General features: G+C 70.1%; 43 protein-coding genes, 1 tRNA gene and 2 pseudogenes. 29 read left to right on the top strand and 17 right to left on the bottom strand.

Going from position 1 to position 48758, the window contains the following annotated elements:
- Positions 1 to 262 (top strand): annotated as a pseudogene (locus D466_RS0114745) (IS3 family transposase); the annotation flags it as partial.
- Between the two features lie 42 nt (positions 263 to 304).
- On the opposite strand, the pseudogene D466_RS23430 reads toward D466_RS0114745, so the two are convergent.
- The 8 genes and pseudogenes from D466_RS23430 to D466_RS0114710 form a co-directional block, all read right to left on the bottom strand.
- Positions 305 to 552, bottom strand: a pseudogene (locus D466_RS23430) (transposase); the annotation flags it as partial.
- A 311-nt stretch (positions 553 to 863) separates the two neighbouring features.
- A complete protein-coding gene (locus D466_RS0114740; RefSeq protein ID WP_026285318.1) occupies positions 864 to 1364 on the bottom strand; it encodes a GNAT family N-acetyltransferase in 501 nt (166 codons plus the stop codon).
- Entirely contained in the window at positions 1361 to 1654 is a 294-nt protein-coding gene (locus D466_RS0114735; protein WP_026285317.1) for a DUF1778 domain-containing protein, read from the bottom strand. Before D466_RS0114735 ends, D466_RS0114740 begins: the two co-directional genes overlap by 4 nt.
- Positions 1655 to 1931: 277 nt before the next feature.
- A tRNA-Ala gene (locus tag D466_RS0114730) sits at positions 1932 to 2007 on the bottom strand.
- Positions 2008 to 2068: 61 nt separating this feature from the next.
- The gene (gene yaaA, locus D466_RS0114725; RefSeq protein WP_018914476.1) at positions 2069 to 2839 is read right to left on the bottom strand and encodes a peroxide stress protein YaaA; all 771 of its coding nucleotides are present in this window, start codon (positions 2837 to 2839) and stop codon (positions 2069 to 2071) included.
- 22 nt (positions 2840 to 2861) lie between these two features.
- Positions 2862 to 3446 carry a DUF3501 family protein gene (locus D466_RS21915; protein ID WP_018914475.1) on the bottom strand — a complete coding sequence of 195 codons (585 nt, stop codon included), beginning with the start codon at positions 3444 to 3446 and terminating at the stop codon, positions 2862 to 2864.
- 13 nt (positions 3447 to 3459) lie between these two features.
- On the bottom strand, positions 3460 to 4809 hold the full coding sequence (locus tag D466_RS0114715) for a (Fe-S)-binding protein (protein WP_018914474.1): 1350 nt from the start codon (positions 4807 to 4809) through the stop codon (positions 3460 to 3462).
- A 179-nt stretch (positions 4810 to 4988) separates the two neighbouring features.
- Positions 4989 to 5411: a rubrerythrin family protein gene (locus tag D466_RS0114710; protein ID WP_018914473.1), complete on the bottom strand. Its 423-nt coding sequence runs from the start codon at positions 5409 to 5411 to the stop codon at positions 4989 to 4991.
- Positions 5412 to 5602: 191 nt separating this feature from the next.
- Between D466_RS0114710 and D466_RS0114705 the strand changes: the two genes are divergently transcribed.
- A complete protein-coding gene (locus tag D466_RS0114705) occupies positions 5603 to 6532 on the top strand; it encodes an NAD(P)-dependent oxidoreductase (protein WP_018914472.1) in 930 nt (309 codons plus the stop codon).
- A gap of 43 nt (positions 6533 to 6575) precedes the next feature.
- Here D466_RS0114705 and acnA read toward each other — a convergent pair whose 3' ends face one another.
- From acnA to D466_RS0114690, 3 genes are all read right to left on the bottom strand, one after another.
- The gene (gene acnA / locus D466_RS0114700; RefSeq protein ID WP_018914471.1) at positions 6576 to 9317 is read right to left on the bottom strand and encodes an aconitate hydratase AcnA; all 2742 of its coding nucleotides are present in this window, start codon (positions 9315 to 9317) and stop codon (positions 6576 to 6578) included.
- A 201-nt stretch (positions 9318 to 9518) separates the two neighbouring features.
- On the bottom strand, positions 9519 to 9989 hold the full coding sequence (locus D466_RS22915) for a hypothetical protein (protein ID WP_156004338.1): 471 nt from the start codon (positions 9987 to 9989) through the stop codon (positions 9519 to 9521).
- Between the two features lie 223 nt (positions 9990 to 10212).
- Positions 10213 to 11199 (bottom strand): malate dehydrogenase, encoded by a 987-nt coding sequence (locus D466_RS0114690; RefSeq protein WP_018914469.1) that lies wholly within the window; start codon positions 11197 to 11199, stop codon positions 10213 to 10215.
- A 226-nt stretch (positions 11200 to 11425) separates the two neighbouring features.
- On the opposite strand from D466_RS0114690, the gene D466_RS0114685 reads away from it, so the two are divergent.
- From D466_RS0114685 to D466_RS0114570, 24 genes are all read left to right on the top strand, one after another.
- The gene (locus D466_RS0114685; protein WP_026285315.1) at positions 11426 to 12208 is read left to right on the top strand and encodes a GntR family transcriptional regulator; all 783 of its coding nucleotides are present in this window, start codon (positions 11426 to 11428) and stop codon (positions 12206 to 12208) included.
- Between the two features lie 86 nt (positions 12209 to 12294).
- On the top strand, positions 12295 to 12708 hold the full coding sequence (gene sdhC, locus D466_RS0114680; protein WP_026285314.1) for a succinate dehydrogenase, cytochrome b556 subunit: 414 nt from the start codon (positions 12295 to 12297) through the stop codon (positions 12706 to 12708).
- A gap of 1 nt (position 12709) precedes the next feature.
- Positions 12710 to 13075 (top strand): succinate dehydrogenase, hydrophobic membrane anchor protein, encoded by a 366-nt coding sequence (gene sdhD, locus D466_RS0114675; RefSeq protein WP_026285313.1) that lies wholly within the window; start codon positions 12710 to 12712, stop codon positions 13073 to 13075.
- 3 nt (positions 13076 to 13078) lie between these two features.
- A complete protein-coding gene (sdhA, locus tag D466_RS0114670) occupies positions 13079 to 14842 on the top strand; it encodes a succinate dehydrogenase flavoprotein subunit (RefSeq protein WP_018914465.1) in 1764 nt (587 codons plus the stop codon).
- Positions 14843 to 14859: 17 nt separating this feature from the next.
- Positions 14860 to 15576 (top strand): succinate dehydrogenase iron-sulfur subunit, encoded by a 717-nt coding sequence (locus D466_RS0114665; RefSeq protein WP_156004342.1) that lies wholly within the window; start codon positions 14860 to 14862, stop codon positions 15574 to 15576.
- 7 nt (positions 15577 to 15583) lie between these two features.
- Positions 15584 to 15868 (top strand): succinate dehydrogenase assembly factor 2, encoded by a 285-nt coding sequence (locus D466_RS0114660; protein WP_018914463.1) that lies wholly within the window; start codon positions 15584 to 15586, stop codon positions 15866 to 15868.
- Between the two features lie 50 nt (positions 15869 to 15918).
- Positions 15919 to 17232 carry a citrate synthase gene (gltA, locus tag D466_RS0114655; RefSeq protein WP_018914462.1) on the top strand — a complete coding sequence of 438 codons (1314 nt, stop codon included), beginning with the start codon at positions 15919 to 15921 and terminating at the stop codon, positions 17230 to 17232.
- A gap of 134 nt (positions 17233 to 17366) precedes the next feature.
- Positions 17367 to 18767 carry a 3-isopropylmalate dehydratase large subunit gene (leuC, locus tag D466_RS0114650; RefSeq protein ID WP_018914461.1) on the top strand — a complete coding sequence of 467 codons (1401 nt, stop codon included), beginning with the start codon at positions 17367 to 17369 and terminating at the stop codon, positions 18765 to 18767.
- Between the two features lie 43 nt (positions 18768 to 18810).
- On the top strand, positions 18811 to 19458 hold the full coding sequence (gene leuD / locus D466_RS0114645; RefSeq protein ID WP_018914460.1) for a 3-isopropylmalate dehydratase small subunit: 648 nt from the start codon (positions 18811 to 18813) through the stop codon (positions 19456 to 19458).
- 34 nt (positions 19459 to 19492) lie between these two features.
- Positions 19493 to 20587: a 3-isopropylmalate dehydrogenase gene (leuB, locus tag D466_RS0114640; protein WP_018914459.1), complete on the top strand. Its 1095-nt coding sequence runs from the start codon at positions 19493 to 19495 to the stop codon at positions 20585 to 20587.
- 59 nt (positions 20588 to 20646) lie between these two features.
- Positions 20647 to 21753 carry an aspartate-semialdehyde dehydrogenase gene (gene asd / locus D466_RS0114635; RefSeq protein WP_018914458.1) on the top strand — a complete coding sequence of 369 codons (1107 nt, stop codon included), beginning with the start codon at positions 20647 to 20649 and terminating at the stop codon, positions 21751 to 21753.
- A 256-nt stretch (positions 21754 to 22009) separates the two neighbouring features.
- Positions 22010 to 24388 (top strand): FimV/HubP family polar landmark protein, encoded by a 2379-nt coding sequence (locus D466_RS21905; RefSeq protein ID WP_018914457.1) that lies wholly within the window; start codon positions 22010 to 22012, stop codon positions 24386 to 24388.
- Between the two features lie 28 nt (positions 24389 to 24416).
- Entirely contained in the window at positions 24417 to 25208 is a 792-nt protein-coding gene (gene truA, locus D466_RS0114625) for a tRNA pseudouridine(38-40) synthase TruA (protein WP_018914456.1), read from the top strand.
- A 5-nt stretch (positions 25209 to 25213) separates the two neighbouring features.
- The gene (locus D466_RS0114620; protein WP_018914455.1) at positions 25214 to 25876 is read left to right on the top strand and encodes a phosphoribosylanthranilate isomerase; all 663 of its coding nucleotides are present in this window, start codon (positions 25214 to 25216) and stop codon (positions 25874 to 25876) included.
- Positions 25877 to 25933: 57 nt separating this feature from the next.
- Positions 25934 to 27163, top strand: a complete 1230-nt coding sequence (gene trpB, locus D466_RS0114615; RefSeq protein WP_026285311.1) for a tryptophan synthase subunit beta — start codon at positions 25934 to 25936, stop codon at positions 27161 to 27163.
- Positions 27160 to 28005: a tryptophan synthase subunit alpha gene (gene trpA / locus D466_RS0114610; protein WP_018914453.1), complete on the top strand. Its 846-nt coding sequence runs from the start codon at positions 27160 to 27162 to the stop codon at positions 28003 to 28005. Before trpB ends, trpA begins: the two co-directional genes overlap by 4 nt.
- Entirely contained in the window at positions 28002 to 28877 is an 876-nt protein-coding gene (accD, locus tag D466_RS0114605) for an acetyl-CoA carboxylase, carboxyltransferase subunit beta (protein WP_018914452.1), read from the top strand. Before trpA ends, accD begins: the two co-directional genes overlap by 4 nt.
- Positions 28878 to 28917: 40 nt before the next feature.
- Positions 28918 to 30201 carry a bifunctional tetrahydrofolate synthase/dihydrofolate synthase gene (gene folC, locus D466_RS0114600; RefSeq protein WP_038166398.1) on the top strand — a complete coding sequence of 428 codons (1284 nt, stop codon included), beginning with the start codon at positions 28918 to 28920 and terminating at the stop codon, positions 30199 to 30201.
- Between the two features lie 62 nt (positions 30202 to 30263).
- Positions 30264 to 31109, top strand: a complete 846-nt coding sequence (locus D466_RS0114595) for an SPOR domain-containing protein (RefSeq protein WP_018914450.1) — start codon at positions 30264 to 30266, stop codon at positions 31107 to 31109.
- Positions 31106 to 31693 carry a CvpA family protein gene (locus D466_RS21900; protein WP_018914449.1) on the top strand — a complete coding sequence of 196 codons (588 nt, stop codon included), beginning with the start codon at positions 31106 to 31108 and terminating at the stop codon, positions 31691 to 31693. The genes D466_RS0114595 and D466_RS21900 overlap by 4 nt, the downstream gene beginning before the upstream one ends.
- 45 nt (positions 31694 to 31738) lie before the next feature.
- A complete protein-coding gene (gene purF / locus D466_RS0114585; RefSeq protein WP_018914448.1) occupies positions 31739 to 33241 on the top strand; it encodes an amidophosphoribosyltransferase in 1503 nt (500 codons plus the stop codon).
- The gene (locus D466_RS0114580; RefSeq protein ID WP_026285309.1) at positions 33238 to 34479 is read left to right on the top strand and encodes an O-succinylhomoserine sulfhydrylase; all 1242 of its coding nucleotides are present in this window, start codon (positions 33238 to 33240) and stop codon (positions 34477 to 34479) included. Before purF ends, D466_RS0114580 begins: the two co-directional genes overlap by 4 nt.
- Before the next feature lie 34 nt (positions 34480 to 34513).
- Positions 34514 to 35932, top strand: coding sequence for a glutamate--tRNA ligase (gltX, locus tag D466_RS0114575; RefSeq protein ID WP_018914446.1), 1419 nt, complete (start codon positions 34514 to 34516; stop codon positions 35930 to 35932).
- 425 nt (positions 35933 to 36357) lie between these two features.
- Positions 36358 to 36588 (top strand): hypothetical protein, encoded by a 231-nt coding sequence (locus D466_RS0114570; protein ID WP_018914445.1) that lies wholly within the window; start codon positions 36358 to 36360, stop codon positions 36586 to 36588.
- A 58-nt stretch (positions 36589 to 36646) separates the two neighbouring features.
- Here the strand turns inward: D466_RS0114570 and D466_RS0114565 are convergent, their stop codons facing one another.
- Positions 36647 to 37675, bottom strand: coding sequence for a quinone-dependent dihydroorotate dehydrogenase (locus D466_RS0114565; protein WP_018914444.1), 1029 nt, complete (start codon positions 37673 to 37675; stop codon positions 36647 to 36649).
- Between the two features lie 119 nt (positions 37676 to 37794).
- Between D466_RS0114565 and rpiA the strand changes: the two genes are divergently transcribed.
- On the top strand, positions 37795 to 38457 hold the full coding sequence (rpiA, locus tag D466_RS0114560) for a ribose-5-phosphate isomerase RpiA (RefSeq protein WP_018914443.1): 663 nt from the start codon (positions 37795 to 37797) through the stop codon (positions 38455 to 38457).
- Between the two features lie 66 nt (positions 38458 to 38523).
- Here rpiA and D466_RS21895 read toward each other — a convergent pair whose 3' ends face one another.
- The 5 genes from D466_RS21895 to D466_RS0114535 form a co-directional block, all read right to left on the bottom strand.
- The gene (locus tag D466_RS21895) at positions 38524 to 39186 is read right to left on the bottom strand and encodes a glutaredoxin family protein (protein ID WP_018914442.1); all 663 of its coding nucleotides are present in this window, start codon (positions 39184 to 39186) and stop codon (positions 38524 to 38526) included.
- Positions 39187 to 39308: 122 nt separating this feature from the next.
- Positions 39309 to 41390 carry a M3 family metallopeptidase gene (locus D466_RS0114550; RefSeq protein WP_018914441.1) on the bottom strand — a complete coding sequence of 694 codons (2082 nt, stop codon included), beginning with the start codon at positions 41388 to 41390 and terminating at the stop codon, positions 39309 to 39311.
- 51 nt (positions 41391 to 41441) lie between these two features.
- The gene (gene folD / locus D466_RS0114545; protein ID WP_018914440.1) at positions 41442 to 42293 is read right to left on the bottom strand and encodes a bifunctional methylenetetrahydrofolate dehydrogenase/methenyltetrahydrofolate cyclohydrolase FolD; all 852 of its coding nucleotides are present in this window, start codon (positions 42291 to 42293) and stop codon (positions 41442 to 41444) included.
- Between the two features lie 10 nt (positions 42294 to 42303).
- Positions 42304 to 42924, bottom strand: a complete 621-nt coding sequence (locus tag D466_RS0114540) for a response regulator transcription factor (protein ID WP_018914439.1) — start codon at positions 42922 to 42924, stop codon at positions 42304 to 42306.
- The gene (locus tag D466_RS0114535) at positions 42921 to 45440 is read right to left on the bottom strand and encodes a PAS domain S-box protein (protein ID WP_018914438.1); all 2520 of its coding nucleotides are present in this window, start codon (positions 45438 to 45440) and stop codon (positions 42921 to 42923) included. The genes D466_RS0114540 and D466_RS0114535 overlap by 4 nt, the downstream gene beginning before the upstream one ends.
- A gap of 238 nt (positions 45441 to 45678) precedes the next feature.
- Here D466_RS0114535 and aceE point away from each other — a divergent pair, with 238 nt between their 5' ends.
- Together aceE and D466_RS21890 are read left to right on the top strand one after the other, a co-directional pair.
- Positions 45679 to 48393 carry a pyruvate dehydrogenase (acetyl-transferring), homodimeric type gene (gene aceE / locus D466_RS0114530; RefSeq protein WP_018914437.1) on the top strand — a complete coding sequence of 905 codons (2715 nt, stop codon included), beginning with the start codon at positions 45679 to 45681 and terminating at the stop codon, positions 48391 to 48393.
- 42 nt (positions 48394 to 48435) lie between these two features.
- On the top strand, positions 48436 to 48758 hold a 323-nt coding region (locus D466_RS21890), incomplete at its 3' end, for a biotin/lipoyl-containing protein (RefSeq protein WP_038166389.1).

The following is a 48758-nucleotide window of genomic DNA, read 5'->3' as shown; positions in this document are numbered from 1 at the left end:
CTTCGTGCATTGGTACAACCACGACCACCGCCACAGCGGCATCCGCTACGTCAGCCCGGCGCAGCGCCATGCTGGCGAGGATCAGACCATCCTGGCCGCGCGCCACAACCTCTACCTCGAGGCTCGGCGGCGTCACCCTGCGCGCTGGTCGACCACCACCCGAAACTGGGCGCCCGTCGGCCCCGTCACGCTCAACCCCGAGCGCGACACCGTGGTCAACCAGGCCGTCGCGGATCAGCATACTCAGAACCAAGCTGCATAACCGAGGCGACAACTACCTTGACGCGCGCCGGTACGCAGCGGCCTTTTTTAGGATATCGCGCTCCTCCGTCACGCGTCGCAGTTCGGCCTGCGGGCGCCGAATCTCGGCCGATTGCTCCTGCGCCTCCTGGCGCTCGCCAGCCGGACGGCTGTACTCCTTAGTCCAACGGTGCAGGCTCCACGCCGAACCCCCAGACGCGCCGCCGCCTCCGCCACCGCATAACCGCGCTCGGTCACCTGCTTGACCGCCTCGACCTTGAACTCCTCCGTGTACCGCTTGCCACTGGTCATGATGCCTCCTGACGTTCATCGTAGAAGGCTCGCATGTGTCTACGGAATCAGGGTCGATTCACCGGCGCCGTGGGAGCTGACGATGCGCCCGCCAGCAGCAGACTGCGCAACTGCAAGCGGTCCTGATCGCGGCGGATCCGTTCGCGCAGGTACTCGCTGCTGGTGCCGGTGAACTTGGTGATGGTCGTTTCGTGACGACACTGGCCGCACCAGACCTTGGACAGCAGCCGCTGGCGGATGTCGGCGGGGATGGATTCCCAGCGCTGACGGGCTGGCTTGGTGAAAGTGGGCAGTGATTCGGTGCTGATGGTTCAACGTACCCAGCGACGGGCGTCCTTCACAAGCAGCAGCAGTTGCTGCTCACGCAGCGGTGACGCGATGAACCCGAAACGGGTGTAGAACCGCGCCGCGTCATCATCGATGGGATGGGTCAACATTGCCCGGATGCCAGCCTGCTCGGCAATCAGCATCGTCCGCCGGATGGCATCCTGTAGCAGACCGAAGCCAATGCCCCGCCCTTGATCTTGCCGCGACACGGCCAGCCTTGCCAGGATCACCACCGGCACCGGGTATTGGCCCATCCCTTTTCGGATGCGCTCAGGCGCTTCCAGGGTGTCGACCTGGCCGACGGTCAAGCTGAAATAGCCCACCACACGGCCATCATCCTCTGCAACCACGAAGGTCTTGGCCGAGCCGCTGCCTTGGGCTTGCCGAGCGTGGCGCAGCAGCCAGTCGGTGAGCGCGGGCTTCCCGCAATCAAAGCCTTCCAGCCGATGCCGCGCAGCCAGTGGCTCCGGCGCGCGCAACGTCACTTCGTGTCCCAGGGCGCCCTGCGGGCAAACAGATCACGCAAACCCTCGTTGGCCTGTTCGGGGCGATCCAGCAGATCCATCAAAGCCTGGTACTGACTGCCGGCGACCATGAACAGGCGCTGATCCAGCAGAGTTTGCTCGGCGGCCAGGCAGGCGCTGTCGAGGATGAAGTCGGTCAGTGACTTGTGAGCGACCTCGGCGGCGCGACGCAACACCACCTCCTGTTCGGGGGTGGCGCGCAACCCGAGGCGGGCGGACCTTGCGGAGGGCGACGATGCAACAGCAGTCATGGCAGCACCTGTTTGTTAGATCAATTGCCGCAATGTTAGTACAATGGACGAACGGCATCCAGTTGCGCCAAGCGACTGCACCCACGCTCCAAGCGATTCAGGACATGGAGGCGCTGTTCTTTCAATGAACAGCGATCGCCGGCGTGCCCCAAAGAAAAACAGCCCCTGACGGGGCTGTTGAACGTAAGGCTTGCACCTGTGCAATGAACTTGAGGATTGCACACAGTGCAATCCAATGCTTCAAGTGACAGGCACGAGGCCTGGCTTTGCAGATCGGTGGTGGAGAGGAGGAGGATCGAACTCCCGACCTTCGCATTGCGAACGCGACGCTCTCCCAGCTGAGCTACCCCCCCGCAGAAGCGAGATCATACAACAAGCCCGGCGAGGCGCGAAAGCCCCCGCCGGCAGGCGCGCTCAGCGCCGGCGCCGGAACACCCGGCGCGTCTCGCTGGAGGCCTCGGGCGCGTAGGCGTAGCCCTCGGTGTCGAAGCCGGTGATGGCCTCGGGGCGGTCGGCGTGGTGCTCGATGATCCAGCGGGTCATGAGGCCGCGCGCGCGCTTGGCGTGCACGCCGATCACGCGCCAGCCCGCGGCGTCGCCTTCCTGGAACACCACGTCGACCACGGGGTAGCCCAGCGCGGCGGTGTCGACGGCGCGGAAGTACTCCGCGGAGGCCAGGTTCAGCAGCACCTTGCTGCGGTGCGAGGCCAGTTGTTCGTGCAGCGCCTGCGCGATGCGCGCGCCCCAGAAGGCGTACAGGTCGCGCCCCGCCGGGTTGGCCAGGCGCGTGCCCATTTCCAGCCGGTAGGCCTGCATCAGGTCCAGCGGGCGCAGCACGCCGTACAGGCCGCTGAGCATGACCACATGGTCTTGCGCCCAGCGCAGCTGCGCGGGTTTCAGGTGGGGGGCGTCGAGCCCGGCGTAGACGTCGCCGGCGAAGGCGAGGATGGCGGGGCGGCTGTTGTCCCCGTCGAAGCGCTCCGACCAGGCGGCGTAGCGCTGGGCGTTGAGCACGGCCAGTTTGTCGGAGATGCCCATCAGCGAGCCCAGCTGCGCCGGCGACAGCTCGCGCAGGATGGCGATCAGGCGCGCCGAATCGGGGATGAAGCGGGGCAGGGTGGTGGGCAGCGGCGGCGTCGCGCTGTCCATGTCCAGGGTCTTGGCCGGTGACAGGGCCAGCAGCATCGAGAGGACCTCGGGTGGCGGATCAGTGGAGGGCGAAGTCGCGCAGCAGCGCCTCGCGGGTGGGGCCGCTCAGGGCCTGGCGGGCAGTGTAGTGGGGATGGTCGCAGCCCACGTGCACGGGGGCGCCCGCGCGCATGGCCTCGATGGCCTCGGGGCTGAACTCGAAACGCAGGAAGTGCACCGAGGAGGTCTTGTCGGCGGTGGCGCGCTCCAGGTCCTCGTCGGCCACGGCCGGCGTGCGCGCGCAGCCCTGCACGTCGACGTACAGGTGCTGCTCGATGCCCACCAGCCGTGCCAGTTCGCGCCTGCGCTGCGCGGGCTCGGGATATTCCAGCAGCATCGTGGCTTTCCAGTTGGCGCCGTCGGGGATCAGCGGCGCGTAGGCGTCGATCTCGTCCTGGATGCCCTGGGGCTCGAAGATCTTCTCGATGCGCAGCATCTCCTGGATCTGGTAGCGGATGGTGCGCTCGTCCTCGAACTGCAGGTTCAGGTGCTCGCCCAGCCGAAGCGAGCGGATCTTGCGGTGGGGAATGATCTCGGCGCGCAGCCGGGTGCGCTCGCGCGCGTAGGCCTCCAGGCCGAGCAGGCTCTCGGGGGTGGGTTTCATCGGGGTTTCCTGGTCAGAGTCCGTAGGCCATGCGCAGCAGGGTCAGCGGGTGCGCCAGCCGGGGTTGCGCGTCGCCGCCGAGTTCGGCCACCCCCTGGGCGATGTGGTGCCCGCCCAGCGGGCAGTCCGAGCCGATGTAGTCGGGCTGCGCGGCGGCCATGGCCTTGAACACGGGCTTGCCGATCTTCATGGCGTCGGCGTGGTGGGCCTTTTTCACGCCGTAGGTGCCGGCGTGCCCGGAGCAGCGCTCGATGGTGGTGAATTCCAGCTGGGTGCTCTTGCCCACCAGGCGGAACATCTCCTCGGTCTTGCGCCCGATCTTCTGCACCCGCCCGTGGCAGGGGATCTGGTAGGCCACGCGCCCCAGCGAATGCTGGAAATCGGTCTTCAGCAGGCCGTCGCGGTGGCGCGCCATCAGGTATTCGAAGGGGTCCCACATGGCGTCGCGCACGGCCAGCACCTCGGCGTCGTCGGGGAACATCAGCGGCAGTTCCTGCTTGAACATCAGGGTGCACGAGGGCACGCCGGCGAGGATGGCCCATCCTTCGCGAGCGTAGCGCAGCAACTGGGGGATGTTGGCGTGCATGGCCCGCTCCACGCCCTGCAGGTCGCCCAGTTCGAGCTGGGGCATGCCGCAGCAGCGGTCCTTGCGCACCAGTTCGTAGGCGATGCCGTTGTGCTCCAGCACCTTGAGCAGGTCCAGCCCGATGCCCGGCTCGTTGTAGTTGATGTAGCAGGTGGAGAACAGCGCCACGCGCCCGGGGGCGCGCTCTCCGTCCACCGGATGTTCCACGCCGGAGGGCGGCGCGCTGCGGCGCAGCGTGCGCTCGGCCAGTTCGGGCAGCCAGGCATTGCGGTCCACGCCCAGGGTCTTTTCCAGCACCGCGCGCGCGGCGGGCTGCCGGTTCACGGCGTTGACCGTCTGCACGACGATGGGAATGCCGGCCAGCTTGCCGTGCATGTCGGTGGCGGCGAGCGCGCGGCTGGCCAGCGGCACCTTGCCCTGCCGGAACTGGATCGCCTTGGCGCGCAGCATGGTGTGCGGGAAATCCACGTTCCACGGGTGGGGCGGCACGTAGGGGCACTTGGTCATGTAGCACAGGTCGCAGATGTAGCACTGGTCGACGACCTTCCAGTAATCGGCCTTGTCCACGGCGTCCAGCTCGCCGGTGCCGCCCTCGTCGATCAGGTCGAACAAGGTCGGAAAGGATTGGCACAGCGACACGCAGCGGCGGCAGCCGTGGCAGATCTCGAACACCCGCTCGAGTTCGCTCAGGCACTTGGCCTCGTCGTGGAATTCCTCGCTGCGCCAGTCCAGCGGATGGCGGGTGGGGGCCTCGAGATTGCCTTCGCGCGTGCTCATGGTGCCTGCCTCGCTGGCGCGAGCCGCCGGCCGCGGCGCGCGCGATGCAAATCGGGGGCAGGGCGCGCGCCGTGCACGAAGCCCGCGCACGCCGGGCCGGCCAGGCCCTGCTGCGCGGCACCGCGGCGCCCCCGGTCCACGGGACCGGGCGGGGCCCCGCGGGATTCGCTCACGCCTTCTCAGTCGGCCAGGACGTCCAGGGCCTTCTGGTAGCGGTTGGCGTGGGAACGCTCGGCCTTGGCCAGCGTGGAGAACCAGTCGGCGATCTCGTCGAAGCCCTCGTCGCGCGCGGTCTTGGCCATGCCGGGGTACATGTCGGTGTACTCGTGGGTCTCGCCGGCCACCGCGGCCTTCAGGTTGTCGCGCGTGGCTCCGATGGGCAGGCCGGTGGCGGGATCGCCCACGGCCTCGAGGAACTCGAGGTGGCCGTGGGCATGGCCGGTCTCCCCCTCGGCGGTGGAGCGGAACAGCGCGGCGACGTCGTTCTGTCCCTCGATGTCGGCCTTGTTCGCGAAGTACAGATAGCGCCGGTTGGCCATCGATTCGCCCGCGAAGGCGTCCTTCAGGTTCTGCTCGGTCTTCGAGCCTTTGAGCGCAGTCATCGCCGTCTCCTGGTGTCGTGGGAAAGGGGTCGCGTCCCGCGGGGCACCGCCCGGCAGGGCTCGGCCAACTGTAGGCCGGGCTGCGTCGCGGTGTCTAATGCAGCCTGTCAATGCCGCCCATAGCCTGAATCTATGCGTGCGCGCCGTCCGGGCGGCCGCCGCCGCACGCCCCGCACGCGAGCACCGCCACCATGCAAGACAGTCCGCAATCCCCCCAGGGCGCCGGGGCTTCGCTGCGCATCGGCTTCATCGGCCTGGGCGCCATGGGCTGGCCGATGGCCCTGCGCCTGCGCGAGGCCGGCCACGAACTGGCCGCGTGGGCGCGCGGCGCCGAGACCGCCAGGCGCGCCGGGCAGGCCGGCATCGCGCTGGCGGGCAGCCCCGCGGAACTGGCCGCCGGTGCGCAGGTGCTGGTGAGCAACGTGACCTCCACCGAGGACGTGGAGCAGGTGCTGCTGGGCGCGCAGGGCGCCGTGCACGGTGCGCGGCCGGGGCTGCTGTGCATCGACCACAGCACCATCGCGCCCCAGGGGGCGCGGCGCATCGCGGCGCAACTGGCCTCGCGCGCAGTGGGTTTCGTGGACGCGCCGGTGTCGGGCGGCGAGCGCGGGGCGCGCGAGGGCACTCTGTCGATCATGGCCGGCGGCACGCCGCCGGACTTCGAGCGGGCGCTGCCCCTGCTGCGCCTGCATGGACCCACGGTCACCTACATCGGTCCGCCGGGCAGCGGGCAGGTGGCCAAGCTGTGCAACCAGCTGGTGCAGGTGGTGAATATCCAGGGCATCGCCGAGGCCATGCGCCTGGCCGCCGCCGAGGGGGCCCCGCTGGAGCGGGTGCTGCAGGCGCTGGGGGCGGGCTTCGCCGGCAGCCGCATGCTGGATCTGATGGGCCCGAAGATGGCCGCGCGGGATTTCGCCGCCGGCATCCAGGCGCGGCTGCACGAGAAGGATTTCGGCCTGCTGGAGCAGGCGGCCGACGACGCCGGGCTCGAACTGCCTGCGCTGCGCCTGGTGCACGCCCAGTTGCGGGCGCTGGTGCGGGCGGGCTGGGGGCGCGACGACACCAGTTCCCTGCTGCGGGTGCTGGAGAGCGGCGAGGCGCCGCACGGCGCCTCGGACTGAAACCCGCGGCCGCCCGGCGCCCGGGCGGCCGCGGTGCCGGGGCTCAGGCCGCCAGCAGTTCGCGCAGCACGAAGGGCAGGATGCCCCCGTGGCGGTAGTAGTCCACCTCGATCGGGGTGTCGATGCGCAGGCGCAGCTTGACCTTCTGGTCGGGCTGGCCGGCACGGCGGATCACCAGCACCGCGTCCTGCTGGGGCTTGATGTCCTCGCCCACCAGCACCTCGAAGCTCTCGTCGCCGCGGATGCCCAGGCTCTGCCAGGAGTCGTCGCCGAGGAACTGCAGCGGCAGCACGCCCATGCCGATCAGGTTGGAGCGGTGGATGCGCTCGAAGCTGCGCGCCACCACGGCCTTCACGCCCAGCAGCTGCGTGCCCTTGGCGGCCCAGTCGCGGCTGGAGCCGGTGCCGTATTCCTCGCCGGCGAAGATCACCAGCGGCGTGCCTTCGGCCATGTAGCGCATGGCCGCGTCGTAGATGAACATCTTCTCGCCGGAGGGCTGGAACACGGTCACGCCGCCTTCCTCGCGCGAACCGTCCGCCTTGGCCGGGATCATCAGGTTCTTGATGCGCACGTTGGCGAAGGTGCCCCGCATCATGACCTCGTGGTTGCCGCGGCGCGAGCCGTAGGAGTTGAAATCGGCCTTGGCCACGCCGTTGTCCAGCAGCCACTTGCCCGCGGGCGAGTTCTCCTTGATGGAGCCGGCCGGGGAGATGTGGTCGGTGGTGATCGAGTCGCCGAACAGCGCCAGCGCGCGCGCGCCGCGCACCGCGGAGGCGCCGCCCTGAGGCGTCATCGCGAAGTCGTCGAAGAAGGGCGGGCGCGCGATGTAGGTGCTCTGCGGCCAGTCGTAGACCTGGCCCTTGGCGCCGTCCACTCGCTGCCACAGCTTGCCGGGCTTGGCGGCCACCTGCTCGTAGTTGGCCTTGTAGGCCTTCGGGTCCAGCGCCACCTTGAGCAGGGCCTGCACTTCCTCGGTGCTCGGCCAGATGTCGCCCAGGTACACGGGCTTGCCGCCCTTGCCGTAGCCCACCGGCTCGGTCATCAGGTCGCGCTGCACGTTGCCGGCGATCGCATAGGCGACCACCAGCGGCGGCGAGGCCAGGAAGTTGGCCTTGAGGTTCGGGTGGATGCGGGCCTCGAAGTTGCGGTTGCCCGACAGCACCGCGGCGCACACCAGGTCGTTGGAGGTGATGGCGGCCTCGATGTCGGGGGCCAGCGGGCCGGCGTTGCCGATGCAGGTGGTGCAGCCGTAGCCGGACACGTAGAAGCCCAGCTTCTCCAGGTCGGGCAGCAGCTTGGCGCGCTCGAGGTACTCGGTGACCACGCGCGATCCCGGGGCCAGCGAGGTCTTCACGTGTTTCTTCACCTTCAGCCCGGCGGCCACGGCCTTCTTGGCCAGCAGGCCGGCGGCCAGCAGCACGCTGGGGTTGGAGGTGTTGGTGCAGGAGGTGATGGCGGCGATCAGCACGTCGCCGTCGTGCAGCTCGATGCCCTCGGAGGTGGTGAAGCTGCGCTTCAGGCGCTCGGCCGGCTGGCTGAAGCCGCCCTGGTCCATGCTGGTCGAGAACAGATCGCCGAAGCGCTGCTTCACCTGGCCCAGCTCGATGCGGTCCTGCGGACGGCGCGGGCCGGCCAGCGAGGGCGCCACGGTGGACAGGTCCAGGCTCAGCGTGGCCGAGTAGTCGATGTCGCCGCTGCGGGGCACGCCGTACAGCTTCTGCGCCTTGAAGTAGGCCTGCAGGGCCTCGATCTCGGACTTGCTGCGCCCGGTGCCGCGGAAGTAGTCGATGGTCTTGTCGTCCACCGGGAAGAAGCCCATCGTGGCGCCGTATTCCGGGGCCATGTTGGCGATGGTGGCGCGGTCGGGAACGCTCAGGGACGCGGTGCCTTCGCCGAAGAACTCGACGAACTTGCCCACCACCTTGGCCTTGCGCAGCATCTCGGTGACGGTGAGCACCAGGTCGGTGGCGGTGACGCCGCCGCGCAGCTGGCCCTTGAGTTCCACGCCCACCACGTCCGGGGTGAGGAAGTACACCGGCTGGCCCAGCATGCCGGCCTCGGCCTCGATGCCGCCCACGCCCCAGCCGACCACGCCGACGCCGTTGATCATCGTGGTGTGGCTGTCGGTGCCCACCAGGGTGTCCGGGTAGTACACGCCGTCCCTGGACTTGTGCACGCCGCGCGCCAGGTACTCGAGGTTGATCTGGTGCACGATGCCGAAGCCGGGGGGCACGACGCCGAAGGTGTCGAAGGCCTGCATGCCCCACTTCATGAACTGGTAGCGCTCCTGGTTGCGCTGGAATTCCAGCTGCATGTTCAGGTCCAGCGCCTTCTTGTTGCCGTAGTTGTCGATCATCACCGAGTGGTCGACCACCAGGTCCACCGGTACCAGCGGCTCGATGGCCTTGGGGTTGCGCCCCATCTGGCCGGCCACCGTGCGCATCGCGGCCAGGTCGGCCAGCAGCGGCACGCCGGTGAAGTCCTGCAGCACTACGCGGGCCAGCACGAAGGGGATCTCGGCGGTGCGCGCCTCGTTGGGCTTCCACGAAGCCAGTTGCTGCACGTGAGAGGCCTCGACGCGCTTGCCGTCGCAGTTGCGCAGCACCGACTCGAGCACGATGCGGATGGACACCGGCAGGCGCGACAGGTCGATGCCGAGCTGCTTGCCCAGCGCGGGCAGGGAGTAGTACTTGCCGGTTTTTCCGCTTGCCGTGCTGAAGCTCTTGCAAGTGGACGCGAAGGGGTGGGCGGCGGCGCTCTTGGAGGAACGTTTCGCATTGGCCATGGCAGGCTCCGTGAGGGGGGTCAGGGGGGGGTGTTCGCAAAAGGGGCCGGGCGCGGCGCGCGCGCCTCGGCCGGGGGCTGCGCCGCGCGCGCACGGGCGCAGCCCACCCGGATCGGCAGGCATGCTGGCAGGGGTGAAGCGGCGGCGGTCATCGGTCGGTACATCGGACAGGCAACCGCCGCGAGACGCGGACGGCGGCCCTTACTGGGCGGCCACGACCTTCGTGGCGATGGGGTTGCAGTCGTCGGCCAGGCGCATCATGTCCTTCTTGTCGAACAACATGCTTTTCGCCGGGATCTGGATCATCACCAGGCCCGCCTTCTGGTCGTCGAAGTGGTAGGCGCCGGTGGTCGTGGGTTTGCGCAGCAGCAGGTAGTGGCGGCCCTTCCAGGTCAGGTCGATGGCGTGGTCGTTCCTGCCCTCGACGTGCACGTCCATGCGCAGGCGGTCGCCGCAGATCATGCGGCCTTCCTTCATCTTGTAGCTGGGCAGCGGGTCGCCCACCGGAACCGGCGGGGACGGCGGGGTGACGGTGGCGGCGATCGCGGCCGGCGCCTTCGTGGCGACAGGCGGCGCGGCATGCGCGGCCGACAGGCCGAAGGCGGCGCACAGGCCGATGCAGGCCGGCCCCAGCAGGCGGGCCGGACGACACAGGGATGGGGACGGGTTCATGATCAACGGGCTCCGCAGCGATGGGCGCCGCCGGCCGTCGATGCATGCATCACCGCGTAGGCCAGGGCGGCAGGGACCTTGAGGGGTGCCGGCGAGTGTATACCCCGCCCGGCGTCGCCTCGTACCCTCGCGCGCAAGTCGTGAGGATTTTGCGCCACGACTTGGCGCCGGAGCAACGATTCCGTCATGGTCCCGCGTCGATGCGCTTGCGCTGGTGCCGGGCTCAGAGCAGGTGCTTGACCCCGTCCTTCTCGTCCTGCAGCTCCGCCAGGGTCTTGTCCAGGCAGCTTTGCGAGAAGGCGTCGATGGGCAGGCCCTGCACGCGCTGGTACTGGCCGCCCTCGCAGATCACCGGCACGCCGAACATGGTCTCCTCGGGGATGCCGTAGGAGCCGTCCGAGGGAATGCCCATGGTCACCCAGCGCCCGTTGCTGCCCAGCACCCAGTCGTGCATGTGGTCGATGGCCGCGTTGGCCGCCGAGGCCGCCGAGCTCAGGCCGCGCGCCTCGATGACGGCCGCGCCGCGCTTGCCCACGGTGGGCAGGAAGGCGTTGCGGTTCCAGTCCTCGTCGCCGATGATGTCCTTCACCGGCTTGCCGTCGACGGTGGCGAAGCGCCAGTCGGCGTACATGGTCGGCGAGTGGTTGCCCCAGACGCAGAATTTCTCGATCGACGACACCGGCTTGCCCATCTTGGTGGCCAGCTGGGACAGGCCGCGGTTGTGGTCCAGGCGCAGCATGGCGGTGAAGTTGCCCTTGGGCAGATCCGGGGCCGACTTCATCGCGATGTAGGCATTGGTGTTGGCCGGATTGCCGACCACCAGCACGCGCACGTCGCGCCTGGCCACCGCGTTGAGGGCCTTGCCCTGCGCGGTGAAGATCTGCGCATTGGCCGACAGCAGGTCGCGGCGCTCCATGCCGGGGCCGCGGGGACGCGCGCCGACCAGCAGCGCGCAGTCGATGTCCTTGAATGCGGTGTTCGGGTCGGAATGCCCGGTCATGCCGGCGAGCAGCGGGAACGCGCAGTCATCCAGCTCCATCATCACGCCTTTGAGCGCCTTCTGGGCCTTTTCGTCGGGAATCTCCAGGAGCTGCAGAATCACCGGCTGATCCTTGCCGAGCATTTCGCCGGAGGCGATGCGGAACAGCAGGGCGTAGCCGATCTGGCCGGCGGCGCCGGTTACGGCTACGCGCATGGGGGCTTTGGACATGGGGAACTCCGAATGAGGCCGTTGGGAAGCCGAGCCGGCCCGAGGGTGCGCGGGCCGGAGCCGGAACTGAGTTCGGAGCCGGCGCGCGGATCGAACGCGCGCGGGGCCCCGATGGTGCATTGCAGGGCGCAGTGTAGGCGTCGGCAAGGGCCCGCGTCAACGCACTTATGTCTTATATAAGACATCTATTAGGACATACTGGACAGTTCGGCCCCGCTGTGCTGCAATGCAGCGCATGGCTACGTCCGTCCCAGCTCCGTCCAGCGCGCCCGGTGCCGCCTCGGCGGCGCCGGTGTTCAGCCCGCTGTACCAGCAGATCAAGGCGCTGATCACCCGCGCGCTGCAGGAGGGGGAATGGAAGCCGGGGGACCTGATCCCCAGCGAGGCCGAGCTGGCCGCGCGCTTCGGGGTCAGCCAGGGCACGGTGCGCAAGGCCATCGACGAGCTCGCCGCGGAGAACCTGCTGATCCGCCGCCAGGGGCGCGGCACCTTCGTGTCCACGCACCACGAGGCACAGGTGAAGTTCCGCTTCCTGCGCCTGGTGCCCGATACCGAGACCGCGCAGGGCCTGCGCATGGAGCGCGAGTTCCTGGAGTGCCACCGCGTACGCGCTCCGTCCGACGTGGTGCGCGCGCTGGGAATCCGCGCCGGCGACATGGTGCTGGAGGTCCGGCGCATCCTGCGCATCGCCGGCGAGCCGGTGGTGTACGAGGACATCTACCTGCCCGCCGGCACCTTCCGCGGGCTCACCGCCGAGCGCCTGGAGCGCAACCGCGGTCCCCTGTACGCCATGTTCGAATCCGAGTTCGGCACGCGGATGGTGCGCGCCGAGGAGAAGATCCGGGCCGTCAACGCCTCGGCGCAGGAAGCCGAGCTGTTGCGCGTGCCGGTGGGCCAGGCCCTGCTGTCGGTGGAGCGCCTGGCTTTCAGCTACGGTGATCAGCCGGTCGAGCTGCGCCGCGGCCTGTATGCCACCACGCACCACTATTACCGCAACGAACTGAGCTGAGCGAAGGCGCCGGTGCCATCGCGCGCGCTGCCGATGTCGCATTCAAGCCATAAACTCGCGTCATAACCCGAAGCGAGGCCGAGACCATGCCAACCGTTCCCAAGACCACAAGACCCGAGTTCCGCAACATCGGACTCGGCGACCTCCTCCGATACCGCATGCCGCTCGCGGCCATCGTGTCGATCCTGCACCGCATCAGCGGCGCGCTGATGTTCCTGCTGCTGCCCGTGGTGCTGTGGGCCTTCGGCCTGAGCCTGCGTTCGCCGCAGGGTTTCGCCGAGGTCGCCTCGGTGCTCGGCTCCTGGCCCATGAAGCTGGTGGCCGTGGTGCTGTTCTGGGGCCTGGCCCATCACTTCTGCGCCGGCATCCGCCACCTCGGCTCGGACATCTGCCCGCGCATGCTGAGCAAGCAGGCCGGACGCCGCAGCGCCGTGAGCGTGCTGGTGGTCTCGCTGCTGGCCACGCTGCTGTTCGCCATCCACGTCTTCTCGGGAGCCTGACATGGCCGCAACCGATTACGGATCCCATCGCCTGGTAGTGGGCGCTCACTACGGCATGCGCGACTGGCTGGCCCAGCGCGTCACCGCCGTGGTCATGGCGCTGTACACCGTGTTCATGCTGGTGGTCGTGTTCTGGCCGGGCCAGCTCGACTACGCCCGCTGGCAGGCCTTGTTCGCCAACCAGGCGACCAAGCTGTTCACGCTGGTGGCCCTGCTCGCGGTGCTCTACCACGTGTGGGTGGGCATGCGCGACATCTGGATGGATTACGTCAAGCCCGTCGGGTTGCGCCTGAGCCTGCAGGTGCTGACCATCATGTGGCTGCTCGCCTGCGTCGGTGGCGCCGTGCAGGTTCTGTGGAGGGTTTGAGCCGTGCAACTGAACCAACGCAAATTCGACGTCGTCGTGGTCGGTGCCGGGGGCTCCGGGCTGCGCTGCGCGCTGCAGCTGGCGCGCGCCGGGCTGGACGTGGCCGTGCTGTCCAAGGTGTTCCCGACGCGTTCGCACACCGTGGCCGCGCAAGGCGGCATTTCCGCCTCGCTGGGCAACATGAGCGAGGACAACTGGTACTGGCACATGTTCGACACCGTCAAGGGTTCGGACTACCTGGGTGACCAGGACGCCATCGAGTTCATGTGCCGCGAGGCGCCCAGCGCCGTGTACGAGCTGGAACACATGGGCATGCCCTTCGACCGCAACCCGGACGGCACCATCTACCAGCGCCCCTTCGGCGGCCACACCGCCAACCTGGGCGAGAAGGCCGTGCAGCGCGCCTGCGCCGCCGCCGACCGCACCGGGCACGCGCTGCTGCACACGCTGTACCAGCAGAACGTCGCCGCGCGCACCCACTTCTTCGTCGAGTGGATGGCGCTGGACCTGATCCGCGACGCCGACGGCGAGGTGCTGGGCGTGGTGGCCATGGAAATGGAAACCGGCGAGGTCAGCGTGCTGCGCGCCAAGTCCACGGTGCTGGCCACCGGCGGGGCCGGGCGAATCTTCGCCGCGTCCACCAATGCCTACATCAACACCGGCGACGGCATCGGCATGGCCGCGCGCGCGGGCATCCCGCTGCAGGACATGGAGTTCTGGCAGTTCCACCCCACCGGGGTGGCCGGCGCCGGGGTGCTGATCACCGAGGGCGTGCGCGGCGAGGGCGGCATCCTGCTCAACGCCAACGGCGAGCGCTTCATGGAGCGCTACGCGCCCACCTACAAGGACCTGGCGCCGCGCGACTTCGTCTCGCGCTCGATGGACCAGGAGATCAAGGAAGGCCGCGGCGCGGGCCCGCACAAGGACTACGTGCTGCTCAAGCTCGACCACCTTGGCGCCGAGACCATCCACAAGCGCCTGCCCTCGATCGCCGAGATCGCGCGCAAGTTCGCCAACGTGGACTGCACCAAGGAGCCGATCCCCGTGGTGCCCACCATCCACTATCAGATGGGCGGCATCCCGACCAACATCCACAGCCAGGTGCTCACGGTGGGCGCCGACGGCAGCGAGCAGGTGGTGCAGGGCCTGTACGCCATCGGCGAGTGCTCCTGCGTCAGCGTGCACGGCGCCAACCGCCTGGGCACCAACTCGCTGCTCGACCTGGTGGTGTTCGGCCGTTCCGCCGGACGCTACATCGTCGACAGCGAGCGCGTGCGCGGCTCGCACAAGGATCTGCCGGCCGATTGCGCCGAGCAGCCGCTTTCGCGCCTGGCGCGCCTGGAGTCCTCGAGCGACGGCGAGCCCATCCAGGACGTGGCCAACTCGATCCGCGCCAGCATGCAGAAGCACTGCGGCGTGTTCCGCACGTCCGACCTGCTCAAGGAGGGCGTGGAACAGATCGCGCAGATCGAGCAGCGCGTGCAGCGCATCCACCTGAAGGACAAGTCGAAGGTGTTCAACACCGCGCGCGTCGAGGCGCTGGAGGTGGAGAACCTGATCGAGACGGCCAAGGCCACCATCGTGTCCGCCGAGGCGCGCAAGGAAAGCCGCGGTGCGCATTCCCACCGCGACTTCCAGGAGCGCGACGACGCCAACTGGCTCAAGCACACGCTGTGGTTCCGCGACGCCAACCGCCTGGCCTACCGCGAGGTGCAGTTGAAGCCGTTGACCGTGGAAACCTTCAAGCCCAAGGCACGCACGTTCTGACGCTCGCGCACACGGAGATCCCGATGACCCGCAAGATGAAGTTTTCGATCTACCGCTACGACCCGGACCGCGATGCCCGGCCGTACATGCAGGACTACGAGGTCGAGCTGCAGCACAACGACAAGATGCTGCTCGACGCGCTGATGCGCATCAAGGCCGACGTCGACGAGACCCTGGCCTTCCGTCGCTCCTGCCGCGAAGGGGTGTGCGGATCCGACGGCATGAACATCAACGGCAAGAACGGCCTGACCTGCACCACCAACCTGCTCACGCTGAAGGAGCCGGTGGTGCTCAAGCCGCTGCCCGGGCTGCCGGTGATCCGCGACCTGATCGTCGACATGACCCAGTTCTTCAAGCAGTACCACTCGGTCAAGCCGTACCTGATCAACGACACGCCGGCGCCCGAGAAGGAGCGCCTGCAAAGCCCCGAGCAGCGCGAGGTGCTCGACGGGCTGTACGAGTGCATCCTGTGCGCCAGCTGCTCCACTTCCTGCCCGAGCTTCTGGTGGAACCCGGACAAGTTCGTCGGCCCGGCCGGGCTGCTGCAGGCCTACCGCTTCATCGCCGACAGCCGCGACGAGGCCACCGGGGCGCGCCTGGACGATCTCGAGGATCCGTACCGCCTGTTCCGCTGCCACACCATCATGAACTGCGTCGACGTGTGCCCGAAGGAGCTCAACCCGACACGGGCCATCGGCAACATCAAGGACATGCTGCTGCGGCGCGCGGTCTGAGTCCGACATGACCGAACCCTCCGGCAGCCCGGGAATTCCCGAGGAGCACGCCGCCGCGCTGCGCAGGCTGCGCTGGCGCGCGCGCCGCGGGCTGCTGGAGAACGATCTGCTGTTCACGCGTTTTTTCGCCCGTCACGGCGAGTCGCTGGACCCCGCGCAGACAGCGGCGCTGGGTGAGTTGCTCGATCTTGACGACAACACGCTGCTGGCGCTGCTGCTCGGGCACATCGAGCCGCCGGCGCAGGCGCAGGCGGCGCAGCGCCTGGGCCTGCTCGACATGCTGCGCGACTGAGCCGCGTCGCGACGAAGCGCGGCCGTCATCCCCAACCTCCGGAGCCCCCCATGAAGCCTTCCGACGTCAAAGCCACGCTGTCCTTCTCCGACGGCGCGCCCAGCATCGAGCTGCCGATCTACAAGGGCTCGGTCGGTCCGGACGTGATCGACATCCGCAAGCTGTACGGCCAGACCGGCAAGTTCACCTACGACCCCGGCTTCCTGTCGACCGCCTCGTGCAATTCCGCCATCACCTACATCGACGGCGACAAGGGCGAGCTGCTGTACCGCGGCTACCCGATCGAGCAGCTGGCGGTCCAGTGCGACCACATGGAGACCTGCTACCTGATCCTGTACGGCGAGCTGCCCGACGCCCAGCAGAAGACCGACTTCGTGCGCCGCGTGACGCAGCACACGATGGTCAACGAGCAGATGCAGTTCTTCCTGCGCGGCTTCCGCCGCGACGCGCATCCGATGGCCGTGCTGACCGGGCTGGTGGGCGCCATGTCGGCCTTCTACCCCGACTCGATCAACCTGCACGACGAGGCGCAGCGCGACATCTCGGCGATCCGACTGATCGCCAAGATGCCCACGCTGGTGGCCATGGCCTACAAGTACAACATGGGCCAGCCTTACATGTACCCGCAGAACAACCTGAGCTACGCGGGAAACTTCATGCGCATGATGTGGGCCACGCCTTGCGAGGACTACGTGCCCAACCCGGTGATCGAGCGCGCGCTGGACCGCATCTTCATCCTGCACGCCGACCACGAGCAGAACGCCTCCACCTCGACCGTGCGCCTGTGCGCTTCCAGCGGCACCAACCCCTTCGCGGCGATCGCGGCCGGCGTGGCCTGCCTGTGGGGCCCGGCGCACGGCGGCGCCAACGAGGCCTGCCTGAACATGCTCTACGACATCCAGGCCAACGGCGGGGTGGCGAAGATCGGCGAGTTCATCGAGAAGGTCAAGGACAAGAACTCCTCGGTGCGCCTGATGGGTTTCGGCCATCGCGTCTACAAGAACTACGACCCGCGCGCCAAGCTGATGCGCGAGACCTGCCACGAGGTGCTGGACGCGCTGGGCCTGCACGACGACCCGCTGTTCAAGCTCGCCATGACCCTGGAGAAGATCGCCCTCGAGGACGACTACTTCATCCAGCGCAAGCTCTACCCGAACGTGGATTTCTACTCGGGCATCGTGCAGAAGGCCATCGGCGTGCCGGTGTCGCTGTTCACCGCGATCTTCGCGCTGGCGCGCACCGTGGGCTGGATCGCGCAGCTCAACGAGATGATCTCCGATCCGGAGTACAAGATCGGGCGTCCGCGCCAGTTGTTCACCGGCTCCGAGGCTCGCACGGTGCTGCCGCTGGCGCAGCGCGGGTAATCGAGGCCCCGCGCCGCCGCGCCGGCTCGGCCCTGGCACGGCGGCAACCCCGCTAAAATCGAGGGTCCTGCCCGCGCAACGCAGCGCGGCGGACCCTTTTCGTTTCTCCTGCGCCGCAAGCCGGCCCGACCGCGATGGCACGCACGCTTTACGACAAACTCTGGGACGAGCACGTGGTGGACGTCGATTCCGACGGCACCGCGCTGCTCTACATCGACCGCCACCTGGTGCACGAGGTGACCAGCCCGCAGGCCTTCGAGGGCCTGGAGCTGGCCGGGCGCAAGGTGTGGCGCATCAGCGCCAACCTGGCCGTGTCGGACCACAACGTGCCCACCACCCACCGCGCCGAGGGCATCGCCGATCCGGTGTCGCGCCTGCAGGTCGACACCCTCGACCGCAATTGCGACGCGCAGGGCATCACCCAGTTCAAGATGAACGACCGGCGCCAGGGCATCGTGCACGTGATCGGCCCCGAGCAGGGCGCGACCCTGCCGGGCATGACCGTGGTGTGCGGCGACTCGCACACCAGCACCCACGGCGCCTTCGGCGCGCTGGCCTTCGGCATCGGCACCAGCGAGGTCGAGCATGTGCTGGCCACGCAGACCCTGCTGGCGCGCAAGATGAAGAACATGCTGGTCTGGGTCGACGGCAGACTGGGGGCGGGTTGCACCGCGAAGGACCTGGCGCTGGCCGTGATCGGGCGCATCGGTACCGCCGGCGGCACCGGCTGCACCATCGAGTTCGCGGGCCCGGCCGTGCGCGCGCTGAGCATGGAAGGACGCATGACCCTGTGCAACATGGCCATCGAGGCCGGCGCGCGCGCCGGCCTCGTGGCCGTGGACGAGACCACGCTGCGCTACATCCAGGGCCGGCCCTTCGCGCCCGACGGCGTCGAGTGGGAACAGGCGGTGCGCTACTGGCGCGGCCTGCACTCGGACCCGGATGCCCGCTTCGACCTGCGCGTGGACCTGGACGCCTCCGCGCTGCGCCCGCAGGTCACCTGGGGCACCTCGCCGGAGATGGTCGTGGCCATCGACGAGCGCGTGCCGGATCCGGAAAAGCAGCCCGATCCGGTCAAGCGCGCGGCGATGGAGCGCGCGCTGGAATACATGAAGCTGCAACCCGGCAAGCCGATCGCCGACATCCGCATCGACAAGGTGTTCATCGGCTCGTGCACCAACTCGCGCATCGAGGACCTGCGCGAGGCGGCCAAGGTGCTGGCCGGCAAGCGCATCGCGCCGAACGTGCGCCTGGCGCTGGCGGTGCCCGGCTCCGGCCTGGTCAAGGCGCAGGCCGAGCGCGAGGGGCTGGACAAGATCTTCACGGCCGCCGGCTTCGAATGGCGCGAACCGGGCTGTTCCATGTGCCTGGCGATGAACGCCGACCGGCTGGAGCCGGGCGAGCGCTGCGCGTCCACCTCGAACCGCAATTTCGAGGGGCGCCAGGGGCAGGGCGGACGCACGCACCTGCTCAGCCCGGCGATGGCCGCGGCTGCCGCGGTGGCCGGCCATTTCGTCGACGTGCGAGGGGCCTGAGCCGCGCTGCCCGGGCCAATAGCCAACCAGGAAGCCGATTTCCATGCAAGCCTTCACCGTGCACCAGGGCGTGGTCGTGCCCATCGACCGCGAGAACGTCGACACCGACGCGATCATCCCCAAGCAGTTCCTCAAGTCCATCCGGCGCACCGGCTTCGGCCCCAACCTGTTCGACGAGTGGCGCTATCTGGACCACGGCGAGCCGGGCCAGGATCCCGCCTCGCGCAGGCCGAACCCCGATTTCGTGCTCAACCAGCCCCGCTACCAGGGCGCCAGCATCATGCTGGCACGCAAGAATTTCGGCTGCGGTTCCTCGCGCGAGCACGCGCCCTGGGCGATCGAGCAGTGGGGCGTGCGCGCGCTGATCGGCTCGTCCTTCGCGGACATCTTCTTCAACAACTGCTACAAGACCGGACTGCTTCCCATCGTGCTGCCCGAGCACGAGGTGGCCCGCATGTTCGACGAGGTGGCGGCCTTCCCCGGCTATGCCCTGACCGTCGACCTGCCGCGCCAGCGCGTGGTCAAGCCCGACGGCAGCGAACTGCCCTTCGAGATCACCGAATTCCGCAAGCACTGCCTGGTGGGCGGCCTCGACGAGATCGGGCTGACCCTGCGCAAGGCCGACAAGGTGCGCGCCTTCGAGGCCGAGCGCATCGCGCGCATGCCCTGGCTGGCGCACCGCATTCTCTGAATCCCGCAGCCCTTCCTCCCGAAAGTCGAATCGCATGAACATCGCAGTCCTGCCGGGTGACGGCATCGGCCCCGAAATCGTCGCGCAGGCGATGCGCGTGCTGCAGCGCCTGCGCGACGACGGCCTGAAGCTGGAGTTCGAGTTCGCCGACGTGGGCGGCACCGCCTACGAGCGCCACGGGCACCCGCTGCCGCCGGCCACGCTGGCGCTGGCGCAAGGCGCCGACGCGGTGCTGTTCGGCGCCGTCGGCGACCCGCGCTTCGACCGCCTCGAGCGCGCGCTGCGTCCGGAGCAGGCCATCCTGGGGCTGCGCAAGAAGCTGGGCCTATTCGCCAACCTGCGCCCGGCCATCCTCTATCCCGAACTCGCGCAGGCCTCGTCGCTCAAGCCCGAGGTCGTGTCGGGGCTGGACATCCTCATCGTGCGCGAACTCACCGGCGACATCTATTTCGGCCAGCCGCGCGGCAGGCGCGACGCCCCCGACGGCGCCTTCGCAGGCCAGCCCGAGGCCTTCGACACCATGCGCTACAGCCGCCCGGAGATCGAGCGCATCGCCCACGTCGCCTTCCAGGCCGCGCGCACCCGCAAGGCGGCCGGGCATGCCGGACGCGTGACCAGCGTGGACAAGGCCAACGTGCTGGAGACCTTCCAGTTCTGGAAGGACGTGGTCACCGAGGTGCACGCGCAATACCCGGACATCGAGCTGGAGCACATGTACGTGGACAACGCGGCCATGCAACTGGTGCGCGCGCCCAAGAAGTTCGACGTGGTGGTCACCGGCAACATGTTCGGCGACATCCTGTCCGACGAGGCGGCGATGCTCACCGGCTCCATCGGCATGCTGCCGTCGGCTTCGCTGAACGAGCAGGGACGCGGCCTGTACGAACCCTCGCACGGCTCGGCGCCCGACATCGCCGGGCGCGGCCTGGCCAACCCGCTGGCCACCATCCTCAGCGCGGCGATGATGCTGCGCTACTCCCTCGGCCAGCCCGAGGCCGCGCAGCGCGTGGAAAAGGCGGTGCGCGACGTGCTGCGCCAGGGCCTTCGCACGGCCGACATCGCCGAGCCCGGCCAGCCCAGCGTGGGCACCGAGGCCATGGGCGACGCGGTGGTGGCGGCGCTGGGCTGAGCCGCGGGCGGGCCGGCGCGACGAATCCCTATCCCCTGGAATCCAAGGACATCACGAACATGGCGAAGCAGCGGGTCGGCCTGGTGGGCTGGCGAGGCATGGTGGGGTCGGTGCTCATGCAGCGCATGCGCGCCGAGGGCGATTTCGAGCTGATCGAGGCGGTGTACTTCTCGACCAGCAACGCCGGCGGCAAGGCCCCCGACGGCTCGGCGCTGCACGACGCCTCCGACCTGGAGGCGCTGCGCGCCTGCGACATCGTGCTGACCGCGCAGGGCGGCGACTACACCAGCGCGGTGTTCGAGCCGCTGCGCGCCAGCGGCTGGAAGGGACACTGGATCGACGCCGCCTCCACCTTGCGCATGCGCGACGACGCGGTGATCGTGCTGGACCCGGTGAACCGGCCGGTGATCGACGCCGCGCTGGCGCGCGGCGGGCGCAACTGGATCGGCGGCAACTGCACGGTCAGCTGCATGCTCATGGGCGTGGGCGCGCTGTTCAAGGCCGGCCTGGTCGAGTGGATGAGCTCGATGACCTACCAGGCCGCCTCCGGCGGCGGCGCACAGCACATGCGCGAACTGCTCACCCAGTTCGGCACCCTGAACGCGGCGGTACGCCCGCTGCTGGACGACCCGGCCTCGGCGATCCTGGACATCGACCGCGGGGTGATCGAGGCCCAGCGCGCGCTGCCGGCGGCCGACACGCGCCATTTCGAGGTGCCGCTGGGCGGCAGCCTGATCCCCTGGATCGACAAGGATCTGGGCAACGGCATGTCGCGCGAGGAATGGAAGGGCGGCGCCGAGACCAACAAGATCCTGGGCCACGCCCATCCGGTGCCGGTGGACGGCCTGTGCGTGCGCGTAGGCGCCATGCGCTGCCACAGCCAGGCGCTGAGCTTCAAGTTGCGCCGCGACGTGCCGTTGACCGAGATCGAGGCGATGATCGCCGCGGACAACGACTGGGTGAAGGTGGTTCCGAATACCCGCGAAGCCAGCATGCGCGAGCTCACCCCGGTTGCGGTTACCGGCACGCTGGGAATCCCGGTCGGGCGCCTGCGCAAGATGGCCATGGGCCCGGAGTACCTGAGCGCCTTCACCGTGGGCGACCAGTTGTTGTGGGGGGCAGCGGAACCATTGCGGCGCATGTTGCGCATTCTTTTGCAGGCTTGAGCAGCATGGCTGCGGCGGTCCCCGGAGGCCGCCGGTTTGCGCGCGCGCCACGCCGAGCCGGGGCGGAATGCTGAATCCTGCCGGTTTCCGGGGGACGATTGGTTACTATCGCATGCGAAACCCCTGCAACGCAGTTTGCAATCAAGGGGATGGGGGCGTGCATTGAAGCGATGGATGAGCCTGCGGGCGGATTCGCACGCGTAGCCGGGCAACCATGCAGATCAGGGGAAGCAACGTGGCCAAATGGCGTCAAGCAATGGGTGTGGCTTGTCTGGCGGCACTGCCGGGAGCCGTACCGCTGGCCGGGGCCTTCGGGCTCGGCCACGTGGTGGTGCTGTCCACGCTCGGCCAGCCGCTGAGCGCGAACATCGAAATCACCCAGATCACCCCCGACGAGGCGCAGTCGCTGCGGGTCGGGGTCGCGCCGGATTCCCTGTACGAGGCGCAGCACCTGAGCTACAGCGACGCGCTGCAGGGTGCCACCGTGCTGCTGCGGCAGGACGCGTCCGGGCATTCCTACCTGCATCTCAGCGGCACGCGTCCGGTGCACGAGCCCTTCGTCGACCTGCTGCTGCGCGCCGACTGGGCCCATGGCCAGCTCACCCGCAACTACACCCTGCTGCTGGATCCCCCGGGCTTCCGCGAGCCCGGCGTGGCGCCCATCGTGCCGCAGGCCGCGGCCCCGCTGGCACGCGCCGTGCAGCGCACGCTGCCGGCGGCGCCCCCGCCCGCGGGTTCGCGTTCGGGCTACACCGTGCAGCGCGGCGATACCCTGTTCGCCATCGCGCGGTCCTACGCCGGCGGCGAGGTCTCGCTGGACCAGATGCTGGCGGCGATGTACAGCGCCAACCAGGGCGCCTTCATCGACGGCGACATCAACCGGCTTCGCGCCGGGGCCGTGCTCAAGGTGCCGTCGGCCGGCCAGGCCCAGGCCCTCAGCAGCAGCCAGGCCCACCAGATCATCGTGGCGCACAGCGGCGACTTCGGGGCCTACCGCAGGCGTCTGGCCGGGCTCAGCCCGACCCGCTCCGGCGACAACGCGCGCAGCATGCACGGCACGGTGCAGGCGCGGGTGCAGGAGCCAGGCAGCGGCGCATCGGGCCCGCAATCGCAACTGCGCCTGAGTCAGGCCGGCGTGGCCGCGCCCGGGCAGACCGCGGAGGCGAACTGGATCGCCGCGCAAAAGCAGGCCGAGGCCCTGGCCGCGAAACTGGCGGCAGCGAAGGCCGACGTGGCCGCGCTGGCCAAGCTGGCGGCCAGCGCCAGCGCGGCCGCGCGCGCCATGCAGCCGGGAGCCGCCGCGGCCTCGACACCGCAGGCCGCGCCGCACGCGTCGGCCGCTGCCGCGGCCGCCTCGGCGCCGTCCCACGCGGGCGCTTCCGCGCCGCTTGCCGCCGCGGCTTCCGGCGCGGCGCGTGCCGGCGCCTCGGCACCGGCGGCGGCGTCGGCCGCGGCCAGCGCGCCGCTGCACACCGCGTCGGCGCCGCCCAAGCCGGCGCCGGCCAAGCCCGAGGCGAAGCCGGCGGCCAAGCCGCACGAGGCGCCCGCCGCCTCGCACGGCCCGGGCCTGTTCGGCGGCCTGCTGGCCAATCCGCTGCTGGCCCCGGCGGGTCTGCTGCTGGGGGTGCTGCTCGCCGGATGGGCGGTGCTGCGGCGCCGCCGCGGCTCGGCAGGCGGCCAGGCCTCCGTGTTCGACAGCCACATGGGCGGCACCGACAGTTTCTTCGGTGCCAGCGGCGGCGAGCGCGTGGACACCAACAACAGCACCCTGGGCTCGTCGATGCAGTACTCGCCCAGCCAGGTCGAGAGCGTGGACGTCGATCCGGTGGCCGAGGCCGACGTGTACCTGGCCTACGGGCGCGACCTGCAGGCCGAGGAAATCCTGAAGGAGGCGCTGAAGAACCATCCGGACCGCAACGCCGCCCGGCTCAAGCTGCTGGAGATCTACGCCAAGCGCAAGGACGCGCGCTCCTTCGAACTGACCGCGGCCGAGCTGTTCACGCGCACCGACGGCCAGGGCGAGGAATGGAAGAAGGTGCAGGAACTGGGGCGCAACCTGGACGCCGCCAACCCGCTGTACCACAACACGCAGCCGCCGGCGATGGGCTCGGCGATGACCACCATCACCGGCGGGGACTTCGACGCCAGCCAGCCCGTGACGACCGAGCCGGCGCCCACGATGCCCCCGACCGAACTGCTGGCGGGCCTGCCCTCGCTGTCCGCGCTCCAGGAGACGGCCGGTGCCGGTTCCGCGCTGGACCTGGCGCTCGACCTGGGCGGCGCGGGCGCGCCGCCCGCCGCCGCGCCGGCCGAGCCGGCGGAGCAGGACATGGGCCTGGACTTCGACCTGTCGGCGCTGACCCTGCCACCCGCCGCCGAGGCCGCCGCCCCGGCGCCCGCGGCCACGGCCGCGCCGGAGCCCGCGCCGCTGGAATTCGACCTCGGGCTGCCCCCGGTGAGCGAGCATGCGCCGGCCGAGCCGGCCCAGGCTCTGGACACGCGCCTGGCGCTGGTCGAGGAAAGCCGGGCGATGGGCGACCTGGACACGGCGCGCCACCTGCTGCACGAAATCATCGCCGAGAGCGACGGCGAGACGCGCGCGGCGGCCGAGAAGCTGCTCGCGCAGCTGGGTTGAAGGCCGTGCACGGGAGCGCCGCGCGGGCATGCGCATCGCGCTTGGGCTGAGCTACCGCGGCTGCGCCTACCAGGGCTGGCAGAGTCAGCCCGGCGGCGCCACCGTGCAGGACCGCCTGGAGCACGCGCTGCGCGAGTTCACCGGCGCGCCGGTGCGCGTGATGTGCGCCGGCCGCACCGACGCCGGCGTGCATGCGCTGCAGCAGGTGGTGCACTTCGACTCGCCGGTACGGCGCGCGGCCCAATCCTGGGTGCGCGGGCTCAATACCTTCCTGCCCGCGGACATCAGCGTGCTGTGGTCGCGCGAGCCAGGGGAGGATTTCCACGCCCAGAAGAGCGCGCAGTCGCGGCGCTACCGCTACCTGCTGGTGCAGCACCCGGTGCGCCCGGCGCTGCTGCACGGCCTGGTGGGCTGGACCCACCACGCGCTGGACGCGCAAGCCATGCGCGAGGCCGCCGCGCAGCTGCTGGGCAGCCACGACTTCAGTGCCTTCCGCGCCAGTTCCTGCCAGGCGCGCAGCCCCTGCAAGACGGTGCACGCGATCGACATCGAACTGGCCCCGGACGGGCGCACCTGGAGTTTCGACTTCCACGCCAACGCCTTCCTGCACCACATGGTGCGCAACATCATGGGCTGCCTGGTCGCGGTGGGCAGCGCGGGCCGCGATCCGCAGTGGATCGGGCAGGTGCTGCGGGCCCGGCAGCGCAGCCTGGCGGCGCCGACCTTCATGCCCGACGGGCTGTATTTCGCCGGGCCCGCCTATGCGGCACAATGGCAGATTCCCGAGTCCCCGCGCGAGCTGCCCCGGCTGCTGGCCTGACGAGCATGCACCGAACCCGCATCAAGATCTGCGGCATCACCCGCCCCGGCGACGCGGTGGAGGCGGCGCGGGCCGGGGCCGATGCCATCGGCCTGGTGTTCTACCCGCCGAGCCCGCGCGCCGTCGGCCTGCGCCAGGCGCTGGACATCGTGCGCGAACTGCCCCCGCTGGTCGGCGTGGTGGCGCTGTTCGTGCGCGCCGAGCCGCAGCGGGTGCGTGAGGTGATCGACGCGCTGCGCCCTTCGCTGCTGCAATTCCACGGCGACGAGAGCGCCGAGGACTGCGAGGCCTTCGCTCACCCCTACCTGCGTGCCGTGCGCATGCGCGCGGGGGTGGATTTGCTAGACTTGAAGGTCCGGCACGCGCATGCGCGTGGCTTGCTGCTCGATGCCTTCGTGGAAGGTTTCGGCGGGGGTGGAGAGGTCTTCGATTGGTCACTCATTCCAACAAACGTCGGCAGTCCCATCGTTTTGTCTGGTGGGTTGCGTGCCGCAAATGTGGCGCAGGCGATCCTGCGGGTGCGCCCCTGGGCGGTTGACGTCTCCTCGGGCGTCGAATCCGCCAAGGGTGTGAAGGATGCCGCGGCGATGCGAGAATTCGTCGCCGCGGTGCGCGCGGCCGATGCCGCGGCGCAGCAAGCCGACAAGGCCCCCCCGGCGGGGCGCTGAGGCTGGCGGCGCCGGGCAGGCGGCCGAATCCCTTTGTCCAGCATCGCCGATTCCATCATGCTTCAGTACGACCTTCCGGATGCGCAGGGCCATTTCGGCCCCTACGGCGGCAGTTTTGTCGCCGAGACCCTGTTCAAGGCCCTCGACGAGCTCAAGGAGGCCTATGCGCGCTATCGCGCCGACCCCGAGTTCCAGGCCGAATACCGCAACGAGCTCAAGCATTTCGTCGGGCGTCCGAGCCCGATCTACCACGCCGCACGCCTGAGCCGCGAACTCGGTGGCGCGCAGGTCTACCTCAAGCGCGAGGACCTGAACCACACCGGAGCGCACAAGATCAACAACACCATCGGCCAGGCGATGCTGGCGCAGCGCATGGGCAAGCGCCGGGTGATCGCCGAGACCGGCGCCGGCCAGCACGGCGTGGCCAGCGCCACCGTGGCGGCGCGCTACGGCATGCAGTGCGTGGTCTACATGGGCGCCGAGGACATCAAGCGCCAGTCGCCCAACGTCTACCGCATGCACCTGCTGGGCGCCGAGGTGGTGCCGGTGCACAGCGGCTCGAAGACCCTGAAGGACGCGCTCAACGAAGCGCTGCGCGACTGGGTCACCCATGTGGAGGACACCTTCTACATCATCGGCACCGTGGCCGGCCCGCATCCCTACCCGATGATGGTGCGCGATTTCCAGCGCGTCATCGGCGACGAATGCCTGGTGCAGATGCCGGAGATGGTCGGGCGCCAGCCCGACGCCGTGCTGGCCTGCGTGGGCGGCGGCAGCAACGCGATGGGCATCTTCTACCCCTACATCGAGCATGCGCAGGTGCGCCTGATCGGCGTGGAGGCGGGCGGCGAGGGCCTGGCCAGCGGACGCCACGCGGCCTCGCTGGGCGCGGGGGTGCCCGGCGTGCTGCACGGCAACCGCACCTACGTGCTGCAGGACGAGGCCGGCCAGATCGCCGAGACCCACTCGGTGTCGGCCGGCCTGGACTACCCCGGCGTGGGCCCCGAGCATGCGTGGCTGAAGGACAGCGGGCGCGCCGAATACGTGGCGGTGACCGACTCCGAGGCGCTGGAGGCCTTCCATCGCCTGTGCCGCACCGAGGGCATCATCCCGGCGCTGGAATCCAGCCACGCGCTGGCCCAGGCCATCAAGATGGCGCCGGGCATGCGCTCCGACCAGATCCTGCTGGTGAACCTGTCGGGCCGCGGGGACAAGGACATCGGCAACATCGCCGACCTCAGCCGCGCCGAGTTCTTCTGCCGGCCTTCCTGCAAGGGGCGTTCATGAGCCGCATCGCACCGAGCTTCGCGCGCCTGGCCGCGCAGGGGCGCAAGGCCCTGATCCCCTACGTCACGGCCGGTGACCCGGCGCCCGAGACCACGGTGCCGCTGCTGCACGCGCTGGTGGCGGCGGGCGCCGACATGCTCGAACTCGGCGTGCCCTTCTCCGACCCGATGGCCGACGGCCCGGTGATCCAGCGCGCCAACGAGCGCGCGCTGGCGCGCGGTGTCAGCCTGCGCCAGGTGCTGCAGTGGGCGCGCGAGTTCCGCGCCGCTGACGCCGACACGCCGCTGGTGCTGATGGGCTACGCCAACCCCATCGAGCGCTTCGGCGTCGAGGCCTTCGTCGCGGCCTGCGCGGACAGCGGGGTCGACGGCGTGCTGGTGGTCGACTACCCGCCGGAGGAATCCGCCGAGTTCGCCGCGCGCCTGCGCGCCGCCGGCATCGACCCGATCTTCCTGCTCGCGCCCACGTCCACCGAATCGCGCATGGCGCAGGTCGGCGGGCTGGCCGCCGGCTACGTGTACTACGTCTCGCTCAAGGGCGTGACGGGTGCCGCGCACCTGGACGTGGCGCAGGTGGCGCAGCGTGTGCAGGAAGTGCGCCGCCACGTGCGCCTGCCGCTGGCCGTGGGCTTCGGCATCCGCGACGCGGCCGGTGCCGCCGCGGTGGCCGGCTGCGCCGACGCGGTGATCATCGGCTCGCGCATCATCGAGCTGATGGAGTCATGCGGCGGGAGCGGCGAGGCGATCGCCGCCGCCTCCGATTTCCTGCGCGGCGTGCGCGCCGCCGTCGACCGCGCGGCGGCCTCCGCCGGCAACCCGGCATTCGAGGAGATATCCCCATGAGTTGGCTCGAGAAACTGCTGCCCCCGAAGATCCAGCCCTCCGAGGCCGGCAGCCGGCGCCAGATGCCCGAAGGGCTGTGGCTCAAGTGCCCTTCCTGCGAGACGGTGCTGTACAAGACCGACCTGGAGCAGAACCAGTACGTGTGCCCGAAGTGCGCGCACCACATGCGCATCGGCGCGCGCCAGCGCCTGGACGCGCTGCTCGACGGTGAAGGCCGCTACGAGATCGGCCAGGAAGTGCTGCCCATCGACGCGCTGAAGTTCAAGGACAGCCGCAAGTACCCCGAGCGCCTGCGCGAGGCGCTGGAGACCACGCAGGAGACCGACGCGCTGATCGTGGTCGGCGGGGCCATCCAGAGCGTGCCGGTGGTCGTCGCCTGCTTCGAGTTCGAGTTCATGGGCGGCTCCATGGGCTCGGTGGTGGGCGAGCGCTTCGTGCGCGGCGTCGACACCGCGCTGGAGCAGAAGGTGCCGTTCCTGTGCTTCACCGCCACCGGCGGCGCGCGCATGCAGGAAGGCCTGCTCAGCCTGATGCAGATGGCCAAGACCAACGCCGCGCTGGCGCGCCTGGCCAAGGCGCGCATCCCCTACGTGAGCGTGCTCACCGACCCGACCATGGGGGGCGTGTCGGCCTCCTTCGCCTTCGTCGGCGACATCGTGCTGGCCGAGCCCAAGGCCCTGATCGGATTCGCCGGCCCGCGGGTGATCGAGAACACGGTGCGCGAAAAGCTTCCCGAGGGCTTCCAGCGCTCGGAATTCCTGCAGCAGAAGGGGGCGGTCGACCGCATCGTCGACCGCCGCGAGCTGCGCGGCGAACTGGCCCACCTGCTCGCCATGCTGCAGCGCCAACCCGCCGATGCCGTCGTCGGCTGAGCGCGGCGCCGTGGCGCCGCCGGTGGCCCCCGGCGCGCCGATGGAGCAGTGGAGCCTGCAGGACTGGCTGGATCATGCGCAGCGCCTGCACGCGCAGGCCATCGAACTGGGGCTGGAGCGCGTGCAGCGGGTGCGCGAGGCCATGGGCCTGCGCCTGGACTGCACCGTGTTCACGGTCGGCGGCACCAACGGCAAGGGCTCCACCTGCGCCTTCGTCGAACAGGTGCTGCTGGCCGCGGGCTACCGCGTGGGCGTGTATTCCTCGCCCCACCTGGTGCATTTCGAGGAACGCTGCCGCGTCGGCGGCGCCCCGGTGGACGCGGCGGCGCTGCCCGCGCACATGCTGGCCGTGGAGCGCGCTCGCGCCGGCCTGCAGCCGCCGGTGCCGCTGACCTATTTCGAATTCACCACCCTGGCCATTCTCGACCTGCTCGCCGCGTCGCGCCTGGATGCGGCCGTGCTGGAGGTCGGCATGGGCGGGCGCCTGGACGCGGTCAACGTGGTCGACGCCGACTGCGCGGTGGTCACCGGCGTGGCGCTGGACCACATGGAATTCCTCGGCCCCGACCGCGAGGCCATCGGCTTCGAGAAGGCGGGCATCTTCCGCGCCGGCCGCACGGCCGTGGTCGCCGACCCCGATCCGCCGCGCAGCCTGCTCGCACATGCCGAGGCGCTGGGAGTGCGCCTGTGGTGCGTGGGGCGGGATTTCGGCTGGAGCAGCGCCGACCGGCAGCAATGGGACTACCGCGGCCCCACGCGCAAGGTGCCCGGGCTGGCCTACCCGGCCATGCGCGGCGTGCGCCAGCTGCGCAACGCCAGCGCCGCGCTGGCGGCGCTGGAGGCCGTGCGCGAGCGCCTGCCCGTGAGCGCGCAGGACCTGCGCATGGGCCTGGCGCAGGCGGAACTGCCCGGGCGCTTCCAGGTGCTGCCGGGGCAACCGGCCGTGGTGCTCGACGTCGCGCACAACCCGGAGGCTGCCGGGGTGCTCGCCGAGAGCCTGGATGCCATGGGCTATTTCCCGAATACCCATGCAGTTTTTGGGGCTATGGCGGACAAGGACCTCGCCGGCATCGTGGCGGCGCTGGCGCCGCTGGTGCGGGCCTGGCATCTGTGCGAACTGCCCACGCCGCGCGCGGCCTCCGCGCAGCACTTGCGCGGGCTGCTGCCGCCCGGCGCGCGCGCGAGCTGCCACGAGTCGCCGCGGGCCGCGTTGGCCGACGCGCTGTCGCAGGTCCAGCCCACCGATAGAATCGTGGTTTTCGGCTCCTTCTTCACGGTCGGCGACGTGCTCGCGCAACGCGCGCAGCGCCCGCGCGCCGCCTGAAGCCGCCCGGTCGACGGGCGGGGGTGGGCCGAAGCCGCCTGCCTGCCGAATCGACCCTATCCATGAAATTGCCCGGAAAGCGCGCCAAGGAAAGCTCCCGCGGCGGCGAATCGGTCGCGCGCCAGGCGCAGAGCGAGGAAGTCTTGCGCCTGCGCGCCCGCCGCCGCCTGATCGGCGCGGTGGCCCTGGTGCTGACCGGCGTGGTGGTGTTTCCGCTGATTTTCGAGACCCAGCCCCGCCCGGTGGCCTCCAACATCGCGCTGATCGTGCCCCCGCAGAACCAGGCCAGCGCAGTGGCGCCGCCCGCGCCGGCGGCCTCGCGCGTCGCGGCTCCAGGCCAGGCCGCGCTGCCCGGCGGCAGTTCGGCCGCGGGCCCGGCCCCGCGCAGCCAGCCGGTGCAGGCGCAGCCGCAGGCGGCGCAGGTCCAGCCGCAGCCGCAGCCGCAGCCGCAGCCTCAGGCGCGTCCGCAGCCCCCGGCGCAGCCGCGGCCCGAGGCGAAGGCCCAGGCCCGGCCCGCGCAGCCGGCCGAGCCGGCGGCGCAGCGCGCGCCGGCCGCCCAGGTCGCGCAGGCACGCCAGGCGCTGGCCGCGCTGGAGGACAAGGCCCCGTCGCAGATCCCCGCCGCGCAGGCCGAGCGCGCCGCCAAGCGCGAGTCCGAAGCCGCCTCGGCCTCGGCGGGCCAGCGTTTCGTGGTGCAGGCGGGCGCCTATGCCGACGCGGCCACCGCGCGCCAGGTGCGCCACCGCATCGACGCCGCCGGGCTGCACAGCTACACCCAGGTGGTCGACACCCCCGCCGGCAAGCGCGTGCGCGTGCGGGTGGGGCCCTTCGCGTCGCGCAGCCAGGCCGAGCACGCATTGCAGCGCATCCGGTCGCTGGGTATTTCCGCCGCCGTGCTGAGCCTGTGAACATCCTGGACTGGCTGTTGCTCGCGGGGCTGCTGCTGTCGGCCCTGGTCGGGCTATTGCGCGGCGCCGCCTACGAGCTGATCGCGCTGGGCGGCTGGTTCGCCGCCTTCGTGCTGGCCCACCTGTACGCGGCCTGGCTGGGCGCCTACCTGCTGGGCGACCTGGTGCGCCAGCCGGGGCTGCGCACGGCCCTGGCCTTCGTCGCCTGCTTCGTGCTCGTGCTGCTGGCCGCCGGCGTGCTGGCCACGCTGGCGCGCCTGCTGCTGCGCTCGACCGGGCTGGGCATGCTCGACCGCAGCCTGGGCGCCCTGTTCGGCGTGCTGCGCGGCGCGCTGGTCATCGTGCTGCTGGCGCTCGCGGCCGGCTACACCCAACTGCCTTCCAGCGACGTGTGGAAGGGCTCGCTGCTGGCGCCGCTGGCGTCGGCGGGGGCCGCGCGCGTCGCTCCCTTGCTGCCCCTCGAGACCGTGCAGGCACGCCCGTGGTGGACCCAGGCCCCGTGGGCCTCGGACCCGGGCAGGCCCGGCCCCGAGGCCACCCTTCCCGCGGCGGGCGCCAGCCTGCCCGCGGCCCGGGCACGCTGATCCCCGCGCGCCCATTCGTCTGCCTGACCCTGGAGTACCCGAATCATGTGCGGAATCGTCGGCGTGGTTTCGAAGCAGCCCGTGAACCAGATGATCTACGACGCGCTGCTGCTGTTGCAGCATCGCGGCCAGGACGCGGCCGGAATCGTCACCGGCCAGGGCGGCAAGCTGTACATGCAGAAGGCGCGCGGGATGGTGCGCGACGTGTTCCGCACGCGGACCATGCGCGCGCTGCCCGGCGACTACGGCCTGGGCCAGGTGCGCTATCCCACCGCCGGCAGCGCCGACAGCGAGGAGGAGGCGCAGCCCTTCTACGTCAACGCGCCCTTCGGGCTGGCACTGGCCCACAACGGCAACCTGATCAACACCGACACGCTGCGCGGTGAACTCAGCGGCGCCGACCACCGGCACATCAACACCGGGTCCGACTCGGAGGTGCTGCTCAACGTGCTGGCCCGCGAACTCGACCTGGTCTCCGACGGGCTGCCGCTCAAGCCCGAGGACCTGTTCCGCGCGGTGCGCGGGGTGCACCGGCGGGTGCGCGGCTCCTACGCCGTGGTGGCGCTGATCGCCGGGCACGGCTTGCTGGCCTTCCGCGACCCCTTCGGCATCCGGCCGCTGTGCGTGGGCACCAGCGAGACCGACGGGGTGATGGTGGCCAGCGAATCCGTGGCGCTGGAGGGCAACGGCTTTCGCCTGCTGCGCGACATCGCGCCGGGCGAGGCGCTGTACGTGGACCTGCAGGCCAACATGCGCTTCGAGCAGTGCGCCGAGGCGCCGCGCCTGAATCCCTGCATTTTCGAATTCGTCTACCTGGCCCGCCCCGACTCGGTGCTGGACGGCATCTCGGTGTACCAGGCGCGCCTGAACATGGGCGAGACCCTGGCGCAGCGCGTGATCTCGGTGATGCCGCCCAGCGAGATCGACGTGGTCATCCCGGTGCCCGAATCCAGCCGTCCGTCGGCCATGCAACTGGCCTGGAAACTGGGGCGCCCGTACCGCGAGGGTTTCGTGAAGAACCGCTACGTGGGGCGCACCTTCATCATGCCCGGGCAGGCGGTGCGCAAGCGTTCGGTGCGCCAGAAACTCAACGCCATCACCCAGGAATTCGAAGGGCGCAACGTGCTGCTGGTGGATGACTCCATCGTGCGCGGAACCACGTCGCGCGAGATCGTGCAGATGGCGCGCGAGGCCGGCGCTCGCAAGGTGTACCTGGCCTCGGCGGCGCCGCCGGTACGCTATCCCAACGTCTACGGCATCGACATGCCCACCGCGGCCGAACTGGTCGCGCACGGCCGCGACGTGGAGGAGATCCGCCGGCTGATCGGCGCCGACGCGCTGATCTACCAGGACCTGGAGGCGATGAAGCGCGCCGTGCGCCGCGTACGTTCCGACATCGAGACCTTCGAGGCCTCCTGCTTCGACGGCTGCTACATCACCGGCGACGTGGACGCCGCGCTGCGCGGGGAGCGCGGCGCGGGCGGCGACACTCCCGGCGGTGGCATGCTCGCGCTGCAGGGCCAGAGCCAGGAGGAGGCGCAGCCGTGAGCCGACACGCAGACGAGCCCCCGGAGGGCGGGGCCCCGCCGTCCTGGCATCCCGACACCGTGGCGGTGCGCGCCTCGGTGCCGCGCACGCCCTACGGCGAGCACAGCGAGGCGCTGTTCCTGAGCAGCAGCTTCGTGCAGCACGATGCGCGCAGCGCCGCCGCGCGCTTCGCCGGCGACGAGGATGGCTTCATCTATTCGCGCTTTTCCAACCCCAGCGTGGCGGCGATGGAAACCCGCCTGGCCGCGCTGGAAGGCGCGCAGGCGGCGCTGGCCACGGCCAGCGGCATGGGCGCCATCACGCTGCTCATGCTGGGCCTGCTGCAGGCCGGCGATCATGTGGTGTGTTCGCGTTCGGTGTTCGGCTCCACCATCAAGCTGCTCGGTGACATCTTCGGCAAGTTCGGCGTCGAGACCAGTTTCGTGTCGCAGACCGACGTGCGGGAATGGAAGGCGGCGATGCGTCCGGGGCGCACGCGCCTGCTGTTCGCGGAGACTCCGAGCAACCCGCTGACCGAGGTCTGCGACATCGCCGCGCTGGCCGCGCTGGCCCACGACGGCGGGGCGCTGCTGGTCGTGGACAACTGCTTCTGCTCGCCCGCGTTGCAACGCCCGCTGGACTTCGGCGCGGACATCGTCATGCACTCGGGCACCAAGTTCCTCGACGGCCAGGGGCGCACGCTGGCCGGCGCGCTGTGCGGCACGCGCGAACTCATCGAAGGCAAGCTGCTGCCGGTGCAGCGCAGCGCGGGCATCAGCCTGTCGCCCTTCAATGCCTGGGTGGTGCACAAGGGCATGGAGACCCTGGCGCTGCGCGTGCGCGAGCAAAGCGCGCGCGCGCTGGAGCTGGCGCTGTGGCTGGAGCAGCAGCCCGCGGTTGCGCGGGTGTACTACCCCGGCCTGGTGTCGCACCCGCAGCATGCGCTGGCCATGGCGCAGCAGTCGGGGCAGGGCGGCGCCGTGCTGTCCTTCGATCTGGGCGCCGACGGGCCGGAGCAGGCGCGCGAGCGCGCCTTCGCGCTGATCGACGCCACGCGCCTGTGCTCGATCACGGCGAACTTCGGCGACACCCGCACCACCATCACCCACCCGGCCAGCACCTCCCACGGACGTCTGAGCGAGGCGCAGCGCCAGGCCGCCGGAATCGGACAGGGGCTGATCCGCATCGGCGTCGGCCTGGAGCATCCTTCGGACCTGCAGGCCGACCTGGCGCCCGGCCTGCGCGCCGCCGGGGCCTGACCCACGCTTTCGGACTTCATCGCTCGCGCAGCCCATGACCTCGACTTCGGTACGTACCCGCTTCGCACCCAGCCCGACCGGCTTCATCCATCTCGGCAACATCCGCTCGGCCCTGTATCCCTGGGCCTTCGCCCGGCATCACGGCGGGCAGTTCGTGCTGCGCATCGAGGACACCGACACCGAGCGCTCGACCCAGGCCGCGGTGGACGTGATCCTCGAGTCCATGCAGTGGATGGGCCTGCACTACGACGAGGGCCCGATCTACCAGATGCAGCGCATGCAGCGCTACCGCGAGGTGCTGGCCCAACTTCTCGAGGCCGGGCACGCCTACCCCTGCTACATGAGCACCGCCGAGCTCGACGCGCTGCGCGAGCGCCAGATGGCCGCGGGGCTCAAGCCGCGCTACGACGGGACCTGGCGCCCCGAGCCGGGCAAGACCCTGCCCGCCGTGCCGCCGGGCGTGCAGCCGGTGCTGCGCTTCCGCACGCCCGCGCACGGCAGCGTGAGCTGGCCGGACCGCGTCAAGGGCCAGGTGAGTTTCGACAACGCCGAGCTCGACGACCTGGTGATCGCGCGCCCGGACGGTACGCCGACCTACAACTTCTGCGTGGTGGTGGACGACATCGACATGCGCATCACCCACGTGATCCGCGGCGACGACCACGTCAACAACACGCCGCGCCAGATCCACATCTTCCGCGCGCTGGGCAGCGAAGCGCCGGTGTACGCGCACCTGCCGACGGTGCTCAACGAGCAGGGCGACAAGCTGTCCAAGCGCAGCGGCGCGAAGAGCGTGCTGCAGTATCGCGACGAAGGCTACGTGGCCGACGCGATGGTCAACTACCTCGCGCGCCTGGGCTGGTCCCACGGGGACGAGGAGCTGTTCAGCCGCGAGCAGTTCGTGCAGTGGTTCGACCTCGAGCACCTGGGCCGTTCGGCGGCCCAATTCGACGGCGAGAAGCTCAAGTGGGTCAACGCCCAGTACCTGCGCGCGATGGAGCCGCAGCGCCTGGCGCAGTTGCTGCGCCCCTTCCTCGAGCGCCTGGGGCTGCGCGAGCAGGGCGTGAGCCTGGAGGCGGCAGCGGTGCTGCTGCGCGAGCGCGCGTCGACCCTGCTGGAAATCGCCGAGCTGTGCGCGATGTTCTACGCCGAGCCGGCACCCGATGCGCAGGCGCTGGAGCCCTTGCTGAGTGCGCCGGTGCGCGAGGCGCTGCGCGCGCTGGCGGCGGCGCTGGAGGGCCTGCCGGCCTGGGACGCCGCGTCGGTGGGCGCGGCGCTCAAGCAGGTGCTGGGCGAGCACAAGCTGAAGATGCCGCAGCTGGCGATGCCCCTGCGCCATCTGGTCACGGGGCGCGCGCAGACTCCGTCGGTGGACGCGGTGCTGGTGCTGTTCGCACGCGAGACGGTGCTGCAGCGCGTACGTGCGGGAATCGGCGCACAGGGAAGTGCCTGAGCTGCCCTGTGGCGCTGACGCGACGTTTCGGGTTACAATTACTGAGTGCGCCCGAGGGGAGGCAGCTCGCAGGAATGCGGGTTCCGAGCCGCGGGTCTGGTGCCGGCATGGGCCCGCTTGGGGGCGGTTTCGAGCAAAAAGCTCGAAATCCCGTTCCTGGCCGAGGATGATTCGCCTGCGATTCCTTCTGGTTTCGCAAAGTGAAAACCATCTCGCGGCGGGTCAGTGTACCTGGATGCCTCGGGTTGTCCATACCCGACGCGAGGGAGGGGTTGCATCCCCGGGCATCGGATCCGGCTTCCACCCCCGTGGTGCTGGCAGGTCCGCGCCTCGTATCGCGCGGGGTCGGGCCGAGGATGGTGTATGGCTTTTGAAAAGGGCGAGCCGTGGCGAAAACGACGACTACTACGCGCAAATCCGGGGACGTGGACACCAGCGAGACGGTGAGCACCAAGCCCCAGGCGTCCAAGCAGGCCCCCAATCCCTGGGATCTGATGATGGAGAACGCCGCGGAGGTCGCGTCGACCTTTCGCAAGCGCCCGCAGGTGAAGGTGTCCTCGCCGTGGCGCGAAGGTTTCGGGCGTCCCCTCTCGCAGCGCTCGCGCGAGATCTACGAACACATCACCGCGAACAAGACGCGCCTGAAGCAGAAGTGAGCTTCGCGGGGCTGCCTGCGGCGGCCCTCGGCCGGCCCGGGCGGGCTTCGATGCAGACTCAGCGCGCGCGGGCCAGGGCCTGCGCGCAGTCGTGCACCAGGCCCGGGCCGCGATAGATCAGCCCGCTGTACAACTGCACCAGGTCCGCGCCGCAACGCCGTTTCTCGACCGCGTCGGCGGGGTCCATCACCCCTCCGACCCCGACGATGGGGTAGCCGGGCCCCAGGTGTTCGCGCAGCAGCGAGATCACGCGGTTGGAAGCCTCGCGCAGCGGGGCGCCGCTGAGGCCCCCGGCCTGCTCGGCATGCGCCAGGCCCTCGACGCCGCGGCGCGAGATGGTCGTGTTGGTGGCGATCACCCCGTCCATGCCGTGGCGCACCAGCGCGTCGGCCAGCGCATGGATCTGCGGCGGCTCCAGGTCGGGCGCCACCTTCAGCAACATGGGGACACGGCGACCTTGTTCCTGCGCCAGGCGTTCGCGCAGTTCGGCCAGCCCGCCGAGCAGGCCCTCCAGCGCATCGTCGCTCTGCAGCTGGCGCAGGCCCGCGGTGTTGGGCGAGGACACGTTGACGGTCACGTAGTCGGCATGTTCGTGCACGGCGCGCAGGCAGCTGGCGTAGTCCTGCAGCGCCGATTCGATGGGCGTGGCGGCGTTCTTGCCGATGTTCAGGCCCAGCGGAACCTCGCGGCGGCTGCGGCGCACGTTGCGCAGGAAGGCCTCCAGGCCCTGGTTGTTGAAACCCATGCGGTTGATCAGCGCGCGCGCCTGCGGCAGGCGGAACATGCGCGGGCGCGGGTTGCCGCCTTGCGCCAGCGGCGTCACCGTGCCGACCTCGACGAAACCGAAGCCCAGCGCGGCGAGGGCGTCGATGGCCTCGCCGTTCTTGTCCAGCCCGGCGGCCAGGCCCACGCGGTTGGGGAATTCCAGGCCCAGCAGGCGCACGGGGTCGATCACCCGCGGCTGCGCGAGCAGCAGGCTGAGGCCGCACTGGTGCATGGTGCGCAGCGCACGCAGGCCCAGGTGATGGGCGGCTTCCGGATCCAGCCGGAACAACAGCGGGCGGATCAGCGCGTAGGGCAGGGGCATCGCGGGGGTGGGCTGCAAGAGCCGTTCGGAGCAGCGGCGATAATAAGGGCTTTGTCTTTCCCGACCGCGCGCTGCGACTCGGCGCGCTTCCTTCCCTCCCTTGCACGCGGCAGGCTCGCATGACCCAGGACGAACTCAAACAGGCGGTGGCGCGCGAGGCGCTGCGTTTCGTGGTGCCCGGCGCGGTGATCGGCGTCGGCACCGGCTCCACGGTGAACCATTTCATCGACGCGCTGGCCGGCATCCGCGACCGCGTGCGCGCGGCGGTGTCGAGTTCGGAGCGCAGCACCGAACGGCTGCGCGCGCACGGCATCGAGGTGCTGGACCTCAACGAGGTGTCCACGCTCCCGGTATACGTGGACGGCGCCGACGAGATCGACCCCGGCGGAGCCATGATCAAGGGCGGCGGCGGAGCGCTGACGCGCGAGAAGATCATCGCCGAGGCCGCCGAGCGTTTCGTGTGCATCGTCGACGCCAGCAAGCTGGTGCCGGTGCTCGGCGCCTTCGCGCTGCCGGTGGAGGTGGTGCCGATGGCGCGCGAACTGGTGCGCGCGCGCCTGCGCGACCTGGGCGGCGAACCCCGCCTGCGCGAGGGCTACCTCACCGACAACGGCAACCAGATCCTGGACGTGCACGGGCTGCGCATCGAGCATCCGGCCGAGCTGGAAAGCCGCCTGAACCAGATTCCCGGCGTGGTCACGGTGGGCCTGTTCGCCCGCCGCGGCGCCGACGTCGCGCTGGTGGGCGGCGCCGACGGCGTCACGCAGCGCGACTACGCGTAGGGCAGGTCCGCGACGGGCCGCGATCGCGCGCGCCGGCGGCGGCCGGGCCCCGCGCGGAGCAGGACCCTAGAACTTGAACCCAGGCGGGGCGTTGGGGTCGGGCGGGGGCGCCACCGAGGGCTGGGGCGGCGAGGTCGTGCCGGCGGGCGCCCGGGCGGAACCGGGCAGCCCCGGAAGCGGGGCGGGGGTGCCCGCCAGCGGCCGGGGGATGGCGAAGCGGTAGTCCTTGGGCAACTCGGAATGCTGCGGGTAGCCGGCGGAGTTCAGCGCCTGGTTCCAGGCCGCGGAGTTGAAGCCCGGCGAGAGCTTCACGCCGGCCACGCTCAGCAGCGGCACCTGCATGCCGGGGTCGAGGGCCTTGAAGGCCTCGGCGTCCTGCGGAGAAACGATGGTCTTCTCGTCGTAGGGAACGCCGCGCTGGCGCAGCAGCTCGATGCCGTCGTCGCAGGCCTTGCAGGCGGGCGCGGTGTAGACCACCACCGGAGCCTGCTGCTGCAGCTGGCGCAGGCGCGGCGGCAGCTCCTCGCCGCCGGCGGACGCCGGGGCCTGCACGCGCGGCGCCGTGCCCCGCTGCACCGCGGCGCCCCCGGACGAGGGCGGCACGTCGGTGAAGGTGACGCTGCCGTCGGGGCCGACGACCTTGTAGACCGCCCAGGCCGCCGGCGCGGGGCCGAGGAGCAGCGCGAAGCCGAGGGCGAACCCGGGTGCCAGGCGCAAGACGTGTCGCATCGCAATTGCCTCCAGTGGTGCCGGCGCGCCGGGCCCGGGCTCGCAGGCCCGGAACGCGCGGGACGGCTTGATGGTATCGCGCCTCGCGCCGCGGCCGGGGATCGGCGCGCGGGCGCCGTGGCTCAGCCGGCCATGCCCTGGTGGCGCAGCAGCGCGTCGATGCTGGGATCGCGGCCGCGGAAGGCGCGGAAGGATTCGATGGCGTCGCGGCTGCTGCCGCGTGCCAGGATCTCGTCGCGAAAGCGCGCGCCGGTGTCCGGGTCCAGCACGCCGTGTTCCTCGAACTGCGCGTAGGCGTCGGCCGACAGCACCTCGGCCCATTTGTAGCTGTAGTAGCCGGCCGCGTAGCCCCCGGCGAAGATATGCGAGAAGCTGTGCTGGAACCTGGCGAAGTCCGGGGGGAACACCACGGCCACCTCGCGGCGCACCCGCTCGGCCAGCTCGGCGACGGCCTGGGGGGTGGCTTCGCGCAGTTCCCGGTGCACGCGCAGGTCGAACAGCGAGAACTCCACCTGGCGCAGGGTCTGCATGCCGGCCTGGAAGTTGCGCGCCGCCACCATGCGCTCGAAGAGTTCGCGCGGCAGCGGCTCGCCGGTGTCCACATGGCGCCCGATGCCGCGCAGCACCTCCCATTCCCAGCAGTAGTTCTCGAGGAACTGGCTGGGGAGCTCCACCGCGTCCCATTCCACGCCCGACAGTCCGGAGGCGCCGAGTTCGTCCACGCGCGTAAGCAGGTGGTGCAGCCCGTGGCCGAATTCGTGGAACAGGGTCTGCACGTCGTCGTGGCTGAGCAGCGGAGGACGGCCGCCGACGCCGGAGGCGAAATTGCAGGTCAGCACCGCGACGGGAGTCTGCAGCGTGCCGTCCGCGCGCAGCCAGCGCGAGCGCAGGCCGTCCATCCAGGCACCACCGCGCTTGCCGGCTCGCGCGTGCAGATCGGTGTAGAAATGCCCCAGCAGGCGCCCGTCGGCCTGCTCGACGCGCCACAGGCGCACCTCGGGGTGCCAGACTCCGGCGGCCTCCTGCTCCAGCACCCGCACCCCGAACAGGCGGTGCACCAGATCGAACAGCCCGGCCAGCACCTGCGGCTCGGTGAAGTACTGGCGCAGCTGCTCCTCGGAATAGGCGTAGCGCCGCTCGCGCAGGCGCTCGGAGGCGAAGGCCAGGTCCCAGGACTGCAGATCCGCCATTTCCAGTTCGGCGGCCGCGAATTCGCGCAGCTCGCGCAGGTCGCGCTCGGCGTAGGGGCGGGCGCGCCGCGCCAGATCGAGCAGGAACTCCTCCACCTGCGCGGCGCTGTCGGCCATCTTGGTCTGCAGCGAGAGCTCCGCGTAATCGGCGAAACCCAGCAGGCCCGCGAGTTCGGCGCGCAGCGCCAGCAGATCGGCCATGATGGCCGAGTTGTCCAGGCGCGGGTCGCCCAGCTCGCTGGCGCGGGTGACGTAGGCGCGGTACATGGCCTGGCGCAGCGATCGATCGCGCGCATGCTGCATCAGCGGCACGTAGCTGGGCTGGTGCAGCGTGAACACCCAGCCGCCGGCCTGCCCCGCGGCCTCGCGCGCGGCCTGCACCAGATCCTCCGGCAGCCCCTGCAGCTGCGATTCCTCGGCGCGCAGCGAGAAGCCGTCGGTGGCGTCGAGCAGGTGTTCGGAAAAGGCCTGCTCCAGCTCGGCGCTGCGCTGCTCGATGGCCTCGAAGCGCGCGTGCGCCTCGCCGCGCAGCTCGGCGCCGGACAGGCGCAGGTCGCGCAGCGCGTGCTCGACGATGCGCCGGCGCAGCGCCGGCAGCGCGGCGAAGCCGGCGCCCTCGCGCAGCGACCGGTAGCGCGCGAACAGGCGCGGATCGGAGCCCAGCTCGGTCCACAGCTGTGTGACGTGGGGCAGCATGTCGTTGAAGGCGCGGCGCAGCTCGGGCGTGTCGGCCACCGCGTGCAGGTGCGACACCAGGCCCCAGGCGCGGCCCAGCGCCTCCGAGTCGGGCTCCAGCGCCTGCACCAGGTCGTCCCAGCTCGCGGGCCGTGCCGGGTCGCCGGCGCAGGCCTGCTCGTGCGCGGCGCGCAGGCGCGCCATGAGTTCGCGCAGCGCGGGCTCGACCTGCTCCGGGCGCAGCGCGCCGAAGTCGGGCAGCGCCAGCGGCGCGAGCACGGCATCGCCCAGCAGGGGATTGGCGGGCTGCGCGGCGGCAGCGGGGGTATCCGGGGACATCGGCGGGCTCCGTCAGGGCGCGCGGCCCGGCACAGGGGCCGCCGTGGCGTTTCAGGCCAGTTGTTCGCAGGCCTGCAGGGTATTGGACAACAACATGGCGATGGTCATCGGCCCGACCCCGCCTGGCACGGGGGTGATCCAGCCGGCGAGCTCGCGCGCGGCCTCGAAGTCCACGTCGCCGCAGAGCTTGCCGTCTTCCAGGCGGTTGATGCCCACGTCCAGCACCGCGGCGCCGGGCTTGATCATGTCGGCGCCGATCATGCGCGCGCGCCCCACCGCCGCCACCAGCACGTCGGCGCGCCGGCAGGTCTCGGCCAGGTCGGGGGTGCCGCTGTGGGCGATGGTGACGGTGGCGTTCATGCCCAGCAGCAGCATGGCCATGGGCTTGCCCACGATGTTCGAGCGCCCGACCACCACCGCGTGGCGCCCGCGCAGGTCGCCCAGGCCGATGTGTTCCAGCATGCGCACGCAACCCAGCGGCGTGCAGGGGCGCAGCCCCGGCCGGCCCACCATCAGCGCGCCGGCGTTGGCGACGTGGAATCCGTCGACGTCCTTGCGCGGCGAGATGGCCTCGATCACGCGCTGCGCGTGGATGTGCGCAGGCAGCGGCAGTTGCACCAGGATGCCGTGCACGCTGTCGTCCTGGTTCAGCGCGTGGATGCGCGCCAGCAGCTCGGCCTCGCGCAGTTCCGCGCCGTAGGTCTCGTGCAGCGAGCGCATGCCGGCCTGCTCGCAGGCGGCGATCTTGTTGCGCACGTACACCTGGCTGGCGGGGTCGGCGCCGACCAGGATCACCGCCAGCGTGGGCAGGCGGCCCGTGGCGCGCAGCGCGGCGGCGCGCTCGGCCACCTCCGCGCGCATCTGCGCGGCCAGCGCCTTGCCGTCGATGAGTCGGGCCGTCATCGCCGCGTCCTCAGGCCTTGCTCGACGCGCCCAGCGCGATCTTCAGCAGGTCGGCCACGGTGTTCGCGCCCAGCTTTTCCATGATGTTCGCGCGGTGCGCCTCGACCGTCTTGATGCTGATGTTCAGGTCGTCGGCGATCTGCTTGTTCAGGCGCCCGGCGACGATGCGCTCGAGCACCTGCGATTCGCGGCTGGTCAGCTTGGACAGCAGGGCCTCGCGGCTGGCGCTTTGCGCGTGCTCCTCCAGGTCCACGCGGGCCTTCTGCAGCATGCGGTCGACGAGGTCGCGCAGCAGGTTCTCGTTGAAGGGCTTCTCGATGAAGTCGATCGCGCCCTTTTTCATCGTGGCCACGGCCATGGGCACGTCGCCGTGGCCGGTGATGAAGGCCAGGGGAATGTTCTGTCCGCGCTGCAGCAGGCGCTCCTGCAGTTCCAGCCCGCTCATGCCGGGCATGCGCACGTCCACGATCAGGCAGGCCACTTCACGCGGGTCGAAGCGCGCCAGGAAGGCTTCCGCGGAGTCGAAGCAGCGCACCCGGTAGTCGTTGCCCTCGAGCAGCCACTGCAGGGAATCGCGTACCGCTTCGTCGTCGTCGATGACGTATACGGTGCCTTTGGTCGCTGGTTTCATGGGCTCGTGTGAAGGTCGGGTGCGGCGGGCGCTGCGGAAAGGTCCGTACCTTGGGCGGCCGCGCCGGTGGGCGCGGCGCCGCTACGGGGCGTGGGCTCCAGGGGCAGCGTGAAGCGGAACACGCTTCCGCTGAGAACCTCCCCATTGTATTGATTCTCGGCCCATAGACGACCTTCGTGGAATTCAACGATGGAGCGGCAGATGTTCAGTCCGATGCCCAATCCTTCGCTTTTCGTCGAGTAGAAGGCCTCGAACAAATGGCTCATCACTTCCTCGGACACACCGGTTCCGTTGTCGCGCACGATGAAGTGCACCTGGGCTTCGTCCTGCGCGATGTCGAGTTCGATGCTGCGCAGCACCCCCGCGCGCCCGGCCTTGTCCACCGCCTCGGCGGCATTGCGCAGCAGGTTCAGCAGCACCTGCTCGATCAGGATGGGGTCGGCGTGCAGCGCCGGGATGCCCGCGGCGATGTGGGTGAACAGGCGCACGTTGCGGCGGCGCAGGTCGATCTCGGCCAGTTCCAGCGTGTTCTGCACGATGTCCTGCACGCGGCAGGCCACGCGGTGGGGTTCGCTCTTCTTGACGAAATCGCGCACGCGGCGGATCACCGCGGCCGCGCGCTGCGCCTGGCGCGCGGTCTTCTCCAGCGCGGGCTGCAGTTCCTCGGCCGGCATCGAGCGGTTGCGCAGGCGCGCGATCATGCCCGAGCAGTAGTTGTTGATGGCGGTCAGCGGCTGGTTGAGTTCGTGCGCCAGCGAGGATGCCATCTCGCCCATGGCGATCAGGCGGCTGGTGATCTGGGCCTTCTCCTCCTGGTTGCGCGCCACGTCCTCGGCCTGGTGGCGCGCGGTCACGTCGGTGGCGATGAGCATCTGCACCACGCGCGCGTCCACCCACTGGATGTAGCGCTGGCGCACGTCGAACCAGCGGTCCAGCGAGGCCACGTGGATCTCGTGCACCTGCGCCTGGGTGTGCAGGAACTCGTCGGTGGGCAGGCCGGCGAAGCTGTCGACCGCGTCGTCCCCGTCCACGCCGGCCCCCGGCGGCGGGTCCTGCCCGCTGAGCAGGTGGTGGCCGTGGGCGGAGGCCCCGAACCACTGGCGGTACAGCTTGTTCGCGTACAACTGCTCGTCGCGGTCGATGGCCAGCACCGACACGGCCGCGTCCAGGCCCTCGAGCACGGCCACGAAACGCTCGTGGGAGGCCGCCAGTTCCTGGCGGATGCGCGTGGGCTCGGTGATGTCGGTGATCGAGGTGACCCAGCCGGTCTGGCGGTCGCGGTTGTCGATCAGCGCCGAGACGTACACCCGTGCGTCGAATTCGCTGCCGTCCTTGCGCGCCAGCTTGAGCGCGAAGCCCGAGGGCGGCGCCAGCCCGTCCAGGGTCTGCTGCAGCGCCAGCGCCATCTCGGCCGAGCGCCGCGCCGGCCAGTAGGGGTGCGGCGGCGCGCGGCCGACCAGATCGTGCTCGGAAAAGCCGGTCATCTTGCAAAAGGCCATGTTCACGTAGCTGATGCGGCCCTTCAGGTCGATGGCCTGCATGCCGGTGGACAGGGAGTTCTCCATGGCGCGCCGGAACGCGGTCTCGCGCGTCAGGCTTTCCTGCGCCTGCAGGCGCTCGCGCATCTGGCGCCAGCTGCCCCATTGCATCCACAGCATCAGCGCCGACAGCACGAACACCGCCCAGTACAGGCCGCGCACCGTCCAGCCCGGCGCCGAGTGGAAGCTGCTCACCCGCATGGCCAGGCCGGCGTCGAAGGGGTGCAGCGCCACCAGGTACCGCAGGGGCTTGCGCGCCAGGTCGCCGGTGGCGGTACTGGCGATCACGTCGCCGGTGACGTGGTCGACCAGCGCCACCGCGTAACGGCTGCTCAGCTCCTGCACCGTGGTGCCGCGCATCAGGCCGTCGATGGCGAACACTGCGCCGACCGTGCCGGCGAACTGCGAGCCCAGCATGACCGGCGTGGCCGACTCCACCACCCAGCCCAGGCGCGGCAGGTGGTAGGGCAGGCTGTACACCGTGCGCTGGCGCTGGCGCGCCTGCAGCTGCAGTTGCAGCGACATGGGCTGCGCCGGGCGGTGCTGGGCGTCGATCCATTGCAGGTCGCGGGGCACGGCGGGGCTCATGACCAGGTGTTCGAGCTTGCCGTCGGGGTCGGTGGCGTAGACCACCACCGTCAGCGCGTGCTGGTGCAGGAAGGAGGCGGCCATGGCCGGAAAACGCTCGTTGCCCCGGCGCGTCTCCAGGGAGTTGGCCATGGATTGCAACTGCTCCTGCATCAGGGCCATTTCCAGGCTCATGCGCTGGCGCGCCCATTCACTGTCACGCTGCAGGGTGTCGTTCTCCCGCTGCAGCTCGGTCTGCTGCGTATAGCGCACCAGCGCGGCGGCCGCGCCGAGGAACAGCACCAGCGACAGCAGGGGCACGAACAGCAGCAGCAGGTCCGCGCGCCGGCTGTGCAGCAGCGGGCGCACGCGCTGGCGCAGGCGTCGGAGGAGGGTCGGGAACAGGCTCACGGCGCAAGTCTAGTCAACAGCCTGATAGGCAAAGGGCCCCGATCGGAGCATGCTGTATGCAGGAGGGTCGATACGTCAAATTCCATATTGTAAAACCGGATGTTGTAATTCAAAAAATTCTTTGCAATACTCGCTTCCTGGAAGGCATCGGGCTGCCCCGGACCCTTCCGAATTCCGCGTATGCGCGGCGCCTGCGAAGCGCCGGCCGCGGGAGATCCGACATCCAGAGGAGACCACGATGGCAGCAGTACCCGATCAATCGCCCGCGCCCGCCGCGAACGACGCCGATCCCCAGGAAACCCGCGAGTGGCTCGATGCCCTGCAGGCGCTGATCGCCAGCGAGGGTCGCGAGCGCGCCCACTACCTGCTCGAGCAACTGCTCGACCAGGCGCGCCAGGACGGGGTGGACATGCCCTTCTCGGCCAACACCGCCTATGTGAACACCATCCCGCCGGACCTGGAAGAGCGCAATCCCGGCAATGTCGAGATCGAGGAGCGCCTGCGCGCCTACATGCGCTGGAACGCGATGGCCATGGTGGTGCGCGCGAACCGGCTGCACCCGGCCGACGGCGGCGACCTGGGCGGGCACATCGCCTCCTTCGCCTCGCTGGCGACCATGCTGGGCGCCGGGTTCAACCACTTCTGGCACGCGCCCAGCGAAGACCACGGTGGAGACCTGGTGTATTTCCAGGGGCACAGCGCGCCGGGCATCTATGCCCGCGCCTACATGGAGGGCCGCCTGAGCGACGAGCAGCTGGACAACTTCCGCCAGGAAGTCGGCGGCAAGGGCCTGTCGAGCTACCCGCACCCGAAGCTCATGCCGGATTTCTGGCAGTTCTCGACCGTGTCCATGGGCCTGGGCCCGATCATGGCGATCTATCAGGCGCGCTACCTGAAGTACCTGCACGCGCGCGGAATCGCCGACACCTCCAAGCGCAAGGTCTGGGTGTTCTGCGGCGACGGCGAGATGGACGAGCCGGAATCCCTGGGCGCGATCGGCCTGGCCGCGCGCGAGAAACTCGACAACCTGGTGTTCGTGGTGAACTGCAACCTGCAGCGCCTGGACGGCCCGGTGCGCGGCAACGGCAAGATCATTCAGGAGCTGGAGGCGGAATTTCGCGGCTCGGGCTGGAACGTGATCAAGCTGATCTGGGGCTCCTACTGGGATCCGCTGCTGGCGCGCGACAAGGACGGCATCCTGCGCCAGGTGATGATGGACGTGCTGGACGGCGACTACCAGGCCATGAAGGCCAACGACGGCGCGTTCGTGCGCAAGCACTTCTTCGGGCGCCATCCCCAGCTGCTGGAGATGGTCAAGAACATGAGCGACGAGGACATCTGGCGCCTCAACCGCGGCGGCCATGACCCGAACAAGGTCCATGCCGCCTTCCACGCCGCCGCCACCCACCAGGGCCAGCCCACGGTGCTGCTGGTCAAGACCATCAAGGGCTACGGCCTGGGCCAGGCCGCCGAGGCGCGCAACGTCGCGCACCAGGTCAAGAAGCTTACCGACGAGGACATCCGCGAGTTCCGCGACCGCTTCAACATCCCGGTGCCCGACCACGAACTGCCCAAGCTGCCGTTCTTCAAGCCGGCCGACGACACGCCGGAGATGCAGTACCTGCACGCGCGGCGCAAGGCGCTGGGCGGCTACCTGCCGCAGCGCCGCACCAAGGCCGACGAGCAGTTCACGCTGCCGCCGCTGGCCGAGATCTTCAAGCCCACGCTCGAGCCCACGGCCGAGGGGCGCGAGATCTCCACCACCCAGGCCTACGTGCGCTGCCTGAACCAGCTGCTGCGCGACAAGGCGCTGGGCCCGCGCGTGGTGCCCATCCTGGTCGACGAGACCCGCACTTTCGGCATGGAGGGCCTGTACCGCCAGATCGGCATCTACGCCCCCGAGGGCCAGAAGTACACCCCGGTCGACCGCAGCGAGGTGATGTACTACCGGGAGGACAAGTCGGGCCAGGTCCTGCAGGAAGGCATCACCGAGGCGGGGGGCATGTGCTCCTGGATCGCCGCGGCGACCTCCTACTCGCACAGCAACCGCATCACCATCCCGTTCTTCATCTACTACTCGATGTTCGGCTTCCAGCGCATCGGCGACCTGATCTGGGCCGCCGGCGACATGCTGGCGCGGGGCTTCCTGCTCGGCGGCACCTCGGGGCGCACGACCCTGAACGGCGAAGGCCTGCAGCACGAGGACGGACACAGCCAGCTGATGGCGTCCAACGTGCCCAACTGCGTCAGCTACGACCCCAGCTTCGCGCACGAAGTGGCGGTGATCCTGCACCGCGGCCTGCAACGCATGGTGGTGAACCAGGAGGACGTGTTCTTCTACATCACCCTGCTCAACGAGAACTACGCGCAGCCCGGGCTGAAGCCCGGCACCGAGGAGCAGATCCTCAAGGGCATGTACCTGTGCCGCGACGGCGCCGCCAAATCGGGCAAGCTGCGCGTGCAGCTGCTGGGCTCCGGCTCCATCCTGCGCGAGGTGCTGGCGGCGGCCGAGCTGCTGGAACAGGACTGGGGCGTGGCGGCCGACGTGTGGAGCTGCCCGAGCTTCAACGAGCTGGCCCGCGAGGGGCGTGACTGCGAGCGCTGGAACCTGCTGCATCCGAAGGAGCCGCAGCGCAAGAGTTTCGTGGCGCAGCAGCTGGAGTCCCATGCGGGCCCGGTGGTCGCCTCCACGGACTACGTGCGCATGTTCGCCGAGCAGATCCGTCCCTTCCTGCCTGACGACCGCGCCTACCGCGTGCTGGGCACCGACGGTTTCGGCCGGTCGGACACCCGCACCAAGCTGCGGCGTCACTTCGAGGTGGACCGCCACTTCGTCGTGGTGGCCGCGCTGCGCAGCCTGGCCGACGAGGGCAAGCTCGACGCCTCGAAGGCCGCCGAGGCGATCCAGCGCTATGGCATCGACGTCGATCGCATCAACCCGCTGCTGGCCTGAGGCGCGGCGCGGAACGAACAGCCAGGAACACGGAGACACGCAATGGCGCAGATGCAGGTGAAGGTTCCCGACATCGGGGACTTCAAGGACGTGGAGGTGATCGAGCTGCTGGTCAAGCCTGGGGACAGGATCCAGGCGGAGCAGTCGCTGATCACGGTGGAGAGCGACAAGGCGAGCATGGAGATACCGAGCAGCGCGGGCGGGGTGGTGAAGGCGCTGCTGGTCAAGCTCGGGGACAAGGTGAACGAGGGCACGCCGCTGCTGGAGCTGGAGGCCGAGGAGGGCGCGAGCGCGCCGGCCGAGGCGGCGGCGCCGGCGGCCGGGCCTGCCGCGGCGCAGGCGCAGCAGCCTGCTGCGGCCCCGGC

Origin of the sequence: Thiomonas sp. FB-6, from assembly GCF_000377645.1 — a bacterium.
Classification (GTDB): Bacteria; Pseudomonadota; Gammaproteobacteria; order Burkholderiales; family Burkholderiaceae_C; genus Thiomonas_A.
This window is presented reverse-complemented; position numbering and strand designations above follow the sequence as displayed.

Coding starts and splice junctions, on each gene's coding strand:
- D466_RS0114735 (WP_026285317.1), bottom strand. CDS start 1,654: ATGACTGCTGTTGCATCGTCGCCCTCCGCAAGGTCCGCCCGCCTCGGG.
- yaaA (WP_018914476.1), bottom strand. CDS start 2,839: ATGCTGCTGGCCCTGTCACCGGCCAAGACCCTGGACATGGACAGCGCG.
- D466_RS21915 (WP_018914475.1), bottom strand. CDS start 3,446: ATGAAACCCACCCCCGAGAGCCTGCTCGGCCTGGAGGCCTACGCGCGC.
- D466_RS0114715 (WP_018914474.1), bottom strand. CDS start 4,809: ATGAGCACGCGCGAAGGCAATCTCGAGGCCCCCACCCGCCATCCGCTG.
- D466_RS0114710 (WP_018914473.1), bottom strand. CDS start 5,411: ATGACTGCGCTCAAAGGCTCGAAGACCGAGCAGAACCTGAAGGACGCC.
- D466_RS0114705 (WP_018914472.1), top strand. CDS start 5,603: ATGCAAGACAGTCCGCAATCCCCCCAGGGCGCCGGGGCTTCGCTGCGC.
- acnA (WP_018914471.1), bottom strand. CDS start 9,317: ATGGCCAATGCGAAACGTTCCTCCAAGAGCGCCGCCGCCCACCCCTTC.
- D466_RS22915 (WP_156004338.1), bottom strand. CDS start 9,989: ATGAACCCGTCCCCATCCCTGTGTCGTCCGGCCCGCCTGCTGGGGCCG.
- D466_RS0114690 (WP_018914469.1), bottom strand. CDS start 11,199: ATGTCCAAAGCCCCCATGCGCGTAGCCGTAACCGGCGCCGCCGGCCAG.
- D466_RS0114685 (WP_026285315.1), top strand. CDS start 11,426: ATGCAGCGCATGGCTACGTCCGTCCCAGCTCCGTCCAGCGCGCCCGGT.
- sdhC (WP_026285314.1), top strand. CDS start 12,295: ATGCCAACCGTTCCCAAGACCACAAGACCCGAGTTCCGCAACATCGGA.
- sdhD (WP_026285313.1), top strand. CDS start 12,710: ATGGCCGCAACCGATTACGGATCCCATCGCCTGGTAGTGGGCGCTCAC.
- D466_RS0114660 (WP_018914463.1), top strand. CDS start 15,584: ATGACCGAACCCTCCGGCAGCCCGGGAATTCCCGAGGAGCACGCCGCC.
- gltA (WP_018914462.1), top strand. CDS start 15,919: ATGAAGCCTTCCGACGTCAAAGCCACGCTGTCCTTCTCCGACGGCGCG.
- leuC (WP_018914461.1), top strand. CDS start 17,367: ATGGCACGCACGCTTTACGACAAACTCTGGGACGAGCACGTGGTGGAC.
- leuD (WP_018914460.1), top strand. CDS start 18,811: ATGCAAGCCTTCACCGTGCACCAGGGCGTGGTCGTGCCCATCGACCGC.
- leuB (WP_018914459.1), top strand. CDS start 19,493: ATGAACATCGCAGTCCTGCCGGGTGACGGCATCGGCCCCGAAATCGTC.
- asd (WP_018914458.1), top strand. CDS start 20,647: ATGGCGAAGCAGCGGGTCGGCCTGGTGGGCTGGCGAGGCATGGTGGGG.
- D466_RS21905 (WP_018914457.1), top strand. CDS start 22,010: ATGGGTGTGGCTTGTCTGGCGGCACTGCCGGGAGCCGTACCGCTGGCC.
- truA (WP_018914456.1), top strand. CDS start 24,417: ATGCGCATCGCGCTTGGGCTGAGCTACCGCGGCTGCGCCTACCAGGGC.
- D466_RS0114620 (WP_018914455.1), top strand. CDS start 25,214: ATGCACCGAACCCGCATCAAGATCTGCGGCATCACCCGCCCCGGCGAC.
- trpB (WP_026285311.1), top strand. CDS start 25,934: ATGCTTCAGTACGACCTTCCGGATGCGCAGGGCCATTTCGGCCCCTAC.
- trpA (WP_018914453.1), top strand. CDS start 27,160: ATGAGCCGCATCGCACCGAGCTTCGCGCGCCTGGCCGCGCAGGGGCGC.
- accD (WP_018914452.1), top strand. CDS start 28,002: ATGAGTTGGCTCGAGAAACTGCTGCCCCCGAAGATCCAGCCCTCCGAG.
- folC (WP_038166398.1), top strand. CDS start 28,918: ATGGAGCAGTGGAGCCTGCAGGACTGGCTGGATCATGCGCAGCGCCTG.
- D466_RS0114595 (WP_018914450.1), top strand. CDS start 30,264: ATGAAATTGCCCGGAAAGCGCGCCAAGGAAAGCTCCCGCGGCGGCGAA.
- purF (WP_018914448.1), top strand. CDS start 31,739: ATGTGCGGAATCGTCGGCGTGGTTTCGAAGCAGCCCGTGAACCAGATG.
- gltX (WP_018914446.1), top strand. CDS start 34,514: ATGACCTCGACTTCGGTACGTACCCGCTTCGCACCCAGCCCGACCGGC.
- D466_RS0114565 (WP_018914444.1), bottom strand. CDS start 37,675: ATGCCCCTGCCCTACGCGCTGATCCGCCCGCTGTTGTTCCGGCTGGAT.
- rpiA (WP_018914443.1), top strand. CDS start 37,795: ATGACCCAGGACGAACTCAAACAGGCGGTGGCGCGCGAGGCGCTGCGT.
- D466_RS21895 (WP_018914442.1), bottom strand. CDS start 39,186: ATGCGACACGTCTTGCGCCTGGCACCCGGGTTCGCCCTCGGCTTCGCG.
- D466_RS0114550 (WP_018914441.1), bottom strand. CDS start 41,390: ATGTCCCCGGATACCCCCGCTGCCGCCGCGCAGCCCGCCAATCCCCTG.
- folD (WP_018914440.1), bottom strand. CDS start 42,293: ATGACGGCCCGACTCATCGACGGCAAGGCGCTGGCCGCGCAGATGCGC.
- D466_RS0114540 (WP_018914439.1), bottom strand. CDS start 42,924: ATGAAACCAGCGACCAAAGGCACCGTATACGTCATCGACGACGACGAA.
- aceE (WP_018914437.1), top strand. CDS start 45,679: ATGGCAGCAGTACCCGATCAATCGCCCGCGCCCGCCGCGAACGACGCC.